This window comes from Silvimonas terrae, assembly GCF_014202765.1.
Classification (GTDB): Bacteria; Pseudomonadota; Gammaproteobacteria; order Burkholderiales; family Chitinibacteraceae; genus Silvimonas; species Silvimonas terrae.
Map to the genome: position 1 here is coordinate 57,412 of NZ_JACHHN010000006.1, position 55,587 is coordinate 112,998.

Genomic DNA, 55,587 nt, shown 5'->3' on the forward strand with positions numbered 1-55,587 from the left:
AAAGAACGCCTGGGCGGCCAGAATGGGGGCAAGCGTGATACCAAACATCAACAGCAGGGTTTTTTGCCCGCGATTCATGCGTCGTCTCCTTCGGGTGCGGTTGGTTTTTTTGTGGTGACAAGGGCTTCGGTCGTTGCCTGGGTTTGTGGCGCGCGCGTGCTGCGGCGAAAATGCCGCCACAAAAACAGCCCGGCAATGCTCATGCCCCACCAGGTCAGCATGTAGCCGATATGGCGGGACGGGTTGAAATCCGGGGTGGCGCTGTCGTGCTGCAGGCCGTCATTGGCCGCTGAACGCAAACGGCCATACCACAGCGGTTGGGGCAGATGAGACCACTCGGCAAAGCGCGCGGCGGTGATGTTCTGGAACAGCTTGCCTTGCGGCGGGGTATGCGCCAGTTCAAAAAAGCGCGGCCAGTTCAGGACTTCGACCTGTGGGGTGGCGGGGATGGCGGCGCTCTCTACCGCGTTGGTGGCGCGCCAGCCCCGATTGATCAGCACAATGCTGCCATCGGCCAGCCGGAACGGCGTGATGACCTCTACGCCCACTTCGCCGTTGTAATCGCGGTGATCCAGATACAGCGTCTGCGCTGACAGCCAGTAACCCTGGAGCGACACCCGCCGGAACAGCGGCGGTAGGTCGCTGTTACGCCAGGTGAGCGGCGGCAGCGCAATACTGGCCGCATAGTGATCGGCCAGTCGTTGCTTGTACACGGCGCGCGCGGCCTGCCACAGCCCCAGCGCCACCGTCAGCAGCACCAGCGCGGCCAGCCCCACCAGCGCACCCCGCCGCTGACGTGCTTGCGGCAGCTTGATGACAGTTGTGCTACCGTTTCCGGTATCAGGAGGAGACGCCATGAGAGTTGTCATCGTACTGTTTTTGCTAATCATTCTGTTTGCACTGGGCCGCGCGCTGTTCCAGCTGGTGCGTGGGCCATCCCGCTCTGAAAAACTGGCCCGTTCACTCACGCTGCGTATTGCGGTTTCCGTTGCGCTGTTCATCCTGTTGCTGCTGGCCTGGTACTTTGGCCTGCTGCAACCCCATGGGCCGACGCCCTGAAACGGTGATTGCCAATCGCCAGGGCCTAGCGGGGAAAGGCATTGCTGCCTTTCCCCTCGCCCTTGCCGATGCGCCCCTGCAACCTCCCGCCCTCGACAACCGCCAGCGCCTGCCAAAAACCTGCAACGGTTTTACCAGGCGCTACTTTTCTCGCCTACCACTGCATCGTCATTCCGGTCCTCGGCGGCCCCCTTGAGCCGGAATCCAGCGCCGTAGCCCGGATGAAGCGCAGCGAGAATCCGAGGTAACTACCCCGGCCCATGTCGCCACCCCGGATTTCCGGCCTGACGGCCTCCATCCGGGCTACGGTTTGTAGATTGGTCATCACTGCCTCACAGGCAGTCCACAAACAGCGCCGTAGCCCGGATGAAGCCCAGCGAGAATCCGGGGTAATTACCCTGGCCCATATCGCCACCCCGGATTCCCGGCCTGACGGCCTCCATCCGGGCTACGGTTTGTTGATTGGTCATCACTGCCTCACAGGCAGTCCACAAACAGCGCCGTAGCCCGGATGAAGCGCAGCGAGAATCCGGGGTGACTACCCTGGACAGTATCGCCACCCCGGATTCCCGGCCTGACGGCCTCCATCCGGGCTACGGTTTGTAGATTGGTCATCACTGCCTCACAGGCAGTCCACAAACAGCGCCGTAGCCCGGATGAAGCGCAGCGAGAATCCGGGGTAATTACCCTGGCCCATATCGCCACCCCGGATTCCCGGCCTGATGGCCTCCATCCGGGCTACGGGATTGGTCATTGCTGTCTCACAGGCAGTACACAAAGACGAACAGTCCCAGCCAGACCACGTCCACAAAGTGCCAGTACCAGGCCGCGGCTTCGAAGCCAAAATGATGTTCCGGCGTGAAGTGGCCCTTGAGCACGCGGCCCAGCATGACCGAGAGCATGATCGCCCCCACCAGCACGTGCATGCCGTGAAAACCGGTCAACATGAAGAAGGTCATGCCGTATGCGCCGGAGGCCAGCGTCAGGTGCATTTGCGTATAAGCGTGGTGGTATTCAAAGGCTTGCAGCACCAGGAACACCGCGCCCAGTGCCACAGTCAGCGCCAGACCCAATGCCATTTGCGTTCGGTTGTTCTTCACAAAGCCCCAGTGCGCCCAGGTCACGGTAATGCCGGAAGTCAGCAGCAATGCCGTGTTGATGGCGGGAATCCCAAAGGCTTCCATCGGCGTGTAGGGCGCAATTTTCGGCCCGCTCACACCCGGCCAGGTGGCTTTGAAGGCCGGCCAGAGCTGCTCATGCGTGTCCGAGAACCAGCCTAGCTCCGGCACAGAGATGGTGCGGGTGTAGAACAGTGCGCCAAAGAACGCGGCGAAAAACATGACTTCTGAAAAAATGAACCAGCTCATGCCCCAGCGGAAAGAATGATCCACTTGCTGGCCGTAATCGCCGTGTTGCGATTCGGTGATCACATCGCGGAACCAGCCAATCAGCATGTGGATCAGGATCAAAAACCCCGCCAGCAGCAGCCACTTGCCCAACTGCATGTCGTTGATCCAGAGCGCGGTGCCACAGGTCATGCAGAACAGCGCAATCGACCCGGTAATCGGCCAGCGCGAAGGTTCTGGCACGTAGTAGTGCGCGTCGTGAATGCCGTTTTCTACGTTCATGCTTCTCTCCAGTCGGCCACCGTGTGGCCCGCAGGTCGTTGGCGGTGGGTCCGCCCTTATCGTCGGTTCAGTGTTCCGCCACCAGCAAACGCACCAGTCCGAACACCAACAGCGCCAGAATCAGCGCCAGCACTATTGCGGTAATGACAATCTGTTGCGGTTTGACCTTTTGCGATGACTCCGCACCCTTGCGGCCCCGTACGCCAAAAAATGCCGCCAGGACGGTCTTGATGGCATCGATCATGGGCCACTCCTGGTGTCGGTGGCGTTGAACAGCGTGTACGAAAGCGTGATCGGGCCCAGGTCTTGCGGCAGGTCTTGCTTGAGTACCATCACCACCGTGGCATCGCGCACCTCGTGCGGGGCCAGGGCGATCTCGTTAAAACAAAAGCACTGCAGTTTTTCCACAAAGCGCACGGCGTTGGACGGTGCATAACTGGGGATGGCCCGCAGTTGCAGCGTGCGGTCGGTCGGGTTGGCAAGGCGAAACCGCGCCTTGACCAGTTGCCCGGCCTTGCCGCTGACCGTGTGATCCAGCGCCGTTAATGTGCCGGCCACGCCGGGCGCGGTATTGGCATCCAGATCGACCCGTTGCGACCACGCCGGCACGGCGTCACTTTCGTTGACCACGCGGTCTTGCTGAATGCCGACCGCGCGGCAGAACACGTCGTACATGGGCACCATGGCAAAGCAAAAGCCAAACATCACCAGCACCGCCAGCAGGAGTTTGCGGGCGGTGGTGCGGTTCTGGTGATGGATAACGCTGCTGTTCACGGTGTTTCCCTGTTCACTTTTCGCCCACAGGGGCGCATTGCCACTACCTCGTCATTCCCGCGGAGGCGGGAATCCAGTCCGGCCACCGCAGGTGGCCCTTGTTCGCCGAAGCCGTAACACTTTGAACATGTGTTAGCGCCTTGCGGCGCGATTGTTTACCTACCCGGGGTGCCGGGCCCACGTTACTTTTCTTTGCTTCGCCAAAGAAAAGTAACCAAAAGAAAGGCGACCCTGCGACAACGCCCTGCGGGTTCCCTGCGCTTCTCGCAAAGTCCGGCTGGCTGCGGGAACTCGCTTCGCTCAAACACCCCTCCGCCGAAACCCCGGACTTCGCTGCGATGCTCGGCGCTGCCGGAGGGGGGCAGGTCAAAAGCCAAATCGTCTGCATGCGGGTTTTGTAGGGTGGATTCGCGACAATTCACCACCACCCCCCAAAAAGGCGCGCAGCTATCTGCACACCTCACCCGCCTCAATTCCCGAACAGCCAGTGCCGCGCCATGATCCCCACAAAGAATACCAGCGCCACGCTGGCCAGGATCAAGGCGGTGCGCAGGTTGCGGCGGCGTTCGGGCCGATCATCACGCATCAGGTTCTCCATCTCAGTGCTCCAGCCCTTGGGCGATCAAACCACGGCGCACCAGGGCTTCGTCCGGTGGGGTTTCCCAGGTGTGGTGCGGCGCGGGGGAGTCGACTTCCCATTCCAGCGTGTGTGCGCCATCCCACGGTTTGGCCGGGGCTTTGCCGACGCCGCCACGGATGGTGTGGATCACGTTGTAGAGGAAGAAAATCTGCGCAAAGCCAAACAGGAAGGCACCGACCGAGGCAATCTCGTTAAAGAAGGTGAATTGCAGTGCGTAATCCGGAATGCGCCGTGGCATGCCGGCCAGCCCCAGGAAGTGCATCGGAAAGAAGGTGATGTTGAAAGAAATCATCGACCACCAGAAATGGATCTTGCCCATCCGCTCGTTGTACATATAGCCAGACCACTTGGGCAGCCAGTAGTAAGTGGCGCCAAACAGGCTGAACAGCGCGCCGGCCACCAGCACATAGTGAAAGTGCGCCACCACGTAGTAGGTGCCATGCAGGGCGATATCGACGGGTGCCAAAGACAGTACGAGGCCAGAGAACCCGCCAATGGTGAACAGACACAAGAAACCGATGGCAAACAGCATGGGCGTTTCAAAGCTCATGGCGCCTTGCCACATGGTGGCAATCCAGTTGAACACTTTCACGCCGGTCGGCACTGCAATCAGCATGGTCATGAACATGTAAAAGAGTTGCGCCGTGGCCGGAAAGCCCACGGCAAACATGTGATGGCCCCACACCATGAAAGAGAGGATGGCAATGGCACACACCGCGTAGACCATCGACACATAGCCAAACAGCGGTTTGCGGCTGAACGTCGGCAAAATCTGGCTGACCACGCCAAATGCCGGCAGCGCCATGATGTAGACCTCCGGGTGGCCGAAGAACCAGAATACGTGCTGGAACAGGATCGGGTCACCGCCGCCGGCGGCGTTGAAGAAGTGCGTGCCAAAGTGGCGATCGGTCAGCAGCATGGTCACCGCGCCGGCCAGTACCGGGGCGACGGCGATCAGCAAGTAGGCCGTTACCAGGCTGGTCCAGGCAAACAGCGGCATTTTCAGAAGCGTCATGCCGGGTGCGCGCATGTTCAGCACGGTGGTCACGATGTTGATTGAGCCCATGATGGAAGACAGACCCATCAAGTGAATGGCGAAAATCCCGAAATCCATGCCCGGTCCAAGCTGGACCGACAGCGGTGGGTAGAACGTCCAGCCTGCGCCCGGGCCACCGCCGGGCATAAACAGGCTAATGATCAGCAACAGCGCGGCCGGCGGCAGCAGCCAGAAGCTCCAGTTGTTCATGCGCGCAAAGGCCATATCCGGCGCGCCAATCATGAGCGGTAGCTGCCAGTTCATCAGTCCGGTAAAGGCCGGCATGATCGCGCCAAACACCATGATCACGCCGTGCAGCGTGGTCAGTTGGTTGAAGAACTCTGGTTGCCAGAATTGCAGGCCAGGCTGGAAGAGTTCTGCGCGAATGCACAGGGCAAAGGTGCCGCCCAAGAGGAACATGCTGAAGGCAAACCACAAATACATGGTGCCGATGTCTTTGTGGTTGGTGGCGTATACCCAGCGCCGCCAGCCAGAGTGCGCGGCGCCGTGGTGGCCGTCGCCGTGGCCCGCGTGTACGTCATGATCCGCGTCGTGCGGGTGCAGTGTTTCGGTGGCAGTGGTCATGGTGAGTTCCCTGATATGCCGTTTACTTGCGGGCCGCTTTGACTTCAGCCGGCAAGACAAAGTCGCCGTCATGATTGCCAAAGCTGTTGCGTTCGTAGCTGATGACCGCCGCGATCTCGGTGTCGGACAAACCCGCCCACGAAGGCATCGCGTTCTTGCCAGTCAGCACAATATGGATGTGACCTTCTTTGGGACCGGTGGCGATCTTGCTGCCTGCCAGCGCCGGGAATGGCCCGCCACCCTTGCCGTCAATCTTGTGGCACGCGGCGCAGTTGGCTTCAAACACCGTTTTGCCGCGGGCAATCAACTCATCCTTGGTCCACTTCTTGTTCGGGTCGTCCTGTGCGGCTTTGGCTTTCTTCTGCTGCTCGGCCACCCAGGTTTTGAAGTCGGCGTCTGAGACCACCTTCACCACGATCGGCATATAGCCATGATCGCGCCCGCACAGCTCCGTGCACTGGCCGCGATAGGTTCCGACATGATCAGCGGTAAACCAGGTGTCCCGGATGAACCCGGGAATGGCATCTTGCTTGACGCCCAGCGCCGGCACGTACCAGCTGTGGATCACGTCGTTGGCGGTTGTCATCACGCGCACGCGCTTGCCCACCGGCACCACCACGGGTTCGTCCACTTCCAGCAGGTATTGCGGGTTTTTGGCCACGTCACCCTTGTAGTTCTCGATCTGCAGGCGTGGCGTGGCCAGGTGGCTGCGGTAGCCAAAGCCGTAATCCAGATACTCGTAACCCCATTGCCACTGGTAACCGGTGGCCTTGATGGTGACGTCCGGATCGCGGGTGTCTTTCTGATCGAGTACAAGGCGCGCTGCGGGCCAGGCCATGACGGCCAGGATGAGCGCGGGGATGATGGTCCACGCCACTTCCACCACGGTGTTCTCGTGAAAGTTGCGGGCAACGTGACCCTGGGATTTTCTGTGCTTGAAGATCGAGTAGAACATCAAGCCGAACACCACCACAAAGATCACCACGATGATCAGCATGATCCACGTGTGCAGATCGTAAATGCGGCTGGCGATGGAAGATTGCGGGGTCTGGAACGTGTACAAACTATCGGCAAAAGCAAACGCTGGCGTACAGGACAGCGCGGCGCAAAGTCGCCTGAGCAGCATCGATAACCTCCAGTGGCGTATTACTCACCTGATAGCCAGATGAATGGCAAAGCACTTGAGGTTGGCGAGTGTCTCAGTACAGCAACAGCCCAGATTGCGCTGCGACCGACTTTAAAACGAGCACTACGTCAGGTTCGTGCTTGCTTTTCACTGCGGACAGGCTCTTGTAGGTACTGGCTTTGTTTTCAGCCAGCTTTCCCGGGTTTTGTTTACAAAAGGTAGCAAATTTTTAATGTGACGCAAACCATTGATGCAAAACGCACCTTTTTGCTGCACCGCTCATCAGGCCGGTGTCTCTTTTTGTGCAGGGTTGACGTAATGATTGCAATAAGCGTGGGAAGAACTACCCGCTAAGAATGCTCATAAGAGGAGACATAAAATCATGGACTTGCACTTGCACGGTCTCGATGACCACTTCTCCATGCCAGAAACCGGCAAGGTGAACGCCATGCGGCCGTTCTACTGGTTGAAAATGGGCTGGACCGACTTCACCCGTCACCCGCTGCCCAGTCTTTGCTACGGCATCATCACGGCGCTGCTGGGTTTTGCGGTGCTGAAAATTGCCTCCAGTTACACCTATCTCTCGTCTACCGCAGTCACCGGGTTCTTGCTGCTGGCACCCCTTGGCGCATCAGGCATTTACGAGCTCACCCACGAGCGTGAAGAAGGGCGGGAAGCCTCGTTTATCCAGTCTTTGCGGGACGTGGTCCACAACCTCGGGCAGATTGCCTTTATGGGCGTGATCCTGGGTTTCATCGCCATGAGCTGGGAGCGGATTTCCGCCATCCTGTTTGCGCTGTTTTACGGTGGCGAGGCCGTAGGCATGCAGTTCTTCAGCCATGCGCTGACCTCAGAATACCTGGGCTTTACCATTGCCTGGTCGCTGGCCGGGCTGGTGCTGGCCTGTGTGGTATTTGCCATCTCTGCGGTGTCCATTCCCATGCTGGCGCACCGGGACGTCGACACCATTACCGCGCTGGTCACCAGCGTGCGCGTGGTGGCAGAGAACATTCCGGCCATGCTGGTCTGGGCGACCATCATTGTGCTGCTGACCGCGATTGGTTTTGCCACCTACCTGGTGGGACTGGTGATCATTTTCCCGCTGTTGGGACATGCCACCTGGTGTGCTTACCGGGATCTGGTGCACTAAAACGGTGCTCTTTGCCTGCCGCCTGACCCGCCAAACGGGTGGGCGGTATGGGTCTGGCTGGTGTTCTGGCTTGCGCGTGCTATCAAAACCGTGATGTGTCGATCAGGCAGTCACGGTTTTTGCTTTTTCAACGGGACATCGCAAAAGTCATTGATGAGTATCAAGAGACCATATGGAATACGGGTTATTCCGAATGGTGTCATCAAGCAGCGTCCTTAGCATTCGCAGCACAGACCTCGCATAGCGAGGCTTTCTTTTTTACAAAGGAAACGGAGCAACCAATGAAGCAGATGAAGGCAGGTATCGTCCTTGCATCAGTTCTGGCCCTGGCCACTGGCGCTAGCCTGGCGGCAGGTAAAACCCTGATTTATTGCTCTGAAGGCAGCCCGGCCGGTTTTGACCCGGCCCGCTATACCACTGGCACCGACTTTGATGCCTCGGCTGAAACCATCTACAACCGCCTCGTCGAGTTTGTGCCGGGTTCCACACAAATCCGCCCGGGTCTGGCGGATAAATGGGATGTCAGCGCAGATGGCCGCACCTACACCTTCTATCTGCACAAGGGCGTGAAGTTTCATACCACCCCGTACTTCAAGCCCACCCGCGACTTCAATGCGGACGACGTGATCTTTACCTTTGCCCGCCTGACCGACAAGAACCTGCCGTTCAACAAGGCCACCAACGCGACCTACCCCTACGCCTCTGACATGGGCATGGATAGCAATATCGCCAAGGTAGAAAAGATTGACCCATACACGGTCAAGATCAGCCTGAACAAGGTAGATGCCGCATTCCTGCAGAACATTGCCATGTCGTTTGCCTCGGTCATGTCGGCTGAATACGCTGACCAGCTGATGAAAACCGGCAAGGCCGACCAGATCAACACCCAGCCGATCGGCACGGGCCCGTTTATCTTCCAGGCGTACCAGAAAGACAGCGTGATCCGTTACAACGGCAACACGGAATACTGGCGCAAGGGCGATGTGCGGCTGGACAAGCTGATTTTTGCCATCACCACCGACCCGTCTGTGCGCTACCAGAAGCTGCAAAAGGGTGAGTGCCAGATCATGTCGTATCCACGCCCGGCAGACCTGAAAGCCATGCAGGCCAATCCGGCGCTCAAGGTGCCCAGCCAGGCCGGCTTTAACCTGGGCTACGTGAGCTACAACGTGACCCACAAGCCGCTGGACAAGGTGGAAGTACGTCAGGCGCTGGATATGGCCATCAACAAGAAGGCCATTATTGATGCGGTCTACCAGGGCGCTGGCCAGTTGGCCACCAACCCGATGCCGCCCACCCAATGGTCCTACAACAAGACCCTGAAAGACGCCCCGCTGGATGTGAACAAGGCCAAGGCCCTGCTGGCCAAAGCAGGTCTGCCCAACGGGTTTGAGATCACACTGTGGGCCATGCCGGTACAACGCCCATACAACCCCAACGCCAAGTTGATGGCGGAAATGATCCAGAACGACTGGGCCAAAATCGGCGTGAAGGCCAAGATCGTCACCTACGAATGGGGCGAGTACATCAAGCGCGCCCGCGCCGGTGAAGACGACGCCATGCTGATTGGCTGGAATGGCGATAATGGCGATCCGGACAACTGGCTGGGTACGTTGCTGGGCTGCGAAGCCGTGGATGGCAACAACTACGGCAAATGGTGCCAGAAAGACTTCAATGATCTGATAGTGAAGGCGCGCAGCCTGCCCAACCAGGCAGAGCGCACCAAGCTGTATGAACAAGCCCAGGTGATTTTCAAGCGTGACGTGCCGTATACCCCGGTGGCCCATTCCACCGTCTATCAGCCGATGCGCAAGGAAGTCGATGGCTTCAAGATCAGCCCGTTTGCGCTGAATGCGTTCTACGGCGTGGGTCTGAAGTAATCGCCGCCAACACAACGACTGCGTTATGCTCGCTTGCCTTGTTTTCCTGAGGGCAAGCGTGGCACACCGCTGGTGTTGACCGCGTGGACTGATGGGTCACGACAAGCCGGCCGCCCTGCGTGCCGGCTTTGTCGTCCCTGGGTGTGACCAAAAAGCACCAGCTATAACCGGGAATAAGCCGCCGTTGCATCCACACTGCCCGCTTCTGGCAGGATGCAGCAGCCCCGGACCCGCGCACCATTGCCGGTGCGCTCTTTACCCTGTCGCGAGTACGCACACATGATCCGTTTTTTGCTGCGTCGCATCGGCGTGGTGATCCCGACTTTTCTGAGTATCACGCTGCTGGCGTTTTCGCTGATCCACCTGATTCCGGGTGACCCCATCCTGGTGATGATGGGCGAGCGCCATATCGACCCCGAGTTCTACAAGCTCGCCATGCAGAAGCTGGGGCTGGACCAGCCGCTCTATCTGCAGTACTGGCACTACCTGGTGCATGCCCTGCATGGTGATCTGGGCCTTTCGGTCCGCTCGCAAGTACCGGTGATGCAAGAATTCCTGACCCTGTTTCCGGCCACGGTAGAACTCTCTATCTGTGCCATGATTTTTGCCACGGTCGTCGGCCTTGGGGCCGGCATTATCGCCGCCGTCAAACGCGGCACCGTGGCCGATCACGGCGTCATGGGCGTGGCGCTGGCCGGGTATTCCATGCCGATTTTCTGGTGGGGCCTGATCCTCATCATGGTGTTCTCCGTCCAATTGGGGATCACGCCGGTCTCTGGCCGGATTGACCTGTTGTACGACGTCACCCCGGTCACCGGCCTGATGTTGATCGACACCTTGTTGGCGCATGACATGGACGCCTTCCGCTCGGCGCTCTCGCACCTGATATTGCCCTCGATTGTGCTGGGCACCATCCCCATGGCGGTGATCGCCCGTATGACGCGCTCCTCCATGCTGGAAGTGCTGCGTGAGGATTACATCCGCACCGCGCGCGCCAAGGGCTTGTCGATGACACGTATCGTGCTGGTCCACGCCCTGCGCAATGCCTTGATGCCGGTGATCACCGTGATTGGCCTGCAAGTGGGTACGCTGCTGGCCGGTGCCGTGCTGACGGAGACCATCTTCTCCTGGCCGGGTGTGGGCTCCTGGCTGATCAACGCCATTGGCGCGCGGGACTACCCGGTCGTGCAGGGCGGCATTCTGTTGATCGCGACACTGATCATTTTTGTAAACCTGCTGGTTGACGTGCTCTACGGCGTGATCAACCCGCGTATTCGCCACGCGAGGTAATCGGCATGGCAGAAACAACAACTCAAGCCGCTGTGCCGGTTGCCACGCCAGCGCTATCGCACCCGACACCACTGCGCGAATTCTGGCTGGCCTACCGCGCCAACAAGGGCGCGTTGATTGCGCTGGGCTACCTGGTCATTCTGGTGCTGGCCGCCTTGTTGGCCCCATGGATTGCACCGCACAGCCCGTCCGAACAATTCCGCGATTTCATGCTCACGCCACCCGCCTGGCTGCATGACGGCCACGCCCGCTTTTTACTGGGTACAGATGAACTGGGCCGCGACATCCTCAGCCGCTTGATGCATGGCGCACGCCTCTCGCTGATGATTGGTCTGGTGTCGGTGATCGTTTCGCTGATCCCTGGCATTGTGCTGGGTTTGCTGGCGGCGTTTTACCCCGGCTGGCTGGGTACGGCCATCATGCGTTTGATGGACATCATGCTGGCGCTGCCGTCCCTGCTGCTGGCCATTGCCATTGTGGCCGTGCTGGGGCCGGGTCTGGTGAACACCATGCTGGCGCTGTCGATTGTCACGCTGCCTTCCTACGTGCGGCTGACGCGGGCTTCCGCCATGGCGGAGTTATCCAAAGACTACGTGATTGCGGCAAAACTCTCTGGCGCGGGCAAGCTGCGCTTGATGTTCAACACGGTCCTGCCCAACTGCATGGCACCGTTGATCGTGCAGGCCACACTCGGGTTCTCCTCCGCCATTCTGGATGCCGCCGCGCTGGGCTTTCTGGGCCTGGGCGTACAACCGCCGTTACCAGAGTGGGGCACCATGCTGGCCGCCGCGCGGGACTATATCGAGCGGGCCTGGTGGGTAGTGACCATGCCGGGCGTGAGCATTCTGATCACCGTGCTGGCGCTCAACCTGATGGGCGACGGCTTGCGCGATGCGCTGGACCCGAAACTGAAGAGGCTCGCGTAATGGCATTGTTAGAGATCAAAAACCTCTCGGTCGAGTTCGGTAGCGCCGCCAATCCGTTCCGTGCCGTATCCAACGTCAGCCTGACCGTGGACGCTGGCGAAATCGTCGGCATTGTCGGTGAATCGGGCTCGGGCAAAAGTGTGACCATGCTGGCGCTGATGGGCCTGATCGACGCTCCCGGCCGGGTGACGGCCGATGCGCTGACCTTTGATGGCAAAGACCTGCTGGGCATGAAAGCGCGGGACAAACGCAAGATCATCGGCAGCGATATCAGCATGATCTTCCAGGACGCGCTCTCCAGCCTGAACCCGGCGTATACCGTGGGCTTCCAGTTGATGGAAACGCTCAAGCAGCACACCAGCCTGCGTGGCGATGCGCTGAAAAAACGTGCGCTGGAACTGCTGGAACTGGTGGAAATCCCCGACGCCCCATCCCGGCTCTCGGCTTTCCCGCATCAGCTGTCGGGCGGCATGAGCCAGCGTGTCATGATTGCCATGGCCATTGCCTGTAACCCGCGTTTCCTGATTGCGGATGAACCCACCACGGCGCTGGATGTGACGGTGCAGGCGCAGATCATGGAACTGTTGGTCAACCTGCAAAAGAGCCAGGGCATGGGCCTGGTGCTGATTACGCATGATCTGGCTGTGGTCTCCGAAGTGGCCCAGCGCGTAGTGGTGATGTACGCGGGAGAAGTGGTCGAACAAAGCCCGATCCCTACCATTTTTGACACGCCGCGCCACCCTTACACCCAGGCGCTGTTGTCCTCCATTCCGGAACACAGCAAGGGCGCAAGCCGGCTCAACACCTTGCCAGGCGTTGTACCCGGCCAGTTTGATCGGCCCGCGGGCTGCCTGTTGTCGCCGCGCTGCCCGTACGTGCAGGCGCGTTGCCGCACCGATCACCCGCAACTGACGCCCGCCCACAATGCGCAAGCGCGTTGTTTCTATGCGCTGGATGACGCAGGAAAACCCGTTTATGGCTAATCAAGAACAGACCTCCAGCCCCGCACCGGTTCTGGTCGCACGTGATCTCTCGCGCCACTATCACGTCTCGCGCGGCTTTTTGCGCGGGCAGGCCACCGTCAAGGCCCTCAACAGCGTCAGTTTTGAACTGGCACCGCACCGTACTCTGGCAGTGGTGGGCGAGTCTGGCTGTGGCAAATCCACGCTGGCGCGCCAGCTCACCATGGTAGAAACACCCACTGCCGGCTCGCTCAACATCGCTGGCGTTGAAGTCGCCACCGCCAGCAAAGCCGCACTGCGTGAACTGCGCCCGCGCGTACAGATGGTGTTCCAGAACCCTTACGCCTCGCTCAACCCGCGCAAGAAGATCGGCACGCAACTGGAAGAACCGCTCTTGCTGAATACCCGGTTGAGCCCGGCCGAGCGTGAAGCCAAAGTACGCGACATGATGCAGCGCGTTGGTTTGCGGCCAGAACACTATCACCGCTACCCGCACATGTTCTCTGGCGGCCAGCGCCAGCGCATCGCCGTCGCCCGCGCCATGATGCTGAACCCGCAGATTCTGGTGGCCGACGAGCCCACCTCCGCGCTGGATGTCTCTATCCAGGCGCAGATCCTCAACCTGTTTATGGATTTGCAGGAAGAGTTCGGCACCGCCTACGTGTTTGTCAGCCACAACCTCTCGGTGGTGGAGCATATGGCCGATGACGTGATGGTGATGTACTTCGGCTCGACCGTGGAATACGGCCCCAACGACGCCATCATGAGTAACCCGCTGCACCCCTACACCCGCGCGCTGATGCAGGCCACGCCCGTCATCCGCGCGCAGGACCGCAAAGCGCGGGTCAAGTTGCAGGGCGAGCTCCCATCCCCGGTCAACCCGCCCTCTGGCTGCAGTTTTCATACCCGCTGCCCATACGCCCAGGCGCATTGCAAAGCAGAAGTCCCCGCGCTGCGCCCATTTGCCGGCCGCATGATTGCCTGCCATCGGGTCGAGGAAATCTCTGCCGATACCGCCAGTCCAAACAGCTAAGCGCGGGTATGTTTCAAATAGATGGCAAAAGGTGTTGACGGAACCTGTATTGCATGACATACTCTTCTTCTCTGTCGCGGGATGGAGCAGTTGGCAGCTCGTCGGGCTCATAACCCGAAGGTCACAGGTTCGAGTCCTGTTCCCGCAACCAGTATTTCAAAGGGTCTAGCTTCGGCTAGGCCCTTTTCGTTTTCTGGCGGGATAATGCGGGCTGTTACCTCGGTTTCCTCTGCCAACCATCAAAACACGCTTGCTCCGCAATAGCGGATCCAGCGTATCGCGTGGGCTGCCACGACTAAAACGTCGCCTGTTACCCGATCGGCTTGTATGATCTTGTCCACATTCCGGATGGTACCTGGATGCGAATTCTGGCCGGCTGTACCGTCAGGGCATCATCATTTACGTTCATTTCAAGACTGTGAGATCATGCCAGCAGCTTGCCAACTGGCTGGTTATTTCGTGTGTTAACCTGGATATATTCGGGAGCGGACGTGAACTTGTACATTAATCAGCTTCAAACCAAAGCTGACTTCAGACGCGCTATTTATTCCGGCGATATCTTTCTCAATACCCGGCTGCAAACGGCACAAGACTTGTGCAGCTTTGCGCAGGAAAGTATTACCGCTGCATTTGATGGCGAGAAAGATCACCAGGCATTGCACAAGATGATGCCGGTGGAGGTCTTTGTTGCCAAAGTAGAAAAGCTCAAACGCCAATTCACCAATAGCCTGCGTTCGAAAGAGCTGATTCGCAGCTTCACAGAGGAAATTGGCGCTGATCCCCGCGAATATATTTTTGATGTGCCCCGGATTCGGGTTGTACCGCATTACGACTATCTGCATGCAGGGGTGAGCTACGCTTATCGACCCCATCGTGATACATGGTATGGCGGGGTCGATTGCCAGATTAATACCTGGATGCCGGTTTATACCATTGGACCAGACCAGACCATGATGATTAATCCGGGGTATTTCGACAAGCCGGTGCAAAACACATCCAGGGACTGGAGCCTGTCTAACTGGATGAGTGTTCAGCGTGACAAGGCCAGAGAGAACATCAGGGAAGAAGTACGGGTACACCCGGTGCCGCTGGAAGAAATCGATACCGCATCGGAAATCCGCATGGCCGGCAATACCGGGGAAATGATCATTTTCTCTGGTTCACATCTGCATGGTACCGTCCCCAATTACACAGATCAGACCCGTTTCAGCATTGATTTCCGATTGATACATCTTGATGATTTGAAGCACAAACGCGGTGCAATCAATATGGATGGTCATTGCGCAGATGTAACGGCTGGCTATAAAGATTATTTTCACGTCCACGACTTTTCTGGTTTTCCTGGAGTTTAGCAATGACCAAGCGTCGTCTTACACCGGCAGAGATTGAGTACAACGAAACACGGGCAAATGTCTTGAAGCGCGTCGACTCCTCGTATGTGGCAGATGCGCCTTTTGTATTCTCCAACCGGATTGCCGTTACCGCCGCACTTTCGCGGATGGAACTGTTCAAAAAGGTGCTTGATGTCCCCGGCGCTATCGTAGAATGTGGTGTTTATAAAGGTAATTCGCTGATGCTGTATATGCATCTGTCGATGATCCTGGAACCCTACGCGATTAATCGTTCAATTATCGGCTTTGATACATTTGAGGGATTTACCAGCATCGACAAGAATGAAGATCCTTCAGATATTAATGAGAACATGTTCTCGGATACCGACCAGTCCCTGATTCAGGACATGATCAATGCCAACGATCTGGTCCGCCCGGTGAACCGGATTCCGCGGTGTGAACTGGTGAAAGGGGACATCGTCAAAACAGTCCCGGAGTTTGTCAAAACCCGGCCCGACCTCGTTGTGGCAATGCTGATTCTCGATACCGACTTGTACGCCCCCACCAAGGTCGCGCTGGAGACGTTCCTGCCTTATATGCCCAAAGGGGCCATTGTGGTGCTCGATGAAGTGGCGTACCGCAATTTCCCCGGTGAAACCAGTGCGTTGCGTGAAGTTTTTGACTTGAACAAGATCGAACTGAAGCGCTTGCCGTTTGATTCCTCAGTTGGTTATTTTCATATCTGAGGGCGGGGCGCACCCGCAACGCCAACCCATATCTGTGGGTAGTAACAAAAAGCCGGCTTCTGCCGGCTTTTTGTTTTTTGCGATAACCAATTCCCATCTTGCGCCTCAGCGCCGCGCGCGTGCCTTGATCAAGCGGGCTTTTTCTTCCAGTAGCTCATCGAGCCGTTCGTACATGCCCAAGGGCACGTAATCCACCGGCTTTCCGCTCTGGAAGGCTTGCTGGTTCTTGTCCAGCATGACATGCAGTTTTTCGACGTGGAAATTCCTGGTTTCAGGACTGTATTGCAAGACGTACAGACTCTCGTTCATGACCGACCATTAGCATCCTCAATGCGCCGCAAGGCGCCATAAACACAGGCCGGGAACAAGACACAGAAACTGGCAAGACGCGTCTACCCGGCAACCATATGGATCTAAAGAAAGTCCTGGCATGGTTTACCAAGGAGACGGCAGGGAAGGGCGATAACCCGTTGGCATATGCTCTGCTGCAGAGCAAAATTTGTCAATAGTCAAACCACAGTTGGATGAGTGGTATATCAGTCGCGCCAGCCGGCACGTTTATGGTGCGCCGCGTTTGATGCTTTGCTGCACCACGCGCGTGGGCCGTAAATGATGCTGCAACGCAGTAAGCGCCTGCCTGGGCTGGGCATGCCCGCACATGAAAATATCGATCACCGCCAGCCCGGTTTCCGGCCAGGTGTGAATGCTGATGTGTGATTCACGCAAAAGCAGTACGCCGGTGACGCCCATCTGCGGGCCAAAATGATGAAAGTGCGAGGCAATCACGCTGGCCCCGGCAGCGGTGGCGGCTTCTTTGAGTGCGGTTTGCAGCAAGATGCCGTCGCTGAGGACCACTTCATCAACGCCGTAGAAGTCCGCCAGTACATGCAGGCCCGGGGTGTAGGCGTGGGCATCGGTCATTTGTGATGGCCGCCAGAAACCCAGCCGCCCGCACCAGGCGAGCCGCCGCCGTAATAGCCGCCGCTGCTGCGACTGTTGGCACGTGCGCTGCTGTAATCAAGCAGGGTGCCGCCGCCTACCACGGCAAGGGCGTAAAACAGATAGAGAATGTGTCTGGGTGTCATATTGTCAGGTTTTTCGCCAAGCCCAGATGGGCAGCCAGAGTAGCAAGATGGCAATCGCACTGATGAAGATCGGGCCGCCGCTGTCATCTGCATTGAGCAGCGCGGGGATATTCAACAGCACCATGCCCCCGGTGAAGACTTTGGCCAGTGTTTCCAGCTCAATGCCGCCCGCGCCAGGGCGTGTGGTTGCGGCGGCGGCTTTGAAACTGGCGTGAGTAAACCATTTTTGCAACTGCTCTGCGCTGACGGGCTGGCTGCGCGACCAGGTCATTTCTTCGGCCGTGGCTTCGCTCGTCAGGGTGATCTGGCCCTGCCGATAGTCGTTGACGACCACGCGATCCCCTGTTTTGACGCGCCAGTTGAACGAGCCTGCCGCCCAGACGACCTCGCCGGTGTACTGATACTGGTGTGCAAATGTGGCGGTTTCCCAGGTAATGGCGTTGCCAGCGGGTGAGGGCCAGACATCCAGCACTTGTACACGCTGCCAGCCTTCGTCGCTTTCGACCAGCCACAAAAACCCTTTGATCACATTGAACAGCAGGTACTCGGTCCAGAAGGCGTTCTCGCCCACCTCCCGTTTGACCATCACGCCCAACACATCCCACAACACACCGTCGATATTGCCGCTATCACCGGGCTTGAGCGTGGTGGGGCGGGCGTTGACGCGTTCTTGCGTGGCCAGCACTTCTTGTTTATCGGGCGACTGCGCGCTCTCGGCATGACAGGCCGGGCAGACCATAAAGCGGGTCAGGCCGGGTGCGTACTGAATGGGCGAACCACAGGCCGGACAATTGAGGCTGCTGATTTTGCCCCGCAGCCGGCCGGCGGTATCGGCAATGGCGCTGCCTTCGCGCAGCAACTGGCATTTCATGCCATCCAGCGTGACTGCCTTGCCAACGTAGCAACGCAGAGTGGGCTCTGACCAATCCAGCGTCATGAAGCGATCGCGGTAACGCAGGTCGGCGGCTTTGACGGCGTAACCCGCCCCGACGGCAAACGGCAGCTCGCCCTGGCCGGCAATGCAGTGGGCCACGCGGACATCGGCCACATTCCACAGGTGATCCAGATGCGGAACCCCGTTACCGGGCCGCAGCGCGTCAAAGGTGGGGCCTGAGGCGGGCGCTGGGGCATCGCGAGTGAAAACATACTGGCCGGAGGCATCGGCCAGCCAGCCGGTGCTGCCGTCGTCAAACACGGCGTACCACTCGTTCCAGTAGCCGTCTTCATACTGCAACTGGATGCGCCCGACCACGCTGAAGGCGCTGCCTTCATACACCCCGGATGTCCCGATCTGGATGGGCGAATAGTCGGCCAGAATGTCGGACATCTTGCCGATATTGCGCACGCTGTCCGCGTCACGCAGCAGCGTGCTCTGGCAGTAACTGCAGACCGCCATGACGGAGGCAGAAGACATGAAACTGACCGGCGCGCCGCACGCCGGACAGGGCACCTTGTAAATGGGTTCAGCCATCAAGCGCTCAGCCAATCAGCTTTTTCAGGATTTCTGCCTTGGCCGAGTCATAATCCGCCGCCGAAATCAGCCCCTTGTCGAGCAAACCCTTGAGCTGCGCCAGGCGCGCTTCCGGGCCATCCGCCGCCGGTGCAGCAGCAGGCGCGGCGGCAACGGGCACGGCGACGCCAGGTTGGGCCACGCCGCTCACGGCTGCACCCATGCTGTTCGCCATCACCTGACCAAATGCCACGCCCGCCGCCAGACTGGCGCCTGTACCAGCCAGACCGCCTTCGTTCTGTGCGGCCAGCGGAATGGCCTGGGCGGTCTGGTACTGGGTATAGCGGCCCATATCGCCCATCATGCCCATGCTGATGCGGGTGTCGATGGCTTTTTGCAGGTCTTCGGGCAAAGAGATGCTTTCTACCGCAAAGGTATCCAGTGCCAGCCCATAACGTTCAAACAGCGGGGTCAGGCCCTCACGCAGTTTGTCGCCCATCAAACCCTGGTTGGCCGCCATATCCAGGAACGGCACGCCGGCATTCCCCAGCGCCGGCGCCATGCCGGCGACGATCAGGTTGCGCAGTTGCTGCTCCATGTCATCGACGGTGTAACGCTCACGCGTGCCGCTGACCTCTGTGAAGAAGGTCTTGGGGTCGGCCACTTTATAGGCGTACACGCCAAAGGCGCGTAGCCGCACCATGTCAAAATCCTTGTCGCGCAGCGTGACCGGTTGCGGGGTGCCCCATTTGCGGCCCAGTTGCTGGCGGGTGCTGAAGAAATACACGTCAGACTTGAAGGGGGACTCAAACAGTTTGTCCCAGTTCTTCAGATAAGTGAGGACGGGCAGGGTCTGGGTAGTGAGTTTGTACATGCCGGGCCCGAACACGTCGGCAATCTTGCCTTCGTTCACGAACACCGCCATTTGCGATTCGCGAACCGTCAGGCTGCCGCCGTACTGGATTTCAAAATCCTGCATGGGGTAGCGCCACGCCAGGGTGCCGTCGCTGTCTTCGTTCCACTGCAGGATGTCGATGAACTGCTTCTTGATAAAAGAACCCAGGCTCATGGTGTGTACTCCTGCAAGAATTCAGGACGGCCGAATAACAAGGAACAGGTGGCGGTAATACGGGCTTAGCTCAGGCAGGCGGCGTTCAGGATGCCTACGGTGAGTGAGGCAGAGCCCATCAACGCGCCCATGGCGACGTTGTTGTTTTGCAACGCTTCATTCATTTGCGGCAATAGCCGCGTGACCACGGCATAGGTCAGGACCTGGATCACCATGGCGCTGATCGCCCAGGCAAACACCAGCGTGTATTGATCGTAGTGCGTAATGGCGGAAGCCAGCGTCAGCGCAAAGCCCACCAGCGCGCCGCCCAGTGATAATGCTGCAGCCAGTACGCCGCGCCGGATCAGGGCAAATTCGTCAATCGGCGTGATCTTGACGTAGACGCAAGTGAACACCAGCAACAGTGCAAATGCAGTCAGAAGATGAAGCAGATACGCACTAACCTGTAACATTTGCCCGGCTCTCCCCTTTCACGAGAATTCAATTGTATCCATTCCTGGCCAACCTGTAGCTACGAATGGTCTTAAGGAAAAGCTGTTAATGCGCTCTACATCGGCCCTGCCGGACCGTGCCCTTATCTTGTCGGTGTTCATTGTGGCCTCTTGCGGGCTGGCGTATGAACTCATTGCCGGCGCGCTGTCCAGCTATTTGCTGGGCGATTCCATCTTGCAGTTTTCATCCATTATTGGCTGCTATCTGTTTGCCATGGGCATCGGCTCGCACTTGTCCCGTTATGTGAAGGATGAAGACACGCTGACCCGGTTTGTGGATATTGAAATGCTGGTGGGTGTGCTGGGCGGCATCTCTGCGGCCTTTCTGTTTCTGGTGTTTGCATGGCTCTCGGCCCCATTCAGAACGGTGCTGTACGCGCTGGTGCTGGTACTGGGCATTCTGGTGGGGATGGAAATCCCGCTGGTCATGCGCATTTTCAATGCCCGCCAGACCGAATTCAAAGAACTGGTCAGCCGTGTACTGACGTTTGACTACCTGGGCGCGCTGGTGGTTTCGCTGTTGTTTCCGCTGGTGTTCGCGCCACGGCTGGGTTTGTCCCGCACCGGTTTTTTGTTTGGCATGTCCAATCTGGCCGTGGCGATCTGGACCACCTGGATTTTCCGTCACGAAGTCAAAAATGCCCGCCAGCGCGTGCTGGGCGCGGCCATGCTGTTATGTCTGCTGGCCGCTGGCTTTGCCGTGGGCGAGAAACTGACCTACATCGCGGAAAAAGGCTTGTATGGCGATGAGATCATCTACGCCAAAACCACCCCTTACCAACGGCTGGTGGTCACGCGCTGGAAAGACGATCTGCGGCTGTACATCAACGGCAACCTGCAGTTTTCCTCGCGCGATGAATACCGTTATCACGAAGGCCTGGTCCACCCGCTGATGGAGTCCTCACCGTGGGCGCAATCCGTGCTGATTCTGGGCGGCGGTGACGGGCTGGCGCTGCGCGAGGTGCTGCGTTACCCCAATATCAAGCATGTGACGCTGGTCGATCTGGACCACGCCATGACCGATCTGTTTGCTACATCGGACACCCTGCGCCAGCTTAACCACAATTCCTTCCATGATCCGCGCGTCACCGTCATTAACCAGGACGCCGGTCGCTGGCTGGAGCAATCCGACGGCGTATTCGACGCCGTGATTGTAGATTTTCCTGACCCCTCCAGCTTTGGCCTGGGCAAGCTCTATTCCGTACCGCTGTACCGCTTGCTGGCGCATCACCTCAGCGAAAACGGCTATGCGGTGATCCAGTCCACCTCGCCGTTCTTTGCGCCGCATGCCTATTGGTGTATCGACGCCACGCTGCGTGAGGCCGGTTTCAACACCTGGCCGTATCACCTGTATGTACCATCCTTTGGCGAGTGGGGTTTTGTCATGGCCAGCAAGCGCCGTGATTTCAAACCGCCCCAGCATTACCGCCTGCCCATGCAATACCTGAACGCCGCCACCACGCAGGAAATGTTCACCTTCCCGCCCGATATGCAACGCATTCCGGTCGAGCCCAATCAGCTCAATAACCAGAGCCTGGTGCGTTATTTCGAACAAGACTGGGATCAGGTGATCCGGTGAGCGGATTATCACGTCGTCGTTTTTTGCTGGGCAGTGCCGCGCTGGGGCTGGCGGGTTGTTCCAGATTGGGCTGGAGCGATCTGACACCCATGGTAGAAACACCCGGCATGAGCATGGGCCATGCGCTGCGCGATCACCGCACGCTGCCGCCGCCTTCGGCCAGTTACAAAACCGGCACCGTAATCCTGGGTAGCGGTATTGCCGGCTTGTCTGCGGGCTGGCAACTGGCGCGGGCCGGCTACAAAGACTACATCCTGCTGGGCGGCCCGGAGCAATACGGCAACGCAGCGGGCGGGGCGTTTGGCGATTTGCGTTACCCCAAAGGTGCGCACTACTTGCCGCTGCCTTCAATGGAATCCACCCACGTTCGCCAGATGCTGCAAGACGCTGGTGTGATCGAAGCCGATGCCATGGCCGAACGTCCGCGCTTTGACGAACGCGCGCTGGTGCACGCCCCGGACGAACGCCTGTTTGTCCACGGCCGCTGGGAAGACGGCCTGTTGCCACAGCACGGCCAAAGTGCGCAGGAACGCGCCCAGCAAGCGCAGTTTTTCAAGTACACCGACCAGCTCAAACAAGCGCACGGGGCGGATGGCAAGCGCGTGTTCTGTATCCCGCTTGAACTCTCTTCCACCGACCCGCAATGGCTGGCGCTGGACCGGCAAAACTTTGCCAACTGGCTGGATCAGCACGGTTACACCGCGCCGGGTCTGCGTACCTATCTGGACTACTGCTGCCGCGACGACTTTGGCGCACTGGCCAGCCAGATTTCTGCCTGGGCCGGCCTGCATTATTTTGCCGCCCGCGCCGGCCAGGCGGCCAATGCGGGTGAAGGCGCAGTGTTGACCTGGCCAGACGGGCTCAACCCCATGGCCCGCCATCTGGCCAGGTCCAGCCAGGGCCAGTGGCGGGATGGCATGGCGGTTCGTGTGGACGAAACCACCAGCGGTGTACGCGTGCTGTGCGCGGCGCAAAGCGGCGGCCAATGGCGCACTTTCACCATCGAGGCCGATCACGCCATCTGCGCCATGCCACTGCACGTGGCGCAATACGTGGTGCCGCACATCCGCAGCTACGGTTTTGACCCGGCCAGCCATATGCCGCCGCATGCCGCTTGGGTGATTTCCAGCTTTTTGCTGGATGGCTTCCCGGCCGAAGAAGCAGGCGTGTCGCTGGCGTGGGATAACGTCATCCACGGCGGGCGCGGCCTGGGCTATGTGGTCTCCACTCACCAGGACATCACCTGGGCACCGCCGCCCAAAACCGTGTTTACCGCCTACCAGGTCTATAGCGACCGCACCCCGCAAGCAGCGCGGCAGTGGCTGCAACAGGCCACGCCGCAAGAGCTGTATGAAGAAGCCGCGTGTGATCTCAAGGTGGTTTACGGCCACCGTCTACGCCAGTGCGCCACCGCGCTGGACATCACCGTGCGCGGCCACGCCATGGCCAGCCCGGTCCCCGGCTTTTTGCACAACGCCGGCCTGCAAGCGCTCCGCGCGGCAGATGGCAAGGTGCTGTTCGCGCACAGTGATCTTTCCGGGTTTTCGGTGTTTGAAGAGGCCTCCTGGTGGGGCGTGCGGGCGGCGCAGAAGGTCTTGGGGTAAAGCCGCCCTGCCACTCAAGCGCTGATCTGGCTCTGGCAATCAAGGGCCCGTACGCCTGCGATGCAGTTCATACCGCCCGTCCGCATGACAAATACATAATCTGCGAAATCGTATGAGAATGTCAGTCATAAAACAGTTCCACATAAGTCAACGTCAACGCATTGTCGGTTTCCGGGGTTAACCCGTCCGTCATTCTCATCGTTTCACCCTCTTTTTATCTTCTCCCCCGGAGACAAAATGCGTTTATCCAGCATTGCCAGCCTTGGCCTTGCCGCCAGCCTGTGTGTCTGCTTTACCTCTGCCGCCTATGCAGGTGCCCCTCAAGCGGCAGTCGATGCCTATGCCAACATGTGCGTGCAGATGGCCAACGACGGCCATATTGGCGACGTTGACCTCAAGGGCAATCCCAAGCTGCAGACCTACTGCGGCTGCTTTGGTCGCAAGTTTGCCGACCGTGCGGTGACGAAAACAGAGCCGCTTAAAACCAAGGCCGAACAACAGCAGGCGCAAAAGGAAGAGATGGAGATGCGCAATAGCTGTCGGGCCGACAATGGTTTGCCACCGGTTCCCCCCAAAAAATAAACCTGGTCCGGCCCCATGCGTAAAGCGCGAGCCGGGCCGGGCAGGTTTATTGCCATGCACTGATTGATTCGTTTTGCCGAGGTCATGATGAAAGTATTTGTTTGGGCCGCGCTCAGCGCCGCACTGATGAGCCACGCTGTGGCCGCTACTTACGAAGGCACCCAATGCGGTGGTCTGGAAAAGCTGGTTAACCAGCCGCAAATCAAGGGCATTGCCCTGCACAAACTGGTTTGCCTGCAAGGCGACAAAACCAAAGCCACCACCCTGCACCTGCCGATTTATCGCACGCTGGATTTGCACTACGGCACGGGCAAGCCGCTGGCCCACCTGAGAGTGGGTTACGGCGAAAGCGGGGACATGGGTTTCAAGATGCTGGATGGCACCGGCCAGCGTCAGCGCGAAATGCACAATATGCTGAAAACCAACGCCGCTGATGGTAACGCGGACTCGGTGGCGCAACTGAAAGACTGGGAAGCCCACAATCGCGACGTGGACTGGGGCAATAGTCAGAATGCGTCCGTGATCTTCAGAGATGGCGTGGCGGATGTGACCGGCGTGCTCAAGATTGGCCAGAACCTCTACTTCATGATGAATTTCCCCGCCAGCAGCCTGGACGACGCGGTAAACACCGCGCAGCAGATCTACAGCCGCATCCCGTTTGACCAGATCGCCGCCGGCCGTGGGCTGGCCCCGCTGGGCGTGGTGGGCGCGCTGGATCAAAACGGTGTTCGGCATCCGGGGGATTGAACACCGGGTTAGCGGACTGCAGCGCTGACACTGGGCCAGTCCAGCGTAAACCGCGCCAACGGTCCTGCCGGAACTGACAGCCACCCTGTAAAACAGGGCGGCTGTTTTCTATTGTTCAAGGGAACGCACCTTCAACCGGAACCACGACCATGCAAGGACATTTGCTCGCGCGCTGTTTGCATTATCTGGCTGTGGCGCTGTTTATCGCGGGTGGATTGATGCTGCTGGTTGTCCCCGGTATGGGCTGGAAAGCGGTCGGTGTTTGTGTGGTGATTCCGTGTGCCGTGCTCAGCGGGATGTTTGCCCGGTGGCTGGGCGGAGCGCGTGATAACCCGGGCGCAGCGGACGAGTTTGCCGATAATGTTTCCGCCAGGATCATGAGCGCGTCAGAGCAAGCGCATTCCGGCCACCATCATGGCAATGGCCAGAGTGGAAGTAGTTACTGACTTACACCGTCTCATGCCAAGCCAGCCCGAGCGGCAACGTGGGCGGGCCAAACACAAAATGCAGCACGCGCCGGCGGCTGGTGCCGGTATTGCGGGATGAAGAGTGCAGAGCCAGCGGGCGCATGATGAGTACATCACCGGCGTGGGCCAGGCAAACGGTCTCGCCCAGTGATTTGCGCAGTTCAACAGCGGTAGCCTGATCAATACGTCCGCGTTGGTGGGTGCCGGGGACCAGGCGCAGCGGGCCGTCCGCCTCAAGACAATCATCCAGATGCAGCCGCACGCAGACCAACTGCGCCAGCACCCTGGAGGGCGGCTGCACAAAAATCGTCCCTTCTTTTTCAGACCAGCCACCCAGCCAGGGGTGATCGATACGGCGGGCGACCGGAATGCTCAGGTCCTGGTGTACGGCCGCAAGCCAGTTTTTGTGCGCCGTTTTTTCAAACAGCGTGCACTGAACGGCAACATGATCCGCCGGGATGAAGTCCGGCAGGTGTTCGCGCAGTAAACGGGCCATGTCGGCGCACCAGGGCGCGCCAAGCATGCTGCGCTCGCCCGCGCCAGGCAATGGCTGGGCCAGTTCGGCCAGCGCGTCACACTGTGCGCGGGTCAGCACATTTTTAATACAAACAAAGCCATCGGCATTGAATTGGGCGACCTGGATGGCAGCGAGCAGGTTGTGGTCGGTCAAGCGGTACAGTCCTTGGTGCGTAAAACCGACCACATGCTGCTGGAATGTGCGCTGGCTGGCAATGCCGCCTGCACCACTAACCACAGACCCGCACCCAGCAGCAGCACGCCGATGCCCCGTGCCGGCGCTGTATGCGTGCTCCAGCGCTCCAGCACGATCGCCGCAGTGACCGTCAGCATCACCCCCCAATTCATCATGCCGCAGACCAGCAGCACCAGCGTCAGATTGGCGCAGCACAGGTTGCAGTGCCAGCCGTGTACCAGGCCTTGCCGCCAGGCTGCCGCCGTTGTGGTGACCTGCGCATGGCAGGAAGCCGCGTGGCAACGCGCCAGTAGCCGGGCTTTGCGGCGGGTGAACTGCGCCAGACCGGCCAGCAAGACGATCACACCGCTCAGGAACGGGACAAGCCGGGCCAGTCCTGCGTGCTGCATGGTCAGCCCGGCCAGTGGCAAACCCGCCATCCAGATTCCCAGTCCCACCGCTGCCCAAACCGCAAAATATCCGCCACCGGTGACCACGGTCAGCCAGGCCCTGGGCCAACCCCGGCGGCCCGCCTGGCGCCGATGCTGTTGCCACAGCATCGGCGCCAGCACCGGCAGCATCATGCCCGCCATCATGACCAGCCACATCTGCATGAATGCGGCGGTCGCGCTGGTCCACGTCTGGCCGGGCATGCGCATCCACATCATGGACATACTCCAGCCGCCGGGCATGGTCATGCCGCCCATGGCCGCCATGGGGGTAGAGAGTGCTGCCGTGGCCAGCCAGCACGCCAGACAGAGCGCGGCCATCGTGCCAAAGAAGGCGATTCGCTCTGCCAGACCGCCAGCAGGCGGGGCGTGGCTGACCCCACCCGGCTCAGGCTGCAGCGTACTCGTCATGGCGGCGCCACCACACGCTGTTTTCGTTACGGCCCAGCGGTGCGCGGTCCAGCCACTGATACATGCCCCACAGGCCATCCAGACCGCGGGCGTAGGCGGAATAGGTGTGATAGATCACGCCGTTTTCCTTGATAAAGGTACTTACGCCCGGCCGTTCGCGGGTGAAGGTGGGGACGTCCGTACCGACCCCGGCGGCAATCTGCGCTACCGGGCTCAATCCATCGGGCTGATCCCAGGCGGGCATGGATTTTGACAGGCGTGGCTGGCCGGTGGGTTCTTCTCTTTGATAGTTGTATTCAATGCCCAGTTGCTGTTGTTGTTGCTCGGTAAAGGCGGCGTTGTAGTCGTAGTTGAACTCGCCACCGTGCGCTGATGCCCAGGGGAAGGTCCAGCCCATGCGTTTGCGATACGCCAGCAGCTTGAGCAAGGGTGCGCGGGAGACGGCCGTCAGGGTGATGTCGTGATTGGCCAGGTGTACGGCAATGCCGTTAAAGCCATCGGCAATGGATGAACAAGAAGGGCAGCCGGCGGTGTAATCCGGGCCGTACATAAAGTGGTACACCATCAATTGCGTGCGGCCGTCGAACAGGTCTGACAAGGTAGCGTCGCCTTGTTCGGTGACAAAGCGATAGTCTTTATCGACCCGCACCCAGGGCAGCGCCTGGCGTTGTAGTGCCAGTTCATCGCTGCGATGGGTGTGTTCTTTCTCGGCCGCCAGCAGCTTGAGCCGTGCCGCCAGCCATTCTTCCCGGGTACCGGTTTGATGCGTGGTCATGATTGTTTCTCCTTGGGTAGGTCCTCAATGTGCAATTGGCTTGCGATGCGGTTGCGCGCAAATGCCGTCTTGCTGTTTGCTAGACTAGGCGCTGGTACCCGGGAGCCAGGAGTGACAAGTGTGGCGGGATTAAGATTGAGATCATGGACTCGCTGATCACGGCCGCTGCGCGTGCGCTGGCGACGGGTGACGCGCTGGGGGCGCTCAACCGCGTGGCCCTGCGGGAAGACCCGCCCGCGTTGGCGCTGCGGGGTATTGCCATGGCACAACTGGGTGATTTGCCACGCGCCCGCCAGTTATTGCGCAAGGCGGCGCAGGGTTTCGGGCCCAAAGAGGCCGTCTCCCGCGCCCGCTGCGTGGTGGCAGAGGCAGAAATTGCACTCGCTGTGCGCGATCTGACCTGGCCGACCAAAATGCTGGAAGCCGCGCAAGCAGCCCTCACGGCACAGGGCGACCGCTTCAATGCCGCCCATGCGCAGTTTGTGATGATCCGCCGGCTGTTGTTGCTGGGCCGCCTGCCGGAAGCCGAACGCGCGCTGGCCCACGTGGCACCTCAGAGCTTGCCTGCCTCGCTACGCGCAGTGCATGGCCTGATTGAGTCCGGCATTGCCATGCGCCGTCTGCAAAGCCATGCCGCGCGGGTGGCGCTGGCCGACGCGGCGCAGGCGGCTGCCGAAGCCCGTATTGGTGCGCTGATGGCCGAGATCGCCGTCGCCGCCCGGTTGCTGGATGCCCCGGCGGCCCGTCTGTTGGCCCGTGGGCAGGCGCAAACCTTGCGGCTGGACGAGATCGAAGCGCTGCAAAAAACGCCGGTATTGATCATCGACGCCTGTCGCAACGCCGTGCGCGACGCCACGCATCACATCAATCTGGCCACGCGCCCCATTCTGTTTGTGCTGGCGCGCACACTGGGCGAAGCCTGGCCGGGCGATGCCACGCGGGATGAGCTGATCGCCCGCGCCTTCCGCATCCGTCATCCAGACGACACGCATCGTGCCCGCTTGCGGGTAGAAATGGGCCGGCTGCGCAAATTGCTGCACCCCGCGGCGAACATCCACGCCACCGGGCGTGGCTTTGCACTACAGCCGCGCTATACCCAAGAAGTGGTGGTGCTGGCGCCGACGGTAGAAGACCCCAACGCCGCCGTGCTGGCGCTGCTGGCCGATGGCGAGTCCTGGTCCAGTTCTGCGCTGGCGCTGGCCTTGGGCACCAGCCAGCGTTCCGTCCAGCGTGCGCTGGATGCGCTGAGCGAGGTGGGCAAGGTGCAACATTTTGGTCAGGGCCGCGCCCGGCGCTGGCTCAATCCGCCCATGCCCGGATTCGCGACGACCTTGTTACTCCCGGCCCCGCTAGTGGATGGGCCAGGATGAACGGTGTGTAAAAACAATCCACACCCAGGAGGAACACCCATGAAACACGCCCAGGCAGAAATCATTGAGGAATACGGCCCGTTTGAAGGCAACCCCGCGATTCATGGGGTGACCTGGGACGGCCAGCAGGTCTGGTTTGCCAGCGGCAATCAGGTCAATGCGCTGGATCTGGCCAGCGGCAAAACGGTGCGGGCGGTGCCGACCCCTGCCGATGCCGGTACGGCGTTTGACGGCCATCACCTTTATCAGATTGCGGAAAAACGCATCCAGAAGATCGACCCGCAGACCGGTCAGGTACTGCACAGCATTCCGGCCCCGGGCGACGGTGGGGATTCCGGCATGGCCTGGGCCGAGGGCTCACTCTGGGTGGGCGTGTATCGGGATCGCAAAATCCACCAGATCGATCCGGATACCGGCAAAGTGCTCAAGACCCTGGAAACCAACCGCTTTGTCACCGGCGTGACCTGGGTGGATGGCGAACTGTGGCACGGCACCTGGGAAGGCGAAGAAAGCGGGCTGAATCATATTGATGCGCAAACCGGCCAGGTACTGGAAACGCTGGACATGCCAACAGGCACCGGCGTATCTGGCCTGGAATCCAATGGCGTGGACCGGTTTTTTTGTGGCGGCGGCACCAGCGGCAAAATCCGGGTGGTGAAGCGGCCCGGTAGTCACGTTTGAGTCTGTAGCCCGGATGAAGGCCACAAGCCGGGAATCCGGGGTGACTGCGCTGGTCCATATCGCCACCCCGGATTCCCGCTTCGCTCCATCCGGGCTACGGTGGCTGGTTAATCTGGTGGCCGTAGGGTGGATTCGCGTAGCAATCCACCGCCGCCATGGTGGATTGCCGCTTCGCGCCGATTCCCCCACCCCAGCCACCCCGTAGCCCGGATGAAGGCCACAGGCCGGGAATCCGGGGTGACTGCGGTGGTCCATATCGCCACCCCGGATTCCCGCTTCGCTCCATCCGGGCTACGGTGGCTGGTTAATCCGGTGGCTGTAGGGTGGATTCGCGTAGCAATCCACCGCCGCCATGGTGGATTGCCGCTTCGCGCCGAATTCCCCTACGTTTACCCCAGCCACCCTGTAGCCCGGATGAAGGCCACCGGCCGGGAATCCGGGTGACTGCGCTGGTCCCTATCGCCGCCCCGGATTCCCGCTTCGCTCCATCCGGGCTACGGTGGCGATGAAAAAAAGGGGCACCGTCCGGCACCCCTTTTCGTCCTGCGGGTTAATCCAGCCTGCGATCAGAACCCGCCAAAGATGCCAGAGAAGCTCCACAGGCTTTGCGAGATACCACTGCATTGCCAGTTGGCTGTGGTATTGCCCGCGCAGTTGCCGTTATCCCGGCCCAATGACCAGAACGCCAACCGGCCCAGGCCGTTTTGCGAGGCAAAATTACGGACAGTTTGCGCATCGGCCAGGGTGAAGACTTCGGTGGCGTCATCGTTCTGCCCGATCATTGGCGTGGCCCCGATCATGGCCCAGTACTGCGCGTCGGTCTTGCCCGGCAACAGGGATTTGATCTGGTTGAATGCCAGTTGCAGCGCCAGGTTAGAGCGTGCGCCCATCTGCCCGGACGATGCACCGCCATCGTAGTAATCCATCACCATCAGGTTGACCAGATCAATCCGCGCCCCGGCATTTTTGGCCGACTGCAGCGCGTAGAAACTGTCCGACGGAATACCGTTAACCGGATTCACTGCCAGCGTGAAGGACACCGTCAGCGTCTGGCCGCGTGCGGCATACGTGTCTTGCAGGATTTTCACTGCCGCACTGCGCCGATCCACCACGGCGGGGTCCAGATTGTTTTGCTGGTCGCCCGCTTCTGAATCCAGATCCAGGTGCGTGGTGCCAAGGCGATCCAGTTCCGCCTGATACACCGCTGCGGCCGCCGCTGGCGTGCTGCACTGACGGGCAATATCCAGCGCGTTCCAGCCACCGGAAGACACAATCACATTGCCGCCCAGTGCTTGCAGACCCTGGGTTTTGGACAAAATGGTGCCGCTGTCGGTCGGCCATTGACCGGCGCAACCGCCGCTGCTGTTGAAGAACGCCAGGGTCAGGTACTTCTGACCGGTGGCCTGGGACCAGCCAATGGGATCAAAACTGCCGCTGACATCCACATACGGCGCGAAGCGGTAGCCGCCCGCCGATGGTGTGGGCGCCGGCGTTGGTGTCGGAGTGGGGGTTGGCGTCGGTGTGCTGCCGCCACAGTTACCCATCACCGTCCACGGCTGACCACTGCCCGCTACGCCGTTGCTGGTGGAAGGGTTGTTACCCTGCGTCCAGTACGCGGCCTGATAGTTGACGCCGTTGTAACTCACCTGGGCGCCGGTCGAATACGCCGTGCCGCTGTTCCACGCCGCATAACAACCCGAAGAGGGCGTCGGGGCCGGCGTTGGGGCCGGGGTGGGTGCCGGCGTCGGAGCGGGTGTGGGCGCTGGGGTAGGTGTTGGCGCAGGGGTAGGGGCTGGCGTCGGTGCCGGCGTTGGTGTGCCGCCGGTATCTGCGCCCAGATCCGTCCACAAAGACGCTACGGTCGGGTTCCAGCCAGTACCGCTGTAATCGGTCTGACTGACCACGGCTTTGTAATCGTGGCCGTTGTAAAGCACCACGGTGCCGGCGGCGTAATACGTATCGGCCTGCCAGACCGGGTAGGCGGCGAATACCGCCGCAGGCAAAAGCGCCAGCGCCGCGCTGACGGCAAGCCGGCGCGGGAACAGGTTGTTTCTCATGACAAGTCTCCATCCTTGGAAGAATATTTAACCCGTCTGCGCGACCACCACGCCGCGCGAAACCTGTTGGATCGTGACCCGTTGACGATCCGTCTTGTCCCGCATTTGCCCGGCTCTGTTCTGGTTTACCTGGGCAAAACTCAGCGCGTGCGCCGCTGACCCTGGCCTGCTTGAACTGACGCAGAACCCTGATCCTGCAAACGTTTTCACATCCTGATGGCGGACTATGCCGATGTCAACGCGCGGGCCGCAGGTGTGACTGCCGCACCGCACGTCTGATTACCACTGCGCTGCTTCGATCCGGTTACGGCCTTTTTGTTTGGCGACATACAAGAGTTTGTCCACCGCCTGCACCAGATCGGTGGGCGAGGTGGCCTCGGTCGGGATCAGCGTGCCGACACCCATGCTCACCGTCAGCGTGCTGGTGCCATCGGATTTTTCGTGCGGGATCTTCTGCTTTTCAATCAACCGCAAACAACGCTCGGCCACCTCAAGGGCGCCGTTGGCGTCGGTTTCCGGCAGCAAAATCACAAACTCCTCGCCCCCAAACCGTGCGGCCAGATCACGTGGACCAGCCAGCGCCAGGTTGAGCGTTTGCGCCACATTGGTCAGGCTCTTGTCCCCGGCGATATGCCCATACATGTCGTTGAACTGTTTGAAAAAATCGATATCCAGCAAGATCAGGCTCAGGGGCTCGTTACCGCGAGCGGCAGTGCTCCAGGCCACCTCCAGGCTGGAATCAAACCGGCGGCGATTGGCAATGCCGGTCAGGCCATCCTTGAACGACAGCGCTTCCAGTTCCCGCTGCAGGCTGATCAGCTTTTCTTCGGTTTTTTTGCGTTCACTGATATCAAACATGAAACCGATCAAGGATTCGGCTTCACCATCCTCGCCGCGTACCACGTGGACGACGTCCCGAATCCACACGTAACCGTTATCTTTGGTCAGCGCGCGGTAGTCCGCCTCGTGATCGACCCCCAGTTTGGATTGGGAGATACAAAAATTGACCACGTAATCCCGATCATCCGGGTGGATACGCATGGCCCAGTCTTCGGCCGAAACCCAGCTTTCCTGGCTCCAGCCCAAAAGCGGCTCAATCTGCGGGCCAATGTACGCAAACTTCATGGAGGCCCAGTCAATTTTCCAGGGAATGGCCTGGGTGGATTCCAGCAAGGTTTTATAAACCGCGCCGTCGCTTTGAAGATCTGTCAGATCCGACATCTGTGCTCTCCCTGAGCCGTTCGTTCTGTGTAAAGGTTCAACCCGGCTGGTCAGCGCGGTTCTGGTTGGGTGTGGACGGTATCTTTGGCGTTCCAGTACCAGTAAAAAAAGCCGCCGTCTTTCTGGAGCAAGGTATGCGTGGTGATGGCGTTGTGTTCAATATCGCCCCAGCAGGCGCGCGCAGAATTGCGGTTGTTGTGCAAATCAATGCACCCCAGCGCGGGGTCTGCCGGCTTGGGCGGAATGTACAGCGCGCTGCCCTGGGGCACCCACAAGTCAGCCAGACAGATTTTTGACAACGCCGGCCAGTAACGCCCGACGGAAATCACCAGCGGAAACTGGGGGTCAGTAGACGCAAAGACATGCGGGAAATCATGGTGTTCCAGATCGGTACACACCACGCTCAACAGGTTGTTGCCCGTGTGCTGATACGGCGACCAATGCCCGGCAAACACACCGTATTCGTACTCAATTTGCGACAGCTTCACGATCGGGCTGCTCATCTGGACGGCCTGGCCGGGCTCTACCAGCGTGATCCCGAAAGCGGCCGCGACATCCCGCGTGGCCCACATGGGCGCGTACGCCACGTCCTGGCCGATAAACCCAAGCTGGGTTTCCACGCCATAAGGCGGGGTTGGTTTGATCCCCATGACCTCAGACACCGTGTACGCATTGCCGATGGCCACCGCCGGGTTGGTGGGCGCGACGGTCAACAACGTCGCCGTTTGCGGTAGCTGATCTTTGCGCATGTACGCGGGCTGGCCGCCATGGTTGTAGAAGATTGGCGCATCGACGATATCTACGGCAACTTCATGCATTTCTTTGATGAATACAGGCGTGCTGAAAATGGGTTCAGACATGGCGGGGGTGAACGTAAGTATTTGATGGGAAGCTGATATTCTAGCTGCGCCCGGCAGCCCTCATGATGACGCCTGCTTGAAATAACCCGTGTTGTATTGCGGATGCGACAACCCGCCGCCTTAAGGTCTGATTCAAGGTTTCATCTTTGCGCCCTTGCCACGGGGCAGGCGGATGAAGCAAACACGGATGAGTTGTCCGCAGCGGCCAATTGGGTCAGAGTGCCAGTTACACGCCTTTGCGGAGTACCACCATGCTCGACGCGCTGACGCTCAGCACCTATATCGCCGTGGTCATCGCCCTGATGCTGGTGCCTGGCCCCGCCGTGCTGTTACTGCTGACGCGCACAGCCCAAGGCGGCCAGCGGGTGGGCCTGGCGACCGGGGCGGGCATTGCGCTGGGGGATTTCATTCATACGCTGGTGGCGGCGGCGGGCCTGTCTACGCTGTTGATGACCTCTACCATTGCATTCAGCGTGGTCAAATACCTGGGTGCGGCCTGGCTGGTTTATCTGGGTGTGCGCGCCCTGAAAGCGCCCGCCCAATCAGAAACCCCACAAATACCCCCGCCAGAAGCCAGCAAGCACAGGGGTATCTCGCCCACGCTGGCGTTCTGGCAGGCCGTGCCGGCAGAAGTGCTTAACCCCAAAACGGCACTGTTTTTCCTGGCTTTCTTGCCGCAATTTGTCCATACCCAGCGTGGCCACGTGCTGGCCCAGTTTCTACAACTGGGGCTAGTGTTTGTGGTGCTCTCACTGGCCTATACCAGCTTGCTGGTGCTGGCCACGCGGCCGCTGGCACGCGTGGTGCGGCGGTTGGGCGGGCTTGAACGTTGGCAAAACCGGCTGGTCGGCAGCTTGTTCCTGGGGCTGGGCATCAAGGTGGCGCTGCAAAAACAATGAACCAACTGGCCAGGGCGCTCATGCGGGATGAACGCCCCGGCACTGCGTCAGGCGCCGTCGTGGCCCTGGCGGCGCAGCACCACATGCGTGGCCTTCTCTGTCGGCGCACACTGCACGCACTCATACCCCAGCGCCCGTGCATCAACCCCTTCAAACAAGCGCTCACCACGCCCCAGCAACACTGGTGAGATCGCAATATGCAGCTCATCAATCAGGCCCGCACGCAGATATTGCTGGATTGTCGCCGGCCCGCCGCCAATGCGCACATCCTTGCCATTGGCCGCTGCCCGCGCCCGTTCCAGCGCCTCATGAATGCCGCCAGTGACAAAGTGGAAGATCGTACCGCCTTCCATTTCAATCGGGTCGCGGGCGTGATGGGTCAGGATAAACGTCGGCACATGGTAGGGCGGATTGTCTCCCCACCAGCCTTTCCAGTTCATATCCGGCCACTCGCCACGGACGGGCCCGAACATGTTCCGGCCCAGAATCCACGCCCCCACATTCTTGAAACCCCGTGCGGCGAAATCATCATCGATCCCGGTGGTGCCGCCCTCAGCATCAGAATGCAACTGCTGGAATGTGCGTGTTGTCACCAACCACTGATGCAAACCGGTCCCGCCCACGCCAAGCGGATTATTGATGTCCTGATCCGGACCCGCCCCGTAACCATCTAACGAGATGGTAAAACCCTCAACGCGGACACGTGCCATGTTCAAGTCTCCTTCAATGGGTGTCTGATTCTTTCTGATCTTCTCGCTGACCCGGACATCACACGGCGTCGCGGGCCACCGCAAGCTGGCATAAGCATACTTGAGCCAAGCGTCGATGACAGTAGCACGCACCCGCGCCGGCAAAGCGTCCAGCCTTGACAAAGCCGGCCCCCAGCGCCTGTCCGCCGAAGCCCTCAAACAACTCATCGAACCCCTGCGCCGGCAAATGGGCATGGTGGTCGATGGATTGGGCACGTTGAACTGACGGATTTGTGGTTCTGGATAAAACAAAAAGGCACCAGCCTGCGGGCGGTGCCTTTTATGTCTGGAACTGCTAAAGCAGACTTTCTATGCCTCTTGATGCATGAACGTCAGGTTCAAGCTGGCCAGTACAATTTGCGTAGCGGTACGAGGCGTTGGGTATCGATATCCATCCGTTCGTAATGCTCAATAATTGATCTGACCAGATCATCCAGGTCCATCAAGGTCACCTGAATACGAGCGCGTTCCGCTTCATAACGGGCATCTTTGGTAAATCCACCGGTACTGACATACAACCCTCGGTCATTGTCATGGCGTCCACCAAGAAAGCTTCTGATTTCTTGTGATCCCATTGCGGCCGCGCGGTGTTTTACCTCCACCACAATGCGCGGGTCTTCAAAACCAAGCCCATCTGGAGAGGCAACAATATCTTTGCCGCGATCCGAACCGCTGGGGGAAATGCGCGTTTTGTATCCCATTGCCCGCAATACACCCGCAACCAACTCCTGCATGTCTTCCCAGTCTAGTTGGCTAGCCGAGCACACTATTTTTGCCTGGCAAACCGGCACCGGCAATATGCAACAACGCTCCCACACTGTCTGGTCGCAGTACTACGCCTGACCCATAATGCGCTATTTACGCACCACGCCTTCAGGCCGGATACATGATTGACGACATCAAGAAATCCCTCTGGGCTGCGGCAGACAAGCTGCGGACCAATATGGACGCCGCCGAATACAAGCACCTAGTGCTTGGGCTGATTTTCCTGAAATACATCTCCGATTCGTTCGATACGCGCCGTGCCGAGCTGACAAAACGCTTTGCCGATGAAAGCGACGATTACTTCCTGCACGATTGCGACGATGAACTGCTCGCCGAAGAGCTGGAAGACCGTGACTACTACAAAGAAGTCAATGTGTTCTGGGTGCCGGAAGCAGCACGCTGGGCCGCGCTGCGGGCTGCGGCCAAGCAGCCTGACATCGGCAAACGTATCGACGACGCGCTGGCTGAAATCGAAGGCGAGAACCCCAAGCTCAAGGGCATTCTCGACAAGCGCTACGCGCGTGCCCAGTTGCCGGATGGCAAACTTGGCGAGCTGGTCGACCTTGTCTCCACCATCGGTTTCGGCGAGAACGCGAGCCAGGCGCGCGACGTGCTCGGTCAGGTCTACGAATACTTCCTCGGCCAGTTCGCCAGTGCCGAAGGCAAGAAGGGCGGGCAGTTCTACACGCCGGCCTCCATCGTCAAGACCCTGGTAGCCGTACTCGCGCCGCATCACGGCAAGGTGTACGACCCCTGCTGCGGCTCGGGCGGGATGTTCGTGCAGAGCGAGAAGTTCATCGAAGCGCATGGCGGCAACCCTCGCCCCAAGGCGGATGTCATATTTACTTTGGGTAAGCCCCCACGCCTGTGATCCAATACCCGCCTGTGTTTGCGTCAAATAAAGCCAGGAATCAGACATGCCCTATGTGGGGCGCCTGAGCTGCCAGGCAATATGTCGGCGTCGCGTTTGCGCGACCGGGTTTAGCGACCCGATCCGGAACAGGCCGATGGCCGCAATCACACTTGATGTGGCTTTTTTTGCGCTCATCGGTTCGCTTTGGCACGCCTGCATCTATGGCGGGCCGGGCGGGGAGACCATCACTTCCACCACGTCGGCATCGACCATGGCGCGGCGGATGTCGCCTTCGGAGTTCTGGCTGGAACTCATCGAGCCATTGGCCAGTACGATGCCGGCGCGGCCGTTTGATTTGAGGTGGTACAGCATGTGCTGCAGCCAGGCGTAGTTGGCGTTGCCCTGCGGCGGCGTGCCATACACCCAGCGCGGGTCGCCTTCCAGACTGCCGTGCCACCAGTCGCTGATATTGAACGGCGGGTTGGCGAGGACGAAGTCGGCGCGCAGGTCGGTGTGCTGGTTGCGCACGAACGTGTCGGCCGGCTCCTTGCCGAGGTTGTAGTCGATACCCCGGATGGCGAGGTTCATGGCCGCCAGCCGCCATGTGGTGGGGTTGGATTCCTGGCCGTAGATGGACACATCGCCCAGCTTGGCGTGCTGGTGCAATCCAGTATCGCCACAGTGGGGTACGCTGCAAATCGACCTTGTGGCCGCAGCGGCTTGCTGCGCTTTCTGGCGTAACTTCAAGGCGTTACTCGAAAAGGTGGTTGGTGCAGAGCCACGCATCGCTGCGGTGGCGGCCGACCTGGTGGCGCACTTCGAGGAACGCAACAAGGCGCAGAATGGCAAGGCCACCCCCCCCAAAAAAAGGCCGCGGGTTCCATTGAGCGCCCCGCTTCGAACGGGGTGTCGCTTGTAAGGTCTCCCCTGCAAGCAATCCTGAGGCCATGCCCATGGCTTTAGTCGGATAGCGTTCCCATTTATGCAAATGCGTAAATTTGTTGGGCCACTGCAAGATTGCCAGTCTGAATTAGGTGAAAGAACCCCCGCTCAACGTCAACCGCGCGATAACGGCCATTAAAATACGTGTTACTGATATCCACGCATTCTGCCCGCCACAAGTTGTAGACAACTTGATTGGTTTGGGTAACTGGAATAGTAGTGCTGCTGACGAGCTCGTGTAGTGCACGAGCGCCAAACCCGTTTGGGAGTTTTGCTAACTGCAAATCGAGGACACAATATTGAGCCGGGTCTAAGAAGGTGAGTACCTTGGAAAGGAATGAAATGCCTGAATACTGAGGCATTCTTAAGGAACGCAGTTGCGTCAGGTTCGGCACTGGATGAGCAATCACTAGTGCTTGATAACCAATGATTTGAGCGGGAGTGACATTCTCCAAGAAGCGATTTACGCGCGTTGGTCCAAATCCGATTTGAGCGTAACCCCAATATAGAACGTTAGCCAATCCATACTTCGCATCAGTTGGATTTGCTGAGGTAAGCATTCTCCGGATGGCAACCTCCACTACCGCCATATTGACCGCATGAACTGGGGCGTTCGCCGCGAAGTCATAGTATGTCGCTGGGAATGCATAGGCCCCAATTGCGGTATCAAGAATATTTATTTGTAAAGCTGTTAGTGGCATAAATTTATTTCCCGCTGTGTTTGTTTGTGCCAACTTTAATAGGAACTTTGAATCGCTCCGAGCTTAGCAGGCAAACGCCGGCTTCACGCCGTAGCCTGTTCAAAGGCCGGGGACGCGACAGTAATCCTGGACTGATTAATGCCTCATCCCCGCCCGGATAAACTCAAGCGCGTACTAAAGAACAACGGCCACCTCAATGGGTGGCCGTTGTTTTTGCTGACTTGGCATCGGGGCAATTGTCATTGACTCAAGCAATTGAGAAGCATTAATCAACCAATATCTCAATAGATGCGTCCCAAAATCTCAGCTTATGCTTCCTGCTACAACAACATCTGTAGGATCCCAGCGAACTTCAAAAGCTAGGTCAGTGAGGTTAAGGCGGTTCTAGATGAAAATGGGACGGGTCGGGTGTGTCCTTACCATTCTCATAGATAATCCTCTGCCAAGCCTTTTGACGTCGAGCCATGGTTCCTTTCAGCCTCGCATCAACTGAACTCGGATCTACCGTGTGCCGTGCGAGAAATCGATCCAACGCCTCGTCTCGAACATAAACTAGCTGACGGCATGCTTCAGTGCTATGTCCGCGCAGCGGATAAATCGATACTTCGGCCAGCATTATCATTACTTTGCGCGGTGACCGACCAATCCGATCTGCAATCTCCGTTGCAAAAATATGCTTTTGCAAAAAGCGCTCGACGTCGATTTTCTTTACCCGCGACCCAATGTTCCGCCCAGTTCCAAGCTTCTGCGAGGCGATGTAACTGTTTTGGGTTAGCCAGTACGCTACCTGTTGTTTGACCCCCAGTATCCGGGCAAGCTCCGGAATACTGATCCAGTTGGCCCTTCCGCAATCCAGTCTTTGATACCAGACCCTTAATTCATTGCGATCAAAAACCCAGCGGGCGATGCCCGTCGCACCTTCCCACTGCGCCTGTAACGTCAGCATCCCATCGCGCACTCCTTCCGTCAGCGCCACCACTTCGTCAGCGTTCCAGTTCCAGTAACGTAGCACATGAGCTAAAGCAACCTGATGCTCTTCCGGAATGCTGACCACAGGCAGTTCGCTCCCCACTTCCGCCAGCGCATAGACTTCGCCACTGGGTATGCTCCATGGCATGTAGAGTTGGTCAGCTACCCGGCGAGCTGAGGGAAAAAGCAATCGCAAGATCCGTTGCATGCGTACTTTACCGATGCCTAATATTTCAATGGCCTTCACCATGGTGATTTCGCCAGACAATTCCGCTTCAACAACCTCAAGTTGGTCCTTTCGGACCATCAAGAAGCGTCGGCCAGCTTGGCTCATCGATTCTTGCGCATCCAGTTTCCCTTCCCGGATCAGGAAGCGCAGACGGGTCACAGAAATGCCTAGCCTGTCGGCGGCGGCTTTACCTGGAATCCATTGAACATTTGTCAGTAACTCACTGGCGAGGCGGCGATTGCGGCGAGCAATACCTCCCTTCCAGTTTTCCGTCAGCCAGATCTCGAAGGCATCTCGCACAGGCGTGAACGCCGCATCGCTCATGCCGCCTTTATATAGATATGAATAGGCATGGCGGAACAAGCTCTTAAGGCTGGCCTTTCCGTCAGGCACTGCGCCTTGGAGCTGGTTCAAGGCATCGTAAAAACCCTTCGGCCAATTGAAAAGTATTTCTGAAGCGAGAGAAGTTATCGGCCAGGAAACCTCCAGCAAGCCAGCATTCCTGATCTTCAACGGCTTGGGGCCAGCCGACGGGTCAAGATGGCATCCCATATAACGAATTAGCCGTTGTAATTGCTGTGGCTCCAGATCGGTCAGTGGGAAGCAAAATCTGCTGCTTTCACATGGTCTTCCATACAGGCGGTCTCTGATCGCTCCGGAGAGAAGCGTCGCATTCCATGGGGAACTCACAGTTTGCTCTTCTCGCAGGTCGGACCCGCAAGTGCAGCGAAGCAGGGAGTCACGATGCCAGGTAAATGGCTGAGCGCAAGTCGAGCATTGATCAATTAACCAATTGCCATGACGCGGGCACGTGTCAAAGAAAACAACCTCCCATTCCGCTCGCCATACAGCATCTTCGGCAAGGCAATGAGGGCAGAACCGCGCAAACTGATAATTCCACAGCGCCCCCTTGTCCCTGCATAAAAATGCGGCTCGCCTGACATGGGCATGCAGGTCGGGATCAAGACCTTGGTCGGGCAGCAACTGAAACCGCCGTAAAACGGCCGGGTCAAAAGTGACACCTAACTGCTCAACGTCCCTGGGCGTCATGAAGTTGGCCTCAGCCAGTCGCAGGAGGTATCCCTGAGGGCCTTCATTCCTGTGCGGGTATGGCCGAATAAGCAAGTCAGGTGAGGGAGCATCCAATATAGGCAGTGGCGTCATCTCACGCACCTCCCTTCGCCAGTCTCAATCCCAACCGGTTGGCGACCGGCGAGCCGATCGCATCTTGCCGGGTATGCTGATGAAAAATTTCTCCGGGCCGGTCCAGTGGTCTGAGCGGCGAGTCCGGATAAAACGGATTCAGGCGGTCGGGTACGTCACGCCATACCCGATCACGGAAACCCGCACACAGTATCGGTAGATCGATCTCTTCCTGGCCAACACGATTGGCGGCGGAAACCGCTCCCTCCAGTATCTTGATGGTGTAATCCAGCAGCCCGTAGCTACCGATGTAGACGCGGCGAGCAACGTTGGCTTCGTAGAGCGGCAAGCTGGTGCCAAACGGCAGCCGGGCCTCAAGCAGTTTCAACACTCCGCGATACTCAAGGAAGTCCTGCTCGTCCTCCATGGAGAAGGGAAGTATCCGGATCCGCTGAGAGAAGCGGCGGGCCAGCTGTTCGTTACTGGTCACCACATATTCGGCGGTGGATAAGCCGCAGGCCACCATCCCAATACCGGTGTCTTCCAGCAGGTTCTTGATCCAGTCTGTGGCATCCCGAAATGCGGAGATACTCTGTGCATAAAAAATGTGCTGGAACTCATCAAGCAGAAGCATCTCGACACCGCAGCGCTGAAAGAGCTCTCTGATCCGGGTTGTTTTCTCCGGCGCAGTACCCCGGTGCGAGTTGCGATCACCCAGTGCTTCAAGAATTGCGGCAGCCAGACTTCTGACCGTTGGCGATGAGGGAACAGGTACATAGAGCACGGGCACGCATGTTCGATGCGCTTCATGGACTCGTGGAAAGGCTGCATGATAGTTACGCAGGATCGTGCTTTTTCCGCTACCCGATGGTCCTGTCAGCAGAACCCCTCCACCACGGCCGTGGGTACGCTGACGCTGATGCAATTCGGCCAGGTGAAACATCGCCTCCCTGTAGCGGCGATGTGGAATGGGTTCTACGATCAGCTTGTAGCCCAAGGCTGCGAGCGAAGCGGGTCCTGAATCCGGAGAAAACTGGGTCATCATGGAGAGTGGGTCCATGGATCAGTCCTCCCCATTTGTCGGCGATGGACCAAAGTCGGGCAACGTGTCATCAAGCCCTGAAGGCAAATCGCCCGGCGGTTGTTCTTTGACATTCCGGATGGGGTTACGCGCCTTGGCCAATGGATCCTCGTTGCGCCATACCGCTTCACTGTCATGCTGTACGGTGCTCGCGCCAGACTTGCGTGTTCCCGTTTTTTTGCTCTTGAGGGCACCCCTGACCAGTTCTTCAATTTCATGGCGCGCCTGTAGCAAATGTGGCGCAAGGGAACTATCGCCATGTGTTTTGCGGACATGTTCGCGAACCATGCGATGCAGATCACGGGTCAATCCCTTCGCATATTCCGCTTGCTTTGCGGCAACCTTCAGATACTCATTTGTGTCTGGATCGAAGACATGAATGTGGCTCACGTCGTCTTCGTAGTATTTGAGATTGACCTTGCAGTTTTTGCCTGCCCGGCGGCGGATGATCTGGAGTAGCTCACTGTTGTAGTGAAGGCCTTCCAGCTCGATGCCGTAATGAAACAGAGTGCGTGAGGCCGGGATCCCCGCGATGACTTCAAGTTGCTGGGGGTGTACTGGCAACTCGATCACCTGCCTGTTTGCGCATTCGGTCCAGACATCCAGTGGGCTGCGCCCATTGAGGCCTCGATGGGGCGTAACGTTGTAGACGTCGACGATCCACTTGGTAATCAGGTGTACCAGCGTGTTCAGGTCGAGGGCGGCATTCTTCTCCGAGGGATAGTCGCCCCGTTGATCGGGATTTGAAAACACTGTGCCGGGGAGCCGGTGGATCAAGCCCATATTCATAGTGCGGAAAAAGCGCTCGACCGCCCCCTTGTGTTGCGGTGTCCGGGAACCACAAAAGAGGATCTGGATGCCCATTTCCAGGCAGGCCATTTCCAGTGCTTTGGAATGCAGATCAGTACCGTTATCGATAGCGATTAGCGAGGGAATGCCACATGCAGGCCATGTGTTTTTGATATCGGGGAAACGCGCCAGTAGTTCATCCTTCGGCAAAATGGCACGCCTGAGACATTGCAATACGCCGTGGCTGGACGGCGCATTGAAGCTGAGATAGAAGCCAAGAATCATGCGAGAGAGACGATCGATGGCCAGGCTCAACCATGGGCGGCCGAGCGGCAGCTTGTTGGCGTCGTCGCACGCATTTATATCCAGCGGCGAGTGATCGATCTCGATCCGTTCCAGAATGCCACTGACCTGAACCGATCCCAATGCGGCCCTGTACTTCATTCGGGCCGCTTCTGCACCTTCGCGTGCGGTATCAATGAGGTCTTGCTGAAGCGCTTCCAGCCAGCGATAGATTGTCGAGCGACCGGGCTTTTTAAGCCTTTCATGGTCGGGTAGACCGTTGTTGAGCGCATTGATCTGCCGGTACATGGCTTCGGCAACAGCGATTTTTGGCAGCTTCTGGTCGGTCAGATAAATCGCCGCAATCACCTCTTCAAAGACCCTGTACGCCGGCTTTTCGAAATGAGCCGAGGAGGCTGAATTGTGTGGAATCAGCTTCAGGATGCTTTTGGTCGAACGATATCGACGCCACCAGCTGGATACGGTGGAGGCGCAGGGTGGACGCGAATCCCCCGCTTCTTTTGCCGCCGCCTTGATCTTCTCTGCCCAGATGTTCTGGTTGTAGGGCGTGCGTTCTGCATCAATTGCCGTGAGGTAATACAGGCGACGCTTGGCGATTTGCTGATGTTGTTCGGGAAATGTCGATAAATCACGGGGTGTAGCGATATATATCGCGTTGCCCAGCTCACCTAGTGATGCTTCGTCGATCAGCCAGGTTTGTGAGTGCCAGCGTCGCAGAATTTCCTTCACTGATAGATTCAGGACTTCCCCGCTATCAGACAATAACTGGATCATGCCGGTAACGCGCCTGCGGTGCATTTCCCAACGCTGCTGACCCTCAATAAACACCAGTCCACGCTTAAAGGAGAATCGTTGCATTGCAACCTCCCTGTGGCAGTTGCAGCAGAGCGTCTGCGGTCAGTGGTAAATCCAGATTGCAGAGCACGGTGCCGGCGGCAATCAGCCGCAGGGTGGTGGCGTAACCGAATTTGGCTTCGCAAGCTGCGAACGTGACAGAGTGGTCACGGAACAGTTGTCGCAATTGACCCGCAGTTGGACGTTCGTGCCAAGGGTGTGCGTGCAGGCTGGCCAGGCGCTTCAGATTGCCAAACAGGGGCTCGCGCCGGATTTCCAGTTCGGTTGCAATGCGAAAGCTCCGTGCCTCGCGGCGATAGTGCGCTGCAATCGAGCCATATTTTGCCGCGATGGAAGGTTTGGCGAGCTCGCTACTTTCCTTGATCTCAAGGTGGACTAACTGACCATCTTCAAGAGTCAGTTCAAAGTCCGGGAAATATTCGCGTGTACGCAGGCCATCTGCATAAACGATCCGTGCAGGCTGCTCCTGGTACCGGACAATGCCCGGCGACATTTCCAGAAGAAGGACCGCGTCCCGCTCCAGCATGGATTCCCAGGCGACCATTCGCCGAAGTTTGGTCGACGGGAAATAACCGCGGATATGTCGCCCGCGACGAGTAACTACCTTTCTTGCCAGCATGTTCTGCTCCCGATGGCGCGGGCAACAGGTGTCCCTGCGCCATCTCGCATCATTTGAAGTTCACCGGAAAAACGGACGAACAGGTCCGCCGTTCAGCGTTTGCTGATCGTTTTTCGGCGACAGGAATGGGAAGGGGGCTTGACCGCCTGTTGGGCGCAGAAGATACTGAGCTTGCTAGGGCTTATGGCATCTACTGCATGAGCACCAAAGGGGGCAAGCCACCGTGCTTGCCCTTTTTGCATTTCAGATTGAGTTATCGCTGCTTCTTCAGATTTCCTCCTGTGTGCGCCTGCCTGGCGCTGGGTTTGGGAAATACATATGCCAGGGGCTGCCTCTTCCTGGCCCCTGCGGTTTTCAATATTCCGGCTGCACCGGAAACACCTTCTTCGCTCTACTCTGTGGGACGCACTGTGGCGGTCTCGCGCCGTGTTGCCATCCAGCTCGCAATGTCTTTCACCAATGCAAATTTCCCTCTGCGATGGGGAATGGTGAAGACGGGGACCGGCAAGGTACCGCGAGCCAATGCCTGCCTGAATGCCACCGTTGTGGCGTAGCCAAGCAGGCGAAGCAGCGCACTACCGCCCACCATGGGGCCATGCCGGTCAAACAAGTCCCGCTCCAGTTGTTCAGCCAGCGACATGCTTTGAGTGGTGTTTTCCATAGCGGAGTAACGAGTAGTAACACCACGATGGTAGCCAGCTTGTGTTTTCATGCCTACGCGTTACGATGGCTCCAAACATCTCCCTATCAATTTTTCATAACACGTTGATATGCCGGCAAAAACCAAGAAATGGCCCGCTATATACGATGCATGTCAGAAAAATTTCCGGGCTGCCGTTGGTCGGCGACACGGCCCGGTCGACGTCGTCAGAGTGGTGCTCTGGTATCAGCTGGTTCAATCCCGCTTGGGTGTAGGCAGTCCCCATGCGATGGCGCAGGAAATCGATAAAAACCACAGTGGGAAATTACGTTCGTACCAGTCGGGGACCCACGGGCCCAATGTGGAAACAGTCGCTGCAGTGAATCGCCATGTTCCAGGGACGGCGAGGTTTCTGGATCAAGTATTGTGGTCCGCGATTGGGGGCCGTCTTTCGACAACGGAGTTGTGGGTCCAGGGATTGATGCAGTTTGCGCCGACGATCCAGGCCATCGTTGTCGAACTCGACGCCTATGGGCAATCTACCGGCGAGCCACCGCTCGCAACCGTGCGCCATCTACGCAAGCTGCAACAATGCGCAAGCCCCGAAGCCTTGGCCTGCCTGATCATTCTCCTGCGGCACGCGGCAGAGACTGGCAACACCAAGCTATCGCTGGGCATCGGCCGCGCTGTATTTTCAGTGTCGCTGATCGTGTGCAGCCAGTTTCCCTACAACCTGATGGCCCGCGAACTGTTTGAATTGCTCAGGGAACATGTATTTGTATTTGCTTCCAGCGACGAGGAAAGGCTGGATTTTTCCGGGGTAGATTTTGTTGGCAGTGTGCAGGCGTTGAGCGATTGCGTGCTGCGCATGGAAGGGGAAAAGTGGATCAAACCCGGGGAAGTAGCGGCACGCCAGGCGCTGATCAAGGTCATGAACGGTCGGCACGGGCTCGATGTGCCACTAACATTAATGTTGCAAATCAGGTCGGAGAAACGCCTCAAGATTTAGCAGGGGCCGGCCGCTGATGGTCCAGAGCCAGTCAGGCAAATCTGCGCGGTGGGTCACAATTCGATGCAAAACTACCGTTTTATGTGTCCGAGTACATTCTGTGAACTGAGCTGATACACCATCTGGAACTGCTACTGATTCAGGAGGCGTCTTCTCCTGCGTTGTTCGCCTTGACCCAAGCCAGCCAGCCGGCGCGACTCGCCCGAGCATCATGAAGCGCGTGATGTTGAGGGTGTCCCGCTTCGTGGTACTCGTTTACCGCTCGTTCAAAAACCTCGGTTTCGAGCAATGGCCGCAAATCGAACCAGGCGGTAAGATTCGCTGGGTAAGTGCCACCCAAGACCTGTCGCAGAAGATCACGATCATGCTGGGAATCGCATGCCACAGTGATCTCCGCAGGCAGCTCTGCGAACCATGTGGATATTTGCTCCCGGAGATCATTTTTGCGAACCACGGCGGAGTGATCTCTGCCCAGTTGCGCCCAAACCACTGACTGCACAAAGCCATTGCACTTGGCACGGTCGAAATCTTGAACTTCCAGATAGAGTTCCTTGTGGCCGTCTTCGCTAACCAAGGCAATGCTGATCAATTCACGATCGACGAAGTCAGTGAACTCAGTGTCCATCAGTAACAACATGGGCGTCTCGCAAAGTAATTACAGGCTGTGGTGTGAGTGTTTCGCCCTCAACATCCCTTGGTGTAGCAACTTGCCTCAATTCTGATGAGGAGCTTGGGCAATAAAGCGGGCCATTCTACCGATACTGATTTTTAGTAAATTGGTCTGGTTTCCCTTTGCTCTTTACTGATGGCTTAATCCAATGAACCCATTGAAACAGTGAACGGGGCTAGACAAATGTGCAGATTCGTACTAGGAAAAGGTTGATTCAGGTACACTTATCTGACCTTTTCAATGCATATATCAGGGCAAAATTTAGTGTCATGAAAGTATTATTCGATACTAAAACGGTACAAAAATTGGGGCGAATTGTCCTGAGTGATACATTGCTCCGAAACGCGGGCCTCCAGGAGGGGGACGCTGTCGACATTTACTTTGATGTTGCCAACAAACACATCATCATACAGCGGGCAGAAAGTCTGGCTGCAGAGACGCCTCCAGCGGAGAGCGTGAATCGCAAGAGGGATAAAAAATGACGATCGGGTCAGAGCGCACAGAGCGCTTTTCGGGACACGAATCTTTCGTTTGCCGTTATGGCTGGCTACCCAAAATATATCGCGCAGTGCTGGCTGATGCACGTGTGCTCCGAAACGAAGAGCAGGCGATGGTTGCACTGGGTATTGGTAGGAACATGGTTAAATCGCTCCAGTTTTGGGCTGAAGCAACGGGAGTGATCAGGCCTAGCGGTGAGGGTGGACATGCTCCGGGCCCAGTCGGTGGGCGCTTGTTTGGCGACCTTTGGGATCCGTACCTTGAAGCACAAGAGTCCCTTTGGCTAATTCATTGGCAGTTGACAACGCGCGCTGGACTGGCTGCATGGAGCGAGGTTTTTGGAGAAGGAGGGACAATCCGCTTTGATCGTGCCCGTCTGATTCAGGCGCTCGGCCAGCGGAGTGCTCCCTTGGTTCGCGCTTTGGCTCCGTCAACACTTGAACAACACGCTTCCATTTTTATTCAGAGCTATCTGCCTTCAGAAAAGAATGCGGACGATACGGCATGGTGTCCTCTTCAGGATTTAGGACTGCTCAAGGCCATGAAAACTGAAGATGGCCGGATACTTTACAGTACCGACGTCCATGTACAGGTAGGCTTGACGCCGCGGGTTTTCGCACTTGCATTGGTCGATTTCTTACTCAGTCAACAGAGAAGCGGAACGGCTGACTTTCATAGCCTTCTCAAGGGGGCTCATAGTCCCGGTGTTGTTTTCAGGCTTAGCGAGCATCAGCTCCGAGTCCTCCTTGAGCGCACTATGGCTGAGCCGCTTCGTGGCGCACTCCGATTCGTAGATACTGCTGATACCCAAAGCATTGTTCTAAAACCAACAGAAATAGATCCGCAGTTCAAGCTGTGGCAACAAGAAGAGGCGCTGGAAAATGTCTGATCAAGTCATTTCCCTGCTGGCACTAGATGGACAGCACACTCGCTCTATTTCCCTTGAGCGAGATTTACATGATGACCGGGTCATCGATAGCTATCTCCTGACGCCGAATAGCATTGGTGCAATCCGCCAGATCGCCAGTGACATGGCATCGGGAAATGCGCAAAGGGCCTGGAAAATTGTAGGCCCATACGGAAGTGGTAAGTCGGCGCTTGGTGTAATGCTTGCGCAGCTCATGGCGGGCCCAGAGCTACATGGTCCGGCTGCGGCGCGTTTGCGTGAGGTATCCGCAAGCACTGCAGATCTTTTTAAAGCTGGACGTCGCTATAGCCTGGCGGTGGTGGGGTCACGTGTCTCGTTTGGGGTGGCCCTGGCTGTGGCTATCTCTGATGCACTTGTCGTGTTGGGCAAGAAAAAAGCACTCGCTGCGGTACAAAAGCAACTTGATATTGCTGGGGGCACTTACAGGAGCCTGCCTTTCAATAGCATTGCAGGTGAACTCGCTTCCGACTTCGCTGCTGCACTTCAAGCCGATGGTTACCAAGGGCTTACCCTGCTGATCGACGAGGTTGGGAAGTTCATCGAATATGCAGCATTGCATCCCTCCGAGGGTGATTTGATTGCTATTCAGCAGGTGGCCGAAGCCGCATGCAAGTATGACGATGACAAATTGGCTGTTATTGCCATGCTGCATCAGCACTTCGCTAGCTACGCGGCTGGTGTTGGACGTGCGTTGGGAGATGAGTGGCATAAAATCTCTGCGCGTTTTGCGGAAATTCCATTTGATGAGCCCGTAGAACGCTATGCCTACTTTGCACGACATGCCTTAGGGGTTACCGGCCAACTGCAACAACAGGCTGAACTGACCACAGAAGCGAAAGAGGTGTACGCGCGTGCAGTTGAGTATGGCGTGCTACGTTCAGCTTCTGAACAGGACGCCACGTTGTTCGAGGAGGCAGAGTGCCTATATCCGCTTCATCCCTTGACGCTAGCCGCTATGGCTACTGTCTCGAAACGGTTCGGTCAAAGTGAACGTACTTTCCATTCCTTTTTGAAGGGCGCGGAGTCAGGCGGGCTTCGTGATTTTGCACAAAGCCATCCAATTGGAAATTGGTATCGTATTACCGATCTCTATGATTTCTTGGCCGGTGGATATGGCCTGCGCTTCAGGGACTTGGGTGCGGAACGTCGATGGGTGTTTGCTCAAGAAGCCATACAGCGCATTACGCAAAACGAAGTTGCTCTGAATGTGTTGAAAGCAATTGCCGTTCTCGAGTTGGTCCAGGGTGGGCTAGGTACGCCAATTAATGTTGAAACCATTGATTACGCGCTGGGCGCTGCCAATGCTCCTGAAATTGCAGCTACTCTTGCACATCTTGTCGAGCAAGGTGTGTTGGTTAAGCGGAAAAGAAATACTGAATTTGCACTCGCGGTTTCTGATGCAGTCAATATCGAAGCGCTCTATGAAGAGGCGGCCCGCCGAAATGAAAACGATTTAATACAAACGGGTATTAACGCTGCACTTTCCAAGCGCCCCGTCGTAGCGAACCGCCACTATGATGAAACGGGCACCATTCGGACAATGGGTGTTCTAGTTGGTACGTCTGAAATCTGGCCCCAACTACCCGACCCCAAGGTGGACGAAGCTCGGCCAGATGGTTGGCTGAAAATCGTTTTGGTCATAGAGGGCTCAGACTCTTCGGTGCGCGCATTGCAGCGCTTGGCAGAAGAGAATGAGGCGCTCTGCGTTAGTGGTTGTTTAGTGCTTTCTGCGGAAGGAAGGTCGGCTCTCGCCGACTACGCGATTTGGCAGGAAATCATGCGGGAAGTGTCGGCCAAGAGGCTTGATCCGTGGTCGACTCGCTATGTAGAGGGGCGCTTGCAAGAAGCTGCAAACCTTGTTGAACGGGCAGTTACGTCCGCGTTGATGCCGTCAGCAGAGCGCCCAGGGCCGACCTATTGGTATCGTGGAGCTGCCATCGAGGGCAGTGAACGGATGAATGCAAGTCAGCTTGCATCTTGGCTTTTCGAGCGTACGTTCTCGAAGGCTCCTCGTATCGTCAATGAATTAATCAACAAGGATAAGCCGGCTTCGCCGATTGTGTTGGCTCGCCAGCGCTTGTTTGATGTCATTCTCGCTGGGGATGTAACGCGGCCGATTTGTGGCCAAGATGAGTACCCGCCTGAGCGACTCATTCATACTTCCCTGTTGCGTGAAACTGGCATCTGGCATGAGCGGGAGGGGCAATGGTCACTTCATGAACCAACAGAACTGGCTGCCAACGATATTCGATTTGTCTGGCAAGCTATTTCCGAAGGCTTGGCTGGTGACGAACCACAAAGCTTTGCGTCTCTGATGGCGATTCTTGGTGCTCCTCCACTAGGCGTTCGCGCGGGTCCGGCGGGCATCTGGATTGTGCTTTATTTGCTTGTAAACCGAAGCCGCTGCGCTGTGTTTGAACGAGGTACGCTTCTCTTGGAGCTTACCTCCGAACATCTCCAACGCATGTTCAAGAGCCCTCAAAACTTTACGTTGCGCGAGCTCTCGAATGTCGGAGACAACACTCGCTTGCTTGCGGATTACCGCAATGCTCTTGCCGCTATCGGTTGCGCCTTGGAACATGATGCGTCTTATCTCGATGTTGCGCGCTCTTTGATTCGCTGGTTTATCCGGTTGCCGGACTTTAGCAAACAGACCCAGCGTGTCGGTAAGGATGCGGCTCTGATCCGCTCAATGCTCAGTAAAACCACTGACCCTATTGCGCTTCTAACCCAAACATTGCGCAAGGCGCATGTGGAATCGAAGTCCAAAGAGTCTTTCTTGACGTGGCTTACCAGTGCATTAACAGATCTGGGTATGGCTTATCGCAAGTTGCAGGAAGACGTTGCTGCAGAGCTGAGCCGCGGTTTCAGAATAAATGGCCCTTTAAGTCGTGTCAGAAACCAGCTTCAAGCTGAATGTAGCAAAGAGGGCGCCACTCTTGCCGATACCAAATTAAAGAGCTTCATTTTGCGTTGCACAGATCTGATTCTAAGCGACGAAAAATGGCTGGATTCAGTTGGCAGCTTGATCGTCCAGCGGCCTCTGGATACTTGGTCGGATGACACCCTGAGTCGGTTTCAAGAGGGGCTGTCCGAACTGTGTGGTCGTTATCAGCGATGGATGCAGGTAGTTATGCGTCGAGGTGTAGCTCCCAGGGCGGCGGATCGTTTTGTTGGGTTGACGCTAACCATGGCAGGTGGGGAAGAGCAGGCCGTTTTTGTTGCGACAACGGATTCTTCGAAAGCCCTTGCGCAAAACGTACTGGCACTTGTGAAGGAATCTGCCCAAGGAGATGCTCAAATGGCTGCAGCAGCCCTTGCACAGGCCATCATGGACTTGCAACTAGCCGCGGACAGTCGCGAAGAGGAAGAGGCCAAACATGGCTGAAGAGAAGCGAGTACGGCATATCCTTAGCCTCTCCGGGGGCAAAGATAGCGCGGCCTTGGCCATCTATATGCGAGACCGTGTTCCCGAAATGGAATATATCTTTAGCGACACCGGTAAGGAGCTCCCCGAGACGTACGAGTACCTGGATCGCATCGCAAGTTACTTGGGAAAAGAAGTCATCCGCCTAAATGCAGATGTTGGCTTTGATCACTGGTACGAAATGTATGGTGGAATGATTCCATCAAATCATCGTCGCTGGTGCACGCGAGCGTTGAAACTGAAGCCGTTTGAAGAGCATTGCGGCGACGATGAGGTGGTCAACTACGTTGGCTTGCGGGCCGAAGAGAATCGTAGTGGCTATATCAGCCATAAACCTAACATCAAGGCCGTATATCCATTTAGAGAAGATGGTCTTGTGCTTCGAGATATTGAGGAAATTCTTCGTACCTCCGGCGTTGGGATGCCGCCATATACCAAATGGGGGCGTACCCGGTCAGGCTGCTATTTCTGTTTCTACCAGCAAAAGATCGAATGGGTTCGCCTCAAGGAGACCTATCCCGAATTGTACGAAAAGGCTAAAGAATACGAAAAGCCGTTTGAAAAAACCGGAAACTTCTTTACTTGGAGTCAAGGGGAGAGTCTTGCGGAAATGGAACGGCCCGAGCGTGTTGAGCAAATAAAGCGTGAACATGTGATTCGTATCCAGCGTAACGCCGCTCGGAAAGAGAACCTGACGCTTGTAGAGGTTTTTGCCTCAGCCGATACAGCTGAAGACGTGGATGAAGACGACAACCAGGGTTGCCTGGTTTGCTCATTGTGACGCGCTATGGCATTTAACGTTAAAGCAAGAGTTCTTTTGGAGCTTGGGGCTGAATTAATCGGTTCGGACGGTATTGCGCTGTACGAGCTAATCAAAAATTCTGTCGATGCAGGCAGCGAGAGTATTGAGATTCGTGTAAACGTGGCTCTGATGGCATCGGGTTATCGGGTGCTGCAATCGAAATTGGCAGCCCTGCCGATGGATGCACGATTGCGGGGAGATTGGCTCGAAGCGGCTGTCCGGCAATGCTTTGAGGCGACCGCTTCCGACAGTCTTCGCTCGGAATTTATCCGTCGCTTAGAAGGTCTAGGGTTGCAACGTGCGGTAATCGCTGCGGAAGAGTTTTACCGCGAATTCTCTTTCATTGAAGTGGAGGATTGGGGCTGCGGCATGTCCATGGACGATCTGCGAACTAAGTTTCTGACAGTTGGCACGCCCAATCGCCACATGGATAGGCAGCGCTTGGGTGCCGCGAGCAAGTTGCTGGGTGAGAAAGGTATTGGTCGGCTTTCTGCCATGCGCTTGGGGCTATTCACTGGCGTGATCAGCGGTGTCGAGGGTGAACACCACTGGAACACATTGGATATCGACTGGTCGACCCTTCGTGACACCCCGGACATGGATCTCGATGAGTTCTCACCTGAGCCAGAAAAGGGGGGAGAGAAAAAGACCAGTGCCTCGGGCACACTTATCCGAATCAGCGACTTGCAAAGCGACTGGTCGCTCGCACGCGTTACCGCCCTCGCGCGGGCCGAGTTCTCGAAACTGCAAGATCCATTCGAAACGTCTGGCGTAGTCCTAGATATCGATCTCTCGTTCAATGGGAAAAAGGTCACGGCAGTCGAGGAGATTGATACTGAATGGCTCAATAAGTGGCATGGCCACTTCAAAATGACGTTCGGTTACAAAAGGGTTAATCCCGACGACGAAGAGGATTTGCGTGAAGCTCCTGTGCTCAGCGGGACGGCTAAGTTTCGGCTCCCCAAGCCGCCGGATGCCGCAGAGCCATTGGATGTGATTGACCAAAAGGACATTGCTGCCTCAGGAGATGGCCTTTACAGTCTTCTTGCATCCAGTGGATATGCGGTCTCTGGAGGCGGAACCTCGATTAATGACGCACCACGGTTTGCGGGAATCGAGACCCTCGGCCCTTTCACGGCAGAGGGCTTCTGGTTCAACCGGCAGCGGGCTCAGCATGAGCTCGGCGACAACTACATTAAATTCAAGACGTGGCTTGAGCAGTGGGCCGGTGGGCTGCTCGTCTACCGCGACGGCTATCGTGTTTATCCCTATGCGGCTCCCGATGACGACTGGCTTGAGCTGGATCAGAGGGCGCTTCGCCGAAAGTCGTTCAAACTGAACCGCGGCCAGTTCGTAGGGTATGTGCGTATCACATCGCTCGGGAATCGAGAACTACGCGATCAGACCAATCGCCAAGGTCTCGTCGATACGCCCGAGAAGCGCGCACTAGTCCAATGCTTGCAGTATGTCATCTGGAAGGAATTAGGTTCGCTAGTAACCCAGCATGAAGAGCGAATGGCAACCAAGTCGCTTACCACCGTGCGCGAAATCGAAAAGCAAGTCACCGAACATGCGAAAGACGCCAAGGTTACGCTGCGAGAACTGGCCAAGCGAGTACCTGACGAACACCAGACCGTCGCCAACCTTCGCGGCTATGTCGAGGAGTTGGAGGCTGCCTGGGCCGCTGCAAAGAAGACCCTGAAGAGACAGGCTAATCAGGCTGACCTCTATTTGCATCTGGCGGGCGTAGGCATGCTACTGGAGTTCGTGATCCATGAACTGAATCGGGTCACCGGCGCCACTTTGCAAGATTTGCAAAAGATGAGCGACAGCGCATTGCCGCCGGGTCTTAAGTCCCTCGCGCGGCAGCTCCAGACGTTGGACAGGCGTCTGCGGATCCTAGATCCGGTGAGCACACCGGGTCGCCAGCGGAAGGAGGATACAGACGTCGTCGAAGTACTGGAGACGCTTCTGGATGCGCATGAGCAGCAGTTTGAAAGGCATCACATCAAAGTGGACCTCCAGCTTAATCCGGAGGGGGCACGCTTGATATCCAAGGTGATCGTCGGCCAGATGTATCAGATCTTTGAGAACCTGATCGTCAATTCCGTTTACTGGTTGAGCCATCACCGGGCGATGAGGCGCTTGGATGGGTACGAAGATTTCGAGGCGACGATCAAGATCGAAGTTGATGCCGACGCGCATGCGATAACGTTCCGGGACAACGGGGCCGGCATCGAGTGGGCGGACCGCGAAAAGATCTTTGAGCCGTTCTTCAGCAAAAAGCCCTCGGGCCGCGGCATAGGCCTCTACATCGTCAGAAGTCTGTGCAAGGAAAATGCGATCACTCTGTCGCTGCTTGAGAGAACGGCGGCAGGAACAATTTCTGGTTTCAAGTTCGAGATGCCATAAGGCACGCAAGGGGGAACGATGGATATCGAGGTAGTGGCCGAAGCGGTGCCCCGCAAGGCTGTCCTGATTGATGATGCTTACCTTCGTCCGTCACCAGAAGACGTGAGGAAAAGCCTTCCTTCGCTGAGAAGCTTTCTGAGGAAGGCTCCTGAGGCCAAGGCGTGGTTCGACGCAACCTTTGGGCTTAGCGGTGGCGCGACAGACCGAGGCTATTTCGATCCTCTGCTCGCTGATCCTCAGCGCACGATTGAGCTTTGGGGTCGAAGGGCAGAGTGTCCGGAGAGCCAGCGGTTTTTGGAGGAAGGGATTGCGGATGTGGTTGCTGATGTCGGTCCGCTGAGACTCCCGCTTGAGCAGATCGAAACCACCCTGATCGCACAGAACTGGGAACTCGTTCGTTTTGGCGCATTGCCCGCACTGGATATAGTTCCCGCAGATGCGAGCCTCGTGGTTATTGACTATGTACTCACCTCGGAAACACCGGAGGACATGGCCGCGAAGGTCGATGAGAGCACCCAGTTCCTGCAAAGTCTCGTCCAGCGCGGGCTT

57 protein-coding genes and 1 tRNA gene (2 of these 58 cut by a window edge) are annotated in these 55,587 nt (G+C 57.8%); 26 read left to right on the forward strand and 32 right to left on the reverse strand.

Annotated features, from left to right (window positions below):
* A protein-coding gene (locus HNQ50_RS14560; protein WP_184101929.1) for a hypothetical protein crosses the window boundary here: on the reverse strand, positions 1-78 show its beginning. Its footprint begins 402 nt before the window's first position; 78 of the gene's 480 nt are visible here — the first part of the coding sequence; its start codon is at positions 76-78; the stop codon falls past the left edge of the window.
* On the reverse strand, positions 75-857 hold the full coding sequence (locus tag HNQ50_RS14565; RefSeq protein WP_184101930.1) for an SURF1 family protein: 783 nt from the start codon (positions 855-857) through the stop codon (positions 75-77). Before HNQ50_RS14565 ends, HNQ50_RS14560 begins: the two co-directional genes overlap by 4 nt.
* Here HNQ50_RS14565 and HNQ50_RS14570 point away from each other — a divergent pair.
* Positions 856-1,059: a twin transmembrane helix small protein gene (locus HNQ50_RS14570; RefSeq protein WP_184101931.1), complete on the forward strand. Its 204-nt coding sequence runs from the start codon at positions 856-858 to the stop codon at positions 1,057-1,059. The two genes, HNQ50_RS14565 and HNQ50_RS14570, sit on opposite strands and share 2 nt — an antisense overlap.
* A gap of 332 nt (positions 1,060-1,391) precedes the next feature.
* Here HNQ50_RS14570 and HNQ50_RS14575 read toward each other — a convergent pair whose 3' ends face one another.
* From HNQ50_RS14575 to coxB, 8 genes are all read right to left on the reverse strand, one after another.
* Positions 1,392-1,529 (reverse strand): hypothetical protein, encoded by a 138-nt coding sequence (locus HNQ50_RS14575; RefSeq protein ID WP_184101932.1) that lies wholly within the window; start codon positions 1,527-1,529, stop codon positions 1,392-1,394.
* A 152-nt stretch (positions 1,530-1,681) separates the two neighbouring features.
* Positions 1,682-1,813: a hypothetical protein gene (locus tag HNQ50_RS22375; protein WP_281386203.1), complete on the reverse strand. Its 132-nt coding sequence runs from the start codon at positions 1,811-1,813 to the stop codon at positions 1,682-1,684.
* Positions 1,814-1,820: 7 nt separating this feature from the next.
* On the reverse strand, positions 1,821-2,687 hold the full coding sequence (locus tag HNQ50_RS14580; protein ID WP_184101933.1) for a cytochrome c oxidase subunit 3: 867 nt from the start codon (positions 2,685-2,687) through the stop codon (positions 1,821-1,823).
* Between the two features lie 67 nt (positions 2,688-2,754).
* On the reverse strand, positions 2,755-2,931 hold the full coding sequence (locus HNQ50_RS14585) for a DUF2970 domain-containing protein (protein WP_184101934.1): 177 nt from the start codon (positions 2,929-2,931) through the stop codon (positions 2,755-2,757).
* Positions 2,928-3,461, reverse strand: a complete 534-nt coding sequence (locus HNQ50_RS14590) for a cytochrome c oxidase assembly protein (protein ID WP_184101935.1) — start codon at positions 3,459-3,461, stop codon at positions 2,928-2,930. Before HNQ50_RS14590 ends, HNQ50_RS14585 begins: the two co-directional genes overlap by 4 nt.
* Before the next feature lie 469 nt (positions 3,462-3,930).
* On the reverse strand, positions 3,931-4,059 hold the full coding sequence (locus HNQ50_RS21965) for a cytochrome oxidase small assembly protein (protein WP_221303198.1): 129 nt from the start codon (positions 4,057-4,059) through the stop codon (positions 3,931-3,933).
* A gap of 1 nt (position 4,060) precedes the next feature.
* Positions 4,061-5,722, reverse strand: a complete 1,662-nt coding sequence (gene ctaD, locus HNQ50_RS14595; protein WP_184101936.1) for a cytochrome c oxidase subunit I — start codon at positions 5,720-5,722, stop codon at positions 4,061-4,063.
* Positions 5,723-5,744: 22 nt separating this feature from the next.
* Positions 5,745-6,848 (reverse strand): cytochrome c oxidase subunit II, encoded by a 1,104-nt coding sequence (gene coxB / locus HNQ50_RS14600; protein WP_184101937.1) that lies wholly within the window; start codon positions 6,846-6,848, stop codon positions 5,745-5,747.
* A gap of 382 nt (positions 6,849-7,230) precedes the next feature.
* Between coxB and HNQ50_RS14605 the strand changes: the two genes are divergently transcribed.
* From HNQ50_RS14605 to HNQ50_RS14645, 9 genes are all read left to right on the forward strand, one after another.
* On the forward strand, positions 7,231-7,998 hold the full coding sequence (locus HNQ50_RS14605; protein ID WP_184101938.1) for a DUF2189 domain-containing protein: 768 nt from the start codon (positions 7,231-7,233) through the stop codon (positions 7,996-7,998).
* A 281-nt stretch (positions 7,999-8,279) separates the two neighbouring features.
* On the forward strand, positions 8,280-9,878 hold the full coding sequence (locus tag HNQ50_RS14610; RefSeq protein WP_221303199.1) for an ABC transporter substrate-binding protein: 1,599 nt from the start codon (positions 8,280-8,282) through the stop codon (positions 9,876-9,878).
* A 279-nt stretch (positions 9,879-10,157) separates the two neighbouring features.
* On the forward strand, positions 10,158-11,168 hold the full coding sequence (locus tag HNQ50_RS14615; RefSeq protein ID WP_184101939.1) for an ABC transporter permease subunit: 1,011 nt from the start codon (positions 10,158-10,160) through the stop codon (positions 11,166-11,168).
* A 5-nt stretch (positions 11,169-11,173) separates the two neighbouring features.
* On the forward strand, positions 11,174-12,094 hold the full coding sequence (locus tag HNQ50_RS14620; protein WP_184101940.1) for an ABC transporter permease subunit: 921 nt from the start codon (positions 11,174-11,176) through the stop codon (positions 12,092-12,094).
* Entirely contained in the window at positions 12,094-13,077 is a 984-nt protein-coding gene (locus HNQ50_RS14625) for an ABC transporter ATP-binding protein (protein WP_184101941.1), read from the forward strand. The genes HNQ50_RS14620 and HNQ50_RS14625 overlap by 1 nt, the downstream gene beginning before the upstream one ends.
* A complete protein-coding gene (locus HNQ50_RS14630) occupies positions 13,070-14,089 on the forward strand; it encodes a peptide ABC transporter ATP-binding protein (RefSeq protein ID WP_184101942.1) in 1,020 nt (339 codons plus the stop codon). Before HNQ50_RS14625 ends, HNQ50_RS14630 begins: the two co-directional genes overlap by 8 nt.
* 75 nt (positions 14,090-14,164) lie before the next feature.
* Positions 14,165-14,240: transfer RNA gene (locus HNQ50_RS14635), tRNA-Met, on the forward strand.
* Positions 14,241-14,580: 340 nt separating this feature from the next.
* Positions 14,581-15,441 carry a phytanoyl-CoA dioxygenase family protein gene (locus HNQ50_RS14640; RefSeq protein WP_184101943.1) on the forward strand — a complete coding sequence of 287 codons (861 nt, stop codon included), beginning with the start codon at positions 14,581-14,583 and terminating at the stop codon, positions 15,439-15,441.
* 2 nt (positions 15,442-15,443) lie between these two features.
* Positions 15,444-16,166: a class I SAM-dependent methyltransferase gene (locus HNQ50_RS14645; RefSeq protein ID WP_184101944.1), complete on the forward strand. Its 723-nt coding sequence runs from the start codon at positions 15,444-15,446 to the stop codon at positions 16,164-16,166.
* Between the two features lie 105 nt (positions 16,167-16,271).
* On the opposite strand, the gene HNQ50_RS14650 is transcribed toward HNQ50_RS14645, so the two are convergent.
* The 6 genes from HNQ50_RS14650 to HNQ50_RS14675 form a co-directional block, all read right to left on the reverse strand.
* Positions 16,272-16,475 carry a hypothetical protein gene (locus HNQ50_RS14650; protein ID WP_184101945.1) on the reverse strand — a complete coding sequence of 68 codons (204 nt, stop codon included), beginning with the start codon at positions 16,473-16,475 and terminating at the stop codon, positions 16,272-16,274.
* 249 nt (positions 16,476-16,724) lie between these two features.
* A complete protein-coding gene (gene speD, locus HNQ50_RS14655) occupies positions 16,725-17,087 on the reverse strand; it encodes an adenosylmethionine decarboxylase (RefSeq protein WP_184101946.1) in 363 nt (120 codons plus the stop codon).
* Positions 17,084-17,251 carry a hypothetical protein gene (locus tag HNQ50_RS14660; protein ID WP_184101947.1) on the reverse strand — a complete coding sequence of 56 codons (168 nt, stop codon included), beginning with the start codon at positions 17,249-17,251 and terminating at the stop codon, positions 17,084-17,086. The genes speD and HNQ50_RS14660 overlap by 4 nt, the downstream gene beginning before the upstream one ends.
* A gap of 4 nt (positions 17,252-17,255) precedes the next feature.
* Complete coding sequence (locus HNQ50_RS14665; protein WP_184101948.1) at positions 17,256-18,722, reverse strand: DUF4178 domain-containing protein; 1,467 nt, start codon at positions 18,720-18,722, stop codon at positions 17,256-17,258.
* A 7-nt stretch (positions 18,723-18,729) separates the two neighbouring features.
* The gene (locus tag HNQ50_RS14670) at positions 18,730-19,764 is read right to left on the reverse strand and encodes an SPFH domain-containing protein (RefSeq protein WP_373282238.1); all 1,035 of its coding nucleotides are present in this window, start codon (positions 19,762-19,764) and stop codon (positions 18,730-18,732) included.
* A 71-nt stretch (positions 19,765-19,835) separates the two neighbouring features.
* Positions 19,836-20,222, reverse strand: a complete 387-nt coding sequence (locus HNQ50_RS14675) for a DUF350 domain-containing protein (RefSeq protein ID WP_184101950.1) — start codon at positions 20,220-20,222, stop codon at positions 19,836-19,838.
* 88 nt (positions 20,223-20,310) lie between these two features.
* On the opposite strand from HNQ50_RS14675, the gene HNQ50_RS14680 reads away from it, so the two are divergent.
* The 5 genes from HNQ50_RS14680 (at position 20,311) to HNQ50_RS14700 (ending at position 25,219) form a co-directional block, all read left to right on the forward strand.
* Positions 20,311-21,840, forward strand: a complete 1,530-nt coding sequence (locus HNQ50_RS14680; RefSeq protein WP_221303200.1) for a polyamine aminopropyltransferase — start codon at positions 20,311-20,313, stop codon at positions 21,838-21,840.
* Positions 21,837-23,444, forward strand: coding sequence for an FAD-dependent oxidoreductase (locus HNQ50_RS14685; protein WP_221303201.1), 1,608 nt, complete (start codon positions 21,837-21,839; stop codon positions 23,442-23,444). Before HNQ50_RS14680 ends, HNQ50_RS14685 begins: the two co-directional genes overlap by 4 nt.
* 237 nt (positions 23,445-23,681) lie before the next feature.
* On the forward strand, positions 23,682-24,026 hold the full coding sequence (locus HNQ50_RS14690; RefSeq protein ID WP_184101951.1) for a hypothetical protein: 345 nt from the start codon (positions 23,682-23,684) through the stop codon (positions 24,024-24,026).
* An 84-nt stretch (positions 24,027-24,110) separates the two neighbouring features.
* Positions 24,111-24,773: a hypothetical protein gene (locus HNQ50_RS14695; RefSeq protein WP_184101952.1), complete on the forward strand. Its 663-nt coding sequence runs from the start codon at positions 24,111-24,113 to the stop codon at positions 24,771-24,773.
* 149 nt (positions 24,774-24,922) lie between these two features.
* On the forward strand, positions 24,923-25,219 hold the full coding sequence (locus tag HNQ50_RS14700) for a hypothetical protein (protein WP_184101953.1): 297 nt from the start codon (positions 24,923-24,925) through the stop codon (positions 25,217-25,219).
* 1 nt (position 25,220) lies between these two features.
* On the opposite strand, the gene HNQ50_RS14705 is transcribed toward HNQ50_RS14700, so the two are convergent.
* From HNQ50_RS14705 to HNQ50_RS14715, 3 genes are read right to left on the reverse strand one after another with little or no spacing between them, the layout of a single operon-like run.
* Positions 25,221-25,910 (reverse strand): phytanoyl-CoA dioxygenase family protein, encoded by a 690-nt coding sequence (locus tag HNQ50_RS14705; RefSeq protein WP_221303202.1) that lies wholly within the window; start codon positions 25,908-25,910, stop codon positions 25,221-25,223.
* Positions 25,907-26,791: a DUF2182 domain-containing protein gene (locus HNQ50_RS14710; RefSeq protein ID WP_184101954.1), complete on the reverse strand. Its 885-nt coding sequence runs from the start codon at positions 26,789-26,791 to the stop codon at positions 25,907-25,909. Before HNQ50_RS14710 ends, HNQ50_RS14705 begins: the two co-directional genes overlap by 4 nt.
* Positions 26,769-27,566: a DUF899 domain-containing protein gene (locus HNQ50_RS14715; RefSeq protein ID WP_184101955.1), complete on the reverse strand. Its 798-nt coding sequence runs from the start codon at positions 27,564-27,566 to the stop codon at positions 26,769-26,771. The genes HNQ50_RS14710 and HNQ50_RS14715 overlap by 23 nt, the downstream gene beginning before the upstream one ends.
* A gap of 143 nt (positions 27,567-27,709) precedes the next feature.
* On the opposite strand from HNQ50_RS14715, the gene HNQ50_RS14720 reads away from it, so the two are divergent.
* Both HNQ50_RS14720 and HNQ50_RS14725 read left to right on the forward strand, forming a co-directional pair.
* Positions 27,710-28,936 (forward strand): helix-turn-helix domain-containing protein, encoded by a 1,227-nt coding sequence (locus tag HNQ50_RS14720; RefSeq protein WP_184101956.1) that lies wholly within the window; start codon positions 27,710-27,712, stop codon positions 28,934-28,936.
* 39 nt (positions 28,937-28,975) lie between these two features.
* Entirely contained in the window at positions 28,976-29,617 is a 642-nt protein-coding gene (locus HNQ50_RS14725; protein ID WP_184101957.1) for a Vgb family protein, read from the forward strand.
* A 566-nt stretch (positions 29,618-30,183) separates the two neighbouring features.
* Here HNQ50_RS14725 and HNQ50_RS14730 read toward each other — a convergent pair.
* The 3 genes from HNQ50_RS14730 to HNQ50_RS14740 form a co-directional block, all read right to left on the reverse strand.
* Positions 30,184-31,674 carry a carbohydrate-binding protein gene (locus tag HNQ50_RS14730; protein WP_184101958.1) on the reverse strand — a complete coding sequence of 497 codons (1,491 nt, stop codon included), beginning with the start codon at positions 31,672-31,674 and terminating at the stop codon, positions 30,184-30,186.
* 279 nt (positions 31,675-31,953) lie between these two features.
* Entirely contained in the window at positions 31,954-32,895 is a 942-nt protein-coding gene (locus HNQ50_RS14735; RefSeq protein WP_184101959.1) for a GGDEF domain-containing protein, read from the reverse strand.
* A 50-nt stretch (positions 32,896-32,945) separates the two neighbouring features.
* Complete coding sequence (locus HNQ50_RS14740; RefSeq protein ID WP_184101960.1) at positions 32,946-33,755, reverse strand: hypothetical protein; 810 nt, start codon at positions 33,753-33,755, stop codon at positions 32,946-32,948.
* A gap of 251 nt (positions 33,756-34,006) precedes the next feature.
* Here HNQ50_RS14740 and HNQ50_RS14745 point away from each other — a divergent pair, with 251 nt between their 5' ends.
* On the forward strand, positions 34,007-34,654 hold the full coding sequence (locus tag HNQ50_RS14745) for a LysE family translocator (protein WP_184101961.1): 648 nt from the start codon (positions 34,007-34,009) through the stop codon (positions 34,652-34,654).
* A 47-nt stretch (positions 34,655-34,701) separates the two neighbouring features.
* On the opposite strand, the gene HNQ50_RS14750 is transcribed toward HNQ50_RS14745, so the two are convergent.
* On the reverse strand, positions 34,702-35,364 hold the full coding sequence (locus tag HNQ50_RS14750; RefSeq protein ID WP_184101962.1) for a dihydrofolate reductase family protein: 663 nt from the start codon (positions 35,362-35,364) through the stop codon (positions 34,702-34,704).
* A 115-nt stretch (positions 35,365-35,479) separates the two neighbouring features.
* On the opposite strand from HNQ50_RS14750, the gene HNQ50_RS14755 reads away from it, so the two are divergent.
* The gene (locus HNQ50_RS14755; protein WP_184101963.1) at positions 35,480-35,629 is read left to right on the forward strand and encodes a hypothetical protein; all 150 of its coding nucleotides are present in this window, start codon (positions 35,480-35,482) and stop codon (positions 35,627-35,629) included.
* Positions 35,630-35,741: 112 nt separating this feature from the next.
* Here the strand turns inward: HNQ50_RS14755 and HNQ50_RS14760 are convergent, their stop codons facing one another.
* Complete coding sequence (locus HNQ50_RS14760) at positions 35,742-36,137, reverse strand: restriction endonuclease (protein ID WP_184101964.1); 396 nt, start codon at positions 36,135-36,137, stop codon at positions 35,742-35,744.
* Between the two features lie 152 nt (positions 36,138-36,289).
* On the opposite strand from HNQ50_RS14760, the gene HNQ50_RS14765 reads away from it, so the two are divergent.
* The gene (locus HNQ50_RS14765) at positions 36,290-37,039 is read left to right on the forward strand and encodes a class I SAM-dependent DNA methyltransferase (RefSeq protein ID WP_246428738.1); all 750 of its coding nucleotides are present in this window, start codon (positions 36,290-36,292) and stop codon (positions 37,037-37,039) included.
* Between the two features lie 201 nt (positions 37,040-37,240).
* Here the strand turns inward: HNQ50_RS14765 and HNQ50_RS14770 are convergent, their stop codons facing one another.
* The 7 genes from HNQ50_RS14770 to HNQ50_RS14800 form a co-directional block, all read right to left on the reverse strand.
* Positions 37,241-37,768, reverse strand: a complete 528-nt coding sequence (locus HNQ50_RS14770; RefSeq protein WP_246428739.1) for an N-6 DNA methylase — start codon at positions 37,766-37,768, stop codon at positions 37,241-37,243.
* Between the two features lie 233 nt (positions 37,769-38,001).
* On the reverse strand, positions 38,002-38,664 hold the full coding sequence (locus HNQ50_RS14775; protein WP_184101965.1) for a hypothetical protein: 663 nt from the start codon (positions 38,662-38,664) through the stop codon (positions 38,002-38,004).
* 373 nt (positions 38,665-39,037) lie between these two features.
* Entirely contained in the window at positions 39,038-41,026 is a 1,989-nt protein-coding gene (locus tag HNQ50_RS14780) for a TniQ family protein (protein WP_184101966.1), read from the reverse strand.
* Position 41,027: 1 nt separating this feature from the next.
* Complete coding sequence (locus HNQ50_RS14785) at positions 41,028-42,050, reverse strand: TniB family NTP-binding protein (protein WP_184101967.1); 1,023 nt, start codon at positions 42,048-42,050, stop codon at positions 41,028-41,030.
* Between the two features lie 18 nt (positions 42,051-42,068).
* Positions 42,069-44,036, reverse strand: a complete 1,968-nt coding sequence (locus tag HNQ50_RS14790; RefSeq protein WP_184101968.1) for a TnsB C-terminal domain-containing protein — start codon at positions 44,034-44,036, stop codon at positions 42,069-42,071.
* The gene (locus HNQ50_RS14795; RefSeq protein WP_184101969.1) at positions 44,017-44,652 is read right to left on the reverse strand and encodes a TnsA endonuclease N-terminal domain-containing protein; all 636 of its coding nucleotides are present in this window, start codon (positions 44,650-44,652) and stop codon (positions 44,017-44,019) included. The genes HNQ50_RS14790 and HNQ50_RS14795 overlap by 20 nt, the downstream gene beginning before the upstream one ends.
* Positions 44,653-45,043: 391 nt before the next feature.
* A complete protein-coding gene (locus HNQ50_RS14800) occupies positions 45,044-45,364 on the reverse strand; it encodes a hypothetical protein (RefSeq protein ID WP_246428740.1) in 321 nt (106 codons plus the stop codon).
* Between the two features lie 217 nt (positions 45,365-45,581).
* Between HNQ50_RS14800 and HNQ50_RS14805 the strand changes: the two genes are divergently transcribed.
* Positions 45,582-46,301: a hypothetical protein gene (locus HNQ50_RS14805; protein WP_184101970.1), complete on the forward strand. Its 720-nt coding sequence runs from the start codon at positions 45,582-45,584 to the stop codon at positions 46,299-46,301.
* Between the two features lie 139 nt (positions 46,302-46,440).
* Here HNQ50_RS14805 and HNQ50_RS14810 read toward each other — a convergent pair whose 3' ends face one another.
* Positions 46,441-46,938 carry a 3'-5' exoribonuclease gene (locus HNQ50_RS14810; RefSeq protein WP_184101971.1) on the reverse strand — a complete coding sequence of 166 codons (498 nt, stop codon included), beginning with the start codon at positions 46,936-46,938 and terminating at the stop codon, positions 46,441-46,443.
* 511 nt (positions 46,939-47,449) lie between these two features.
* Between HNQ50_RS14810 and HNQ50_RS14815 the strand changes: the two genes are divergently transcribed.
* The 5 genes in view from HNQ50_RS14815 to HNQ50_RS14835 are tightly spaced (at most 18 nt apart) and all read left to right on the forward strand, a layout consistent with a single transcriptional unit that may run on beyond the window.
* Positions 47,450-48,358: a DUF4007 family protein gene (locus tag HNQ50_RS14815; protein WP_184101972.1), complete on the forward strand. Its 909-nt coding sequence runs from the start codon at positions 47,450-47,452 to the stop codon at positions 48,356-48,358.
* Positions 48,351-51,785, forward strand: coding sequence for a hypothetical protein (locus HNQ50_RS14820; RefSeq protein ID WP_184101973.1), 3,435 nt, complete (start codon positions 48,351-48,353; stop codon positions 51,783-51,785). Before HNQ50_RS14815 ends, HNQ50_RS14820 begins: the two co-directional genes overlap by 8 nt.
* A complete protein-coding gene (locus HNQ50_RS14825) occupies positions 51,778-52,605 on the forward strand; it encodes a phosphoadenosine phosphosulfate reductase family protein (RefSeq protein WP_184101974.1) in 828 nt (275 codons plus the stop codon). Before HNQ50_RS14820 ends, HNQ50_RS14825 begins: the two co-directional genes overlap by 8 nt.
* A gap of 6 nt (positions 52,606-52,611) precedes the next feature.
* Positions 52,612-55,038, forward strand: coding sequence for a sensor histidine kinase (locus tag HNQ50_RS14830; RefSeq protein ID WP_184101975.1), 2,427 nt, complete (start codon positions 52,612-52,614; stop codon positions 55,036-55,038).
* An 18-nt stretch (positions 55,039-55,056) separates the two neighbouring features.
* On the forward strand, positions 55,057-55,587 hold the beginning of the coding sequence (locus tag HNQ50_RS14835; RefSeq protein ID WP_184101976.1) for a hypothetical protein. The gene runs 1,431 nt beyond the window's last position; the window shows 531 of its 1,962 coding nt (coding positions 1-531); it begins with the start codon at positions 55,057-55,059; the stop codon falls past the right edge of the window.

Excerpts from the sequence above, each read along its gene's own strand:
- HNQ50_RS14570 (WP_184101931.1), top strand. The coding sequence starts at position 856 with ATGAGAGTTGTCATCGTACTGTTTTTGCTAATCATTCTGTTTGCACTG.
- HNQ50_RS14565 (WP_184101930.1), bottom strand. The coding sequence starts at position 857 with ATGGCGTCTCCTCCTGATACCGGAAACGGTAGCACAACTGTCATCAAG.
- HNQ50_RS14575 (WP_184101932.1), bottom strand. The coding sequence starts at position 1,529 with ATGACCAATCAACAAACCGTAGCCCGGATGGAGGCCGTCAGGCCGGGA.
- HNQ50_RS22375 (WP_281386203.1), bottom strand. The coding sequence starts at position 1,813 with ATGACCAATCCCGTAGCCCGGATGGAGGCCATCAGGCCGGGAATCCGG.
- HNQ50_RS14580 (WP_184101933.1), bottom strand. The coding sequence starts at position 2,687 with ATGAACGTAGAAAACGGCATTCACGACGCGCACTACTACGTGCCAGAA.
- HNQ50_RS14585 (WP_184101934.1), bottom strand. The coding sequence starts at position 2,931 with ATGATCGATGCCATCAAGACCGTCCTGGCGGCATTTTTTGGCGTACGG.
- HNQ50_RS21965 (WP_221303198.1), bottom strand. The coding sequence starts at position 4,059 with ATGGAGAACCTGATGCGTGATGATCGGCCCGAACGCCGCCGCAACCTG.
- ctaD (WP_184101936.1), bottom strand. The coding sequence starts at position 5,722 with ATGACCACTGCCACCGAAACACTGCACCCGCACGACGCGGATCATGAC.
- coxB (WP_184101937.1), bottom strand. The coding sequence starts at position 6,848 with ATGCTGCTCAGGCGACTTTGCGCCGCGCTGTCCTGTACGCCAGCGTTT.
- HNQ50_RS14605 (WP_184101938.1), top strand. The coding sequence starts at position 7,231 with ATGGACTTGCACTTGCACGGTCTCGATGACCACTTCTCCATGCCAGAA.
- HNQ50_RS14610 (WP_221303199.1), top strand. The coding sequence starts at position 8,280 with ATGAAGCAGATGAAGGCAGGTATCGTCCTTGCATCAGTTCTGGCCCTG.
- HNQ50_RS14615 (WP_184101939.1), top strand. The coding sequence starts at position 10,158 with ATGATCCGTTTTTTGCTGCGTCGCATCGGCGTGGTGATCCCGACTTTT.
- HNQ50_RS14620 (WP_184101940.1), top strand. The coding sequence starts at position 11,174 with ATGGCAGAAACAACAACTCAAGCCGCTGTGCCGGTTGCCACGCCAGCG.
- HNQ50_RS14625 (WP_184101941.1), top strand. The coding sequence starts at position 12,094 with ATGGCATTGTTAGAGATCAAAAACCTCTCGGTCGAGTTCGGTAGCGCC.
- HNQ50_RS14630 (WP_184101942.1), top strand. The coding sequence starts at position 13,070 with ATGGCTAATCAAGAACAGACCTCCAGCCCCGCACCGGTTCTGGTCGCA.
- HNQ50_RS14645 (WP_184101944.1), top strand. The coding sequence starts at position 15,444 with ATGACCAAGCGTCGTCTTACACCGGCAGAGATTGAGTACAACGAAACA.
- HNQ50_RS14650 (WP_184101945.1), bottom strand. The coding sequence starts at position 16,475 with ATGAACGAGAGTCTGTACGTCTTGCAATACAGTCCTGAAACCAGGAAT.
- speD (WP_184101946.1), bottom strand. The coding sequence starts at position 17,087 with ATGACCGATGCCCACGCCTACACCCCGGGCCTGCATGTACTGGCGGAC.
- HNQ50_RS14660 (WP_184101947.1), bottom strand. The coding sequence starts at position 17,251 with ATGACACCCAGACACATTCTCTATCTGTTTTACGCCCTTGCCGTGGTA.
- HNQ50_RS14665 (WP_184101948.1), bottom strand. The coding sequence starts at position 18,722 with ATGGCTGAACCCATTTACAAGGTGCCCTGTCCGGCGTGCGGCGCGCCG.
- HNQ50_RS14675 (WP_184101950.1), bottom strand. The coding sequence starts at position 20,222 with ATGTTACAGGTTAGTGCGTATCTGCTTCATCTTCTGACTGCATTTGCA.
- HNQ50_RS14680 (WP_221303200.1), top strand. The coding sequence starts at position 20,311 with ATGCGCTCTACATCGGCCCTGCCGGACCGTGCCCTTATCTTGTCGGTG.
- HNQ50_RS14690 (WP_184101951.1), top strand. The coding sequence starts at position 23,682 with ATGCGTTTATCCAGCATTGCCAGCCTTGGCCTTGCCGCCAGCCTGTGT.
- HNQ50_RS14695 (WP_184101952.1), top strand. The coding sequence starts at position 24,111 with ATGATGAAAGTATTTGTTTGGGCCGCGCTCAGCGCCGCACTGATGAGC.
- HNQ50_RS14700 (WP_184101953.1), top strand. The coding sequence starts at position 24,923 with ATGCAAGGACATTTGCTCGCGCGCTGTTTGCATTATCTGGCTGTGGCG.
- HNQ50_RS14710 (WP_184101954.1), bottom strand. The coding sequence starts at position 26,791 with ATGACGAGTACGCTGCAGCCTGAGCCGGGTGGGGTCAGCCACGCCCCG.
- HNQ50_RS14715 (WP_184101955.1), bottom strand. The coding sequence starts at position 27,566 with ATGACCACGCATCAAACCGGTACCCGGGAAGAATGGCTGGCGGCACGG.
- HNQ50_RS14720 (WP_184101956.1), top strand. The coding sequence starts at position 27,710 with ATGGACTCGCTGATCACGGCCGCTGCGCGTGCGCTGGCGACGGGTGAC.
- HNQ50_RS14725 (WP_184101957.1), top strand. The coding sequence starts at position 28,976 with ATGAAACACGCCCAGGCAGAAATCATTGAGGAATACGGCCCGTTTGAA.
- HNQ50_RS14730 (WP_184101958.1), bottom strand. The coding sequence starts at position 31,674 with ATGAGAAACAACCTGTTCCCGCGCCGGCTTGCCGTCAGCGCGGCGCTG.
- HNQ50_RS14735 (WP_184101959.1), bottom strand. The coding sequence starts at position 32,895 with ATGTCGGATCTGACAGATCTTCAAAGCGACGGCGCGGTTTATAAAACC.
- HNQ50_RS14740 (WP_184101960.1), bottom strand. The coding sequence starts at position 33,755 with ATGTCTGAACCCATTTTCAGCACGCCTGTATTCATCAAAGAAATGCAT.
- HNQ50_RS14745 (WP_184101961.1), top strand. The coding sequence starts at position 34,007 with ATGCTCGACGCGCTGACGCTCAGCACCTATATCGCCGTGGTCATCGCC.
- HNQ50_RS14750 (WP_184101962.1), bottom strand. The coding sequence starts at position 35,364 with ATGGCACGTGTCCGCGTTGAGGGTTTTACCATCTCGTTAGATGGTTAC.
- HNQ50_RS14755 (WP_184101963.1), top strand. The coding sequence starts at position 35,480 with ATGACAGTAGCACGCACCCGCGCCGGCAAAGCGTCCAGCCTTGACAAA.
- HNQ50_RS14760 (WP_184101964.1), bottom strand. The coding sequence starts at position 36,137 with ATGCAGGAGTTGGTTGCGGGTGTATTGCGGGCAATGGGATACAAAACG.
- HNQ50_RS14765 (WP_246428738.1), top strand. The coding sequence starts at position 36,290 with ATGATTGACGACATCAAGAAATCCCTCTGGGCTGCGGCAGACAAGCTG.
- HNQ50_RS14775 (WP_184101965.1), bottom strand. The coding sequence starts at position 38,664 with ATGCCACTAACAGCTTTACAAATAAATATTCTTGATACCGCAATTGGG.
- HNQ50_RS14780 (WP_184101966.1), bottom strand. The coding sequence starts at position 41,026 with ATGACGCCACTGCCTATATTGGATGCTCCCTCACCTGACTTGCTTATT.
- HNQ50_RS14785 (WP_184101967.1), bottom strand. The coding sequence starts at position 42,050 with ATGATGACCCAGTTTTCTCCGGATTCAGGACCCGCTTCGCTCGCAGCC.
- HNQ50_RS14790 (WP_184101968.1), bottom strand. The coding sequence starts at position 44,036 with ATGCAACGATTCTCCTTTAAGCGTGGACTGGTGTTTATTGAGGGTCAG.
- HNQ50_RS14795 (WP_184101969.1), bottom strand. The coding sequence starts at position 44,652 with ATGCTGGCAAGAAAGGTAGTTACTCGTCGCGGGCGACATATCCGCGGT.
- HNQ50_RS14800 (WP_246428740.1), bottom strand. The coding sequence starts at position 45,364 with ATGAAAACACAAGCTGGCTACCATCGTGGTGTTACTACTCGTTACTCC.
- HNQ50_RS14805 (WP_184101970.1), top strand. The coding sequence starts at position 45,582 with ATGGCGCAGGAAATCGATAAAAACCACAGTGGGAAATTACGTTCGTAC.
- HNQ50_RS14810 (WP_184101971.1), bottom strand. The coding sequence starts at position 46,938 with ATGTTGTTACTGATGGACACTGAGTTCACTGACTTCGTCGATCGTGAA.
- HNQ50_RS14815 (WP_184101972.1), top strand. The coding sequence starts at position 47,450 with ATGACGATCGGGTCAGAGCGCACAGAGCGCTTTTCGGGACACGAATCT.
- HNQ50_RS14820 (WP_184101973.1), top strand. The coding sequence starts at position 48,351 with ATGTCTGATCAAGTCATTTCCCTGCTGGCACTAGATGGACAGCACACT.
- HNQ50_RS14825 (WP_184101974.1), top strand. The coding sequence starts at position 51,778 with ATGGCTGAAGAGAAGCGAGTACGGCATATCCTTAGCCTCTCCGGGGGC.
- HNQ50_RS14830 (WP_184101975.1), top strand. The coding sequence starts at position 52,612 with ATGGCATTTAACGTTAAAGCAAGAGTTCTTTTGGAGCTTGGGGCTGAA.